The sequence below is a fragment of the Nocardia caishijiensis NBRC 108228 genome (genome assembly GCF_001612825.1).
Classification (GTDB): domain Bacteria; phylum Actinomycetota; class Actinomycetes; order Mycobacteriales; family Mycobacteriaceae; genus Nocardia; species Nocardia caishijiensis.
On sequence record NZ_BDBE01000030.1, the window covers coordinates 229,776 to 287,446 of the forward strand.

Sequence of the window (57,671 nt, forward strand, 5' to 3'; positions counted from 1 at the left end):
ACCATGAACACCACGAGAACTGCCGTCGTCACCGGTGCCGCCAGAGGGATCGGTGCCGCCGTGGCGAAGAGGCTCGCCGCCGACGGGATGGCGGTGGCCGTCCTCGATCTCGACGAGGACGCCTGTAAGCCGGTCGTCGCCGACATCGAAGCGGCCGGAGGGCGGGCGGTGGCGGTCGGGGCGAACGTGGCCGACGAGGACGCCGTGACGGTGGCCGTCGAGCGGATCGTCGCCGCGCTCGGCGCGCCGACCGTGCTGGTCAACAACGCCGGTGTGATCCGCGACAACATGCTCTTCCGGATGAGCACCGACGACTGGGACACGGTCATGAACGTGCACCTGCGTGGGGCGTTCCTGATGACCCGCGCCGTCCAGAAGCATATGACCGAGGCGAAGTTCGGCCGCGTCGTCAACCTGTCGAGCACCTCGGCGCTCGGCAACCGCGGCCAGGCCAACTACTCGGCCGCGAAGGCGGGCGTGCAGGGTTTCACCAAGACTCTCGCGTTGGAGCTGGGCAAGTTCGGGGTCACCGCGAACGCCATCGCCCCCGGCTTCATCGAGACCGAGATGACCGCGGCCACCGCCGAACGGCTCGGGGTGTCGTTCGAGGATTTCAAAGCCGGTGTGGCGGCACAGATTCCGGTCGCACGGACCGGTGTGCCGGACGACATCGCGCACGCGGTGTCGTTCTTCGCCAGTGAGGCGGCGGGCTTCGTGTCCGGTCAGGTGCTGTACGTGGCGGGTGGGCCGAAGGCATGAGGACATTCGAGGGAATCGCCGAACTGGAAGCGGCCGTCGGAACCCACCTCGGCTATTCGGGGTGGCACACGGTGACCCAGGAGCAGATCGATACCTTCGCCGACGCGACCGGTGACCACCAGTGGATCCACGTCGACCCCGACCGCGCCGCCGACGGCCCGTTCGGAACGACGATCGCCCACGGCTACCTGACGTTGTCGCTCGTCCCCGCGCTCGTCGCCCAGGTGTACCGGATCGAGGGCCTGGCGATGGCGGTGAACTACGGCGCCAACAAGGTGCGGTTCCCGGCGCCGGTGCCCGTCGGGTCGAGGCTGCGCGCGGGTGTCGAGGTGCGGTCGGTCGCACCGGGTGGCGGCGGACACCTGATCACCAACACCGTCGTCATCGAGCGTGAGGGCGGCGAGAAGCCGGTGTGTGTGGTCGAGACGGTGACCCTGGCGGTCGCGCGATGACCCTGCCCGGTCTGGATCTCGACCGGTTCGGGCCCTGGTTGCGGGCCGCCGTGCCCGGCGTCGGCACCGACCTCGACGCCACCTTCATCGCCGGTGGCAAATCCAACCTCACCTACACGGTGACCGACGGCGCGTCGTCGTGGATCGTGCGGCGCCCACCGCTCGGGCACGTGCTGGCCACCGCACACGACATGGCCCGCGAGTACCGGGTGATGGCCGCCCTCGCGCCGACCGCCGTACCTGTGCCGACCATGTACGGCCTGTGTGCGGACACCGAGGTCCTCGGCGCTCCCTTCTACGTCATGGAGCGTGTCGACGGCACCCCCTATCGGGCAGCGGCGGAGCTCGCCGAGCTGGGACCCGAACGGACACAGCGCATTTCGTCCGCGCTGGTCGAAACTCTTGCCGACCTGCACGCCGTCGACCCGGCCGCCGTCGGGCTCGCCGACTTCGGCAGGCCCACGGGGTTCCTCGAACGCCAGGTTCGCCGATGGAAGCAGCAACTCGACGCCTCCCACACCCGTGACCTGCCGCTGGCCACCGAACTGCACGCGCGACTGGCCGCCGACGTCCCCGCGGAATCGGCGGCGGGCATCGTGCACGGCGACTACCGGCTCGACAATGTCCTCGTCGACGGCGGTGACCGGCTCGCGGCCGTCATCGACTGGGAGATGGCCACCCTCGGTGACCCGCTCACCGATCTGGCCCTGATGATCGTCTACAGCCGCCTCGCCGACCTGCCGAACGGCCAGGTCGCCGTGGCCGACGCGACACAGGCACCCGGTTTCCTCACCGAAGGCGAGATCATCGCCCGCTACACCGCCCGCAGTGAGCGCGACATGTCGCGTTTCGGCTTCTATCTCGGGCTGGCCGCCTACAAACTCGCCGCGATCCTGGAAGGCATCCACTACCGCTACCTGCGGGGCCAGACTGTCGGTGCGGGCTTCGATGTCATCGGTTCGGCCATCGAGCCGCTGCTGGAAACCGGCCTCACCGCACTGAAGGAGCATCCCTGATGGACTTCGCCTACGACGCGCGCACCGAAGAACTGCGCGCCACGTTGCTCGACTTCATGGACAGCCACATCTATCCCGCCGAATCGGTGTTCCGCACCCAGGTCGAGCGACTGGACGATCGCTGGGCGTGGGACTCGGTTCCCGTGCTGGCCGAACTGCGCGCCGAAGCACGCGAGCGTGGGCTGTGGAATCTTTTCCTTCCTGGCGAACACGGTGCCGGACTCACCAACCTGCAGTACGCGCCGCTGGCCGAGATCACCGGGCGCAGTGCGGCACTGGCCCCCGCCGTGCTCAACTGTGCCGCACCCGACACCGGCAACATGGAGGTGCTCGTCCAGTTCGGCACCGAGCAGCAGCGCAAGCAGTGGCTCGAACCGCTGCTCGACGGCACCATCCGTTCGGCCTTCGCCATGACCGAACCGGAGGTGGCGTCCTCGGATGCCACCAATATCGCCACCCGTATCGAACGCGACGGTGACGACTACGTTCTCAACGGGCGCAAATGGTGGATCACCGGGGCGATGAACCCCAATGCCGAGATCTTCATCGTGATGGGCAAGACCGATCCGTCGGCCGACAGGCACCGTCAGCAATCGATGATCCTGGTCCCCCGCGACACTGCCGGGGTCGAGATCCATCGCGGCATGGAGGTTTTCGGCTACGACGACCACGACCACGGCGGCCACGCGGAGATGACGTTCACCGATGCCCGGGTGCCCGCCTCGAACCTGATCGGCATCGAGGGCGCCGGTTTCGCCATCGCCCAGGCGCGGCTCGGGCCGGGCCGCATCCACCACTGCATGCGCTCCATCGGTCTGGCCGAACGTGCCGTGGAACTGATGTGCGCGCGAGCGGACGACCGGGTGGCGTTCGGCAGGCCACTCGCCGACCAGGGGGTGATCCGGGACTGGATCGCCGAGTCGCGCGTGCGGATCGAGCAGTTGCGGTTGCTCGTCCTCAAGACCGCGTGGCTGATGGACACCGTCGGAAACAAGGGCGCGCACACCGAGATCCAAGCCATCAAGATCGCCACCCCGGCCGCGGTCCAGTGGATTCTGGACAAGGCGATCCAGGTACACGGCGCGGGCGGCCTGTCGCAGGACTTTCCCCTCGCCGCCGCGTACGCGGGCATCCGCACACTGCGCTTCGCCGACGGACCCGACGAGGTGCACAAGAACGCTCTGGCCAAGAGCGAGCTGCGCAGGCAGCGGGAGGCCCGATGACGCGCGAGGAACTGCACCGGGCCGTCGCGGAGTTTCTCGCCGTCACCGATCCGGCGACAACCGACCGCCGGGAATTCCTGCGTGCCCGCTTCGACGCCGGTCTGGCCTGGGTGTACTACCCGGTGGGCCTCGGTGGCCTCGGGCTGCCGAGGGAATGGCAGGGTGAGGTCGATCGGCTGTTCGCCGAAGCCGGTGCGCCCGACAACAACCCGGGTGCCAACACCATCGGTCTCGGGATGGCCGCGCCGACGATCCTCGCGTGCGGCACCGAGGAACAGCAGCGCCGGTTCCTGCGTCCGCTGTGGACGGGCGAGGAGATCTGGTGCCAGCTGTTCAGCGAGCCCGGCGCGGGATCCGATCTGGCGAACGTGGGCACCCGCGCGGTCCGCGACGGTGACGAGTGGGTGGTCGACGGGCAGAAGGTCTGGACCTCGAGCGCACACCTGGCGCACTTCGCGATCCTGCTGGCGCGCACCGATCCCGGTATACCCAAGCATCGCGGGCTGACGTTCTTCCTCATCGATGTCACCCAGCCCGGCGTCGAGGTGCGCCCGCTGCGCCAGATCACCGGTGAGGCCGAGTTCAACGAGGTGTTCCTCACCGAGGCACGGGTGCCCGACACCCAGCGAGTCAGCGGCGAGGGCGACGGATGGCGGGTCGCCAACACCACACTCAACACCGAGCGCGTCGCCATCGGCGGCAAGGACACCGCCAGGGAAGCCGGGATGATCGGAGTGGTGAGCCGGACCTGGCGCGACGAACCCGAGCTGCGCACCCCCGAGTTGCACGATCGGTTGCTGCGGCTGTGGGTCGAGGCCGAGGTCGCCAGACAGACCGGTATGCGCTTGCGGCAGAAGCTGGCCAAGGGCATGCCCGGCCCCGAAGGGTCGGCGATGAAGCTGATCTTCGCGCGGGTGGCTCAGCAGCTGTCCGGTCTGGAGGTGGAGATGCTCGGTGAGCGGGGACTCCGCTATGCGGACTGGACCATGGTCCGCCCCGATCACGTGGACTTCACCGGGCGCGACGCCGGGTACCGCTACCTGCGGGCGAAGGGCAATTCCATCGAGGGCGGTACCTCGGAGATCCTGCGCAACATCGTCGCCGAACGCATTCTCGGACTGCCCGCCGAGGCGCGGACCGACAAAGACCGCCCCTGGAAGGACGTCGCCCGATGACCGAGCTGAATCTGGTCTACACCGAGGTCGAGGACGACCTGCGCGCCACCGTGCGTGCGCTGCTGAGCGCACACGGTGACCCGACGTCGGTGACCGCGCTCTACGACGGGGACCGGTCGCTGGTCGCGGGGCTGTGGAAGAACATCGCCGTAGACCTCGGTCTCGCGGGTCTGCTCGTTCCCGAGGAGCACGGCGGTGCGGGGGCGTCGGCGCGCGAGGCGGCGGTGGTGCTAGAGGAGCTCGGTCGTTTCGTCGCGCCGGTGCCGTTCCTCACCAGCTCGGTGGTGGCCACCACCGCGTTGCTCGGTGCGGACGCGTCGCTGCTCGGTGAGCTCGCCGCGGGGGAGCGGACCGCGGCGCTGGCCGTTCCGTTCTCGACGGCCGCGCACGCGCCGGTCGCGGCCGTCGCCGACGGTGGCACCGTCACCAGCGTCGCGGGTGCGCTCGAGGCAGATCTCCTGCTGGTACCCGTCTCCGGGCCGGAAGGCCTCGCGTTGCACGCTGTTGCGGCCGCCGACGCGCGGATCACCCCGGTGGTGTCGCTGGACATGACCCGTCAGCTGGCGGACATCACCTTCGATGACTTCACGGGGCCACCCGTCGTCACCGACGGTGTGAGCGCCGTGCGCGCCGCCCTGCTCGCGGGCACCGCGTTGCTGGCGTCGGAACAGTGTGGGCTGGCGCGCTGGTGCCTCGAGGAAACCGTGGCCTATCTGAAGGAACGTCGCCAGTTCGGTCGGGTGGTCGGCGGCTTCCAGGCGATCAAGCACCGCCTCGCCGACCTCTACACCGGCGTCGAGTCGGCGACGGCCACCGCACGCTACGCCGCGGCGACCCTGGCCGCGGCCGACCCCGACACCGCTGTCGCGGCAGGCGTCGCGCAGGCCTACTGCGGCGACCTGGCCGTCCTCGCGGCGGAGGAAGCGGTGCAGCTCCACGGCGGTATGGGCATGACCTGGGAACACCCCGCCCACCTGTACCTCAAACGGGCCAAGGCCGATCAGATCGCTTTCGGCACGGCGGGCACCCACCGCGCCCGCCTCGCCGAACTCGTCGACCTGCCCGTCTGAGATCCCGCGCCGACGGCGTGGACGGACCGCCGTCCACCGAGCACAGCAGATAGACTGTCGGGCAAGAGCATTCACGCTCGACAACGGGGTGAGGACGGGGGAGATGGCCGATCGTCCGCTGCTCTACCTCGATGTGGACGGGCCACTCAACCCGTACCACGCGAAACCGGAACGTCGTCCGCGCGGATACGAGACGCACCGCATGCTGCCGCCGTCGTGGATCGCACGCCACCGCGACATCCCCGTGCGGCGGGTGAAACCGTTACGTGTGTGGTTGAACCCGTCGCACGGCCGCATGCTCGTGGAGCTGTCCGCCCACTTCGAATTGTGGTGGGCGACAACGTGGGAACACGACGCGAACACCCACATCGCCCCGGTGCTCGGTCTGCCCGAGTTGCCGGTGGTCGAGTGGAGATCGCCCGGATGCACCGGGCCCGAGGGGACCTTCTGGAAAACCGCCGAACTGGTCGAACACGCGGCGGGCCGACCGTTCGCCTGGGTCGACGACGACATCACGACACCGGACCGCCGCTTCGTCGCAGCCTGGCACGCCACGCCGACCCTGCTGCGATTCGTGCACCCGGCGGCCGGTCTGGTCGAGGAGGACTTCACCGCGCTGGCGTCCTGGGCGAGCACCCTGCGACCGTGAACACCGTCGCGACGTAGCTTGCCCGCGACCGGGAATCGCTGCTCCGGTCGACTGACCACGAAACGACCTTCCCCGCCGCCCGCCGAGATCGGGGATAGGGTGGGCCGGGCGTTCTGTCTTGTCGGAGTCCGGCTGGCGCCGGACCGTGTGAGGGAGTGGTGCGAGTGCGGATCGATCTGACCGGGAAGACGGCGTTGGTCACCGGCTCCACCCAGGGCATCGGGGCCGCCATCGCCCAGGGGCTGGCCGACGCGGGCGCGCGGGTGGTGGTCAACGGGCGCTCCGCCGACCGGGTGGACGCGGCGGTCGCCGAGATTCGCGGCACCGGTGCGGACGCGGTCGGTGTGGCGGCCGATGTCACCACCGACGACGGGGTCGCCCGCTTGTTGCGTGACGTGCCCGATGTGGACGTTCTCGTCAACAACCTCGGCATCTTCGAAGCGGTGCCCGCACGCGAGATCACCGACGCCCAGTGGCGGTCGTTCTTCGAGGTGAACGTGTTGTCCGCGGTGCGGCTGATCCGGGCCTTTCTGCCGGGGATGATCGAGCGCGGGTGGGGGCGCGCCCTGCAGATCGCCAGCGATTCCGCGGTGGTCACGCCCGCCGAGATGATCCATTACGGCGTGTCGAAGACCGCACTGCTCGCCGTGACCCGTGGCTTCGCCAAGGACGCCGCGGGAACCGGGGTCACGGTGAACTCGGTGATCGCCGGGCCGACGCACACCGGCGGCGTGGAGGAGTTCGTGTACCAGCTGGTCGACCGGTCGTTGCCGTGGGAGCAGGCGCAGCGTGAGTTCATGCGCGTGCATCGCCCGCAGTCGCTGATCCAGCGGCTGATCGAACCGTCGGAGATCGCGAACATGGTCGTCTATCTGAGTTCGCCGCTGGCATCGGCCACGACCGGCGGAGCCCTGCGCGTCGACGGCGGCTACGTCGATTCGATCCTGCCGTAGCGCACGTGCGGGTGCCGGAAAACAGGCGGACCGGCTCCAGGGAGTGGGTGGTGCGGGTAGTTCGGTGCCGGCCCGCCTGCACACTATTCGTGGGCGGGGCAGACGTGGATGGGTGCGGGCCCCTCCGGCGCCTCATCGGAGGGTGAGTGGGATCGTCGTGTCGATGTGGGTGAGCTTCTGCGGGTTGCGCAGGTAGTAGATGCCGGTGATCCGGTCGTCCTCGACGCGAAGGGTGAGCACGCCGTCGCGCTTCCCGTCGATGAACACCGCGAGGCCGGGTCCACCGTTGACCAACGCCGGTTCGACGGTCATGGTGGCGGCGTGTCTGGTGAGCCCGCCGACGATGAAGCGCGACACCTTGTCGGCGCCGAGCACCGGGCGTGGGTTGGCCTGTTCGATCCCGCCACCGTCGCTGACGGCGACGACATCGGGCGCGAGGACGGCGAGCAATCCCCGCAGGTCACGGGTTTCCAGGGCCCGCCGGAACGCGTCGATCGTCGCCTCGGCCTGCTGGGCGCTCACGGTGCGCCTCGGTCTGCGTTCCTGGACGTGTCTGCGGGCGCGACTGGCGATCTGATGCACGGCGGCGGGTGACTTGTCGACCGCCGCCGCGATCTCGGCGTAGCTGATGCCGAAGGCCTCCCTCAGCACGAAGACCGCGCGTTCGGTCGGGCTCAGCGTCTCGAGTACCAGCATCAAGCCCATCGACACGCTGTCGGCGAGTTCGACGTCGGCGGCCACATCCGGTGCGGTGAGCAGCGGTTCGGGCAGCCACGAGCCGACATAGGATTCCCGTCGGCGCTCGAGCGAGCGCAACCGGTTCAGTGCCTGGCGGGTGGTGATCCGCACCAGATACGCGCGCCGGTCGTCCACCTGGTCCAGGTCGGCCCTCACCCACCGCAACCACGTCTCCTGCAGCACGTCCTCTGCGTCGGCGGCCGAGCCGAGCATCTCGTAGGCCACGGTGAACAGCAGATTGCGGTGCCGCACAAAGGTTTCGGTCGCGTCGACGGGAGTGCTCATCGTATGGTTCTCCGGTCGTGACTCAGGCGGTGGTCGCGGCGGCACGGCGCTCGCGCAGCACCTGTGGCCGGTGCTTGCCGTCTTTCGGCCACGAGTGCGAACCGGGCTTGTGTGCCTCGGTGACCAGGTGCTTCACACTGGCTTCGCACGAGAACTCCTCGAGCGCGCGACCGGCCGGGCCGGGGAAGTACAGGCGCATCGCGGTGTCGTCCTTGTGGCCGAGCTGGAAGATCCCGGCGCGGCGGCCGAAGCTGATGCACATGGCCTGGAAGGCCAGGTCGATGGGCGTGGGGTCGGTACCGTCGAGGCGATGCGCGATGGTGTCGGCGGCGTGGGCGCCGAGGCAACCCGCGACGTAGGCGCTCATGCGCAACGGCAGGTCCGAGGGCGCGCAGGAGTCGCCCGCAGCGACGATGCGATCGTCGTCCACGCTGGTCAGTGTCTCGTCGGTGAGCAGGCGCCCGGCGGCATCGGTGCGCAGTCCGCTGCGCGCCGCCAGGTCCGGAACTCCGAAACCCGCTGCCCAGATGGTGATCTCGCTGGGCAAGCCGGCGCCGACCGCCAGGCGCACCGACGTCTTCGTCACCTCGGCGACCTTGGACTCGGGGCCCTCGAGAAGGCCGACGCCCAGCTTCGTCAGGTACTTGCGCGCGGTGCGGCGGGCCCGGGGGTGCAGGTAGGGGCCGAGGACACCGCCGCAGACCAGGGTGACCGAACGTCCCTGTTCGGCGAGTTCGGTCGCGGTTTCGATGCCGGTGGGTCCGCCGCCGACCACGGTCACCGGAGCAGACATCGCCCGGTCGAACAGGACCGAGCGCAACCGCTGCGCCGATTCCAAAGTGGCCACGGGATAGGCGAATTCGGCGGCACCGCGCACCTGCGGTTCGGGGGCGCCGCTACCGGCCGCGTAGACGAGGTGGTCGTAGTCGAGGTCGGGGCCATCGGCCCGCGTAACGCGCCGGGAGTACGGGTCGATCGCGGTGACGCTGTCGACCAGGAGCGAGACACCGTCGGCCAGTACGTCGCGGTAATCGACGATCGCGTCGTGGGTGCCGCCGACCAGCTGATGCAGGCGCAGCCTCGGCACGAAGACCGGGCGCGGGTTGACCACGGTGACGCGCACGTCTCGACGTGAGCTGAGTCGGTTGGCCGCCATCACCCGGCGTATCCGCCGCCGATCACGACCACGTGGTTGGTGTTCATGGTGTCTCCTTCGCTCCGAGCGGGTTCGAGCACAAGACACCGCACGGGCGAGAATCCTGACATGATGTGACGCGGATCACTATCTCGCTACCACACCTCGATGGGCACGCTGTCGTGGTCGCCGCGCTGCCACTGTTCGGCCAAACGCGCCAACCGCGCCGGGTTGGCTACGGCACGCACGCCCGCGATCCGGTCGTCGCGCATCTCCATGATCGCCACGCTCAGGACTCGTTCGTCGAGGGTGAAGACGATGGCCGGGCAGCCGTTGACCAGGGCGGCGTGGAAATCGGGCAGGCGACCGTCGAGGTGACGACTGACCGTGTCCCGCCGGAAACCCGCCCGCATCGCGATCGCCAGCCGCGACGGACCGGCGAAGCGCACGAGCTTGCGGGCCGTCCCACCGAAACCGTCGGAGGTGCCGGTGGCGTCGGCGGTGAGCAGGGCGATGAGCTGTTCGGTTCGACCCGTCGAGGCGGCCGCGATGAACGCCTCGACGATGCGCCGTGCCGCCGCGCGATCGGTGCCGGTCCCGTTGCGGGCGGCGGTGATCCGACGGCGGGCACGATGCGCGTGCTGCTGGCTGGCCGACTCGCTGATGCCGAGGATGTCGGCGATCTCGGCATGACCGTACGAAAACGCTTCGCGCAGTACATATACCGCGCGTTCCACCGGCGTCAGCTGTTCGAGCAGCAGGAGCACCGCCAGCGTCACCGATTCACGCTGCTCGGCGGTGTCGGCGGGCCCGAGCATGGGGTCGCCGTCGAGCAGCGGCTCGGGCATCCAGGCACCGATCGCCCGTTCCCGGCGCACCTTCGCCGAACGCAGACGGTCGATGGCCAGATTCGTGACGATCTTGGTGAGCCAGGCCTCCGGCACCTCGACGTGGTCGCGCTCGACCGCCTGCCACCGCAGAAAGGCGTCCTGCACGGTGTCCTCGGCATCGGCGGCCGACCCGAGCAGGCGGTACGCGAGCGAGGCCAACCGGTGGCGGTTGGCCTCGAAACGCGCGACGGTCGCGGTGTCCATGAGCACGACTCTAGGCGGCGACGACCCCGGGCGATCCCGCGTCGGCGCGGGTCCGGTAGTGGTGGTCGAGTCGGCCGAAGGTGGGGCGGCTGATCGCCCAGCCGCTGGTCCCCACGATGGCCGACTTCACCCATACCGCGGGCCTGCCGCACAGTGCGCCCGGCTTGGCGCGGGCATCGCCGTCGACGAACTGGAAGATCGCGTCCGCGCGCCCGAGGCTCACGTGGTTGCCGACGTAGCTCAGCGATGTGCGCTTGACCGGGCGTCCGGTGAGTTCGCCGATGATCGTGGCCGTGGCCTGCTGCCCGGTGAACCCGGCCGACGCGCACGACATCGGTAGCGGCTGACCGTTGCCGCCGATGACGAACGCGCTGTCGCCCGCGACGAAAACATTCGGGTGCGACACCGACCGCAGCTCGCGATCCGCGGTGATCTGCCCGTTCGGTCGCACCGCCAGGCCACTGGCTGCCGCGATCGGGTGCACCGCGAAACCCGCTGCCCAGACGGTCGCGTCGGAGCCGAAGACGGTGTCGTCGGCCGCGCACGCCGCGCTCGGTTCGACTCGTTCGATCGTCGTGTTCTCGTGCACGGTGATGCCGAGCCGGTCGAAGGCCCGCAGCAGGTGCTTGCGCGCCTTCGGCCCGAGCCAACCGCCGACCTCCCCGCTGGTCGCCAGGGTGACCCGCAGGTCGGGGTGGGCCTCGGCGATCTCGGTCGCGGCCTCGATGGCGGTGAGGTTTCCGCCGACCACCAGCACGTCGCCGTCCGACCCAAGTGCGCGGAGGCGGGCGCGCAGCCGCAGCGCCGAAGGACGTCCGGCCACGTTGTAGGTGTGGTCGGCGACACCGGGGACACCGTGGTCGGCGACGGTGCTGCCGAGCGCGTAGAGCAGGGTGTCGTAGCCGAGACGACCGCCGTCGTCGAGGGTGACCCGACGACGATCGACGTCGAGCTCGACGACCCTGGCCACCCGCAGCCGGATACCGGTGCCAGCGAAGATTTCGGTCAGCGGGCGATGCGGCAGCTCGTGCCCGGCGGCGAGCTGGTGCAGCCGCAACCGCTCCACGAAGTCCGGTTCGGCGTTGACGACGGTGATCTCGACGTCGTCGGTATGCAGTTGACGGGCGAGGAAACCGGCGGAGAAGGCCCCGGCGTACCCGGCTCCGAGAACAACGATGCGGTGCTTCATGATTCGCTCCTGTCTGGTTCGCGTACACCCTGAACGAGACAGCTCCCGGTTTCCTGACAGCGCGCGGAGGTGAACTGGACCACACCCTGACCAAGCGCTTAGTGTTCCCCTATGTCACACCTGAACGGCGAGCCGACCGTGCTCATCTACGGCGCCTACGGCTACACCGGTGAACTCGTTGTCACCGAAGCACTCTCGCGTGGACTCCGGCCGCTGATCTCGGGCCGTTCGGCCGAGCGGGTCGGTGAACTCGCCGCACGGCACGGCCTGACGGCCCGTCCGTTCGATCTCGCCGACACCGCGAACGCCGCCGCGCAACTCGCCGATGTCGACACCGTGCTGCACTGTGCCGGGCCTTTCGCCCGCACCTACGAGCCGATGCTGGCGGCCTGCCTGGCCAGCGGGACCAACTACCTGGACGTGACCGGCGAGACCGAGGTCTTCGCCGCGATCTACGCCCGCCACGACGACGCGGTGCGGGCCGGTGTCACCGTGATCCCCGGCGTCGGGTTCGACATCGTGCCGACCGACCATCTGGTCGCTCGCCTGGTCGGCGAAGTACCCGACGCGGTCGGCGCCGACGTGGCGATGATCAGCCGTGGCGGTTTCAGCCGGGGCACCCTGCGCACCGCGGTCGACGGCATCGGCCGGGGCAACCTCGTGCGCTCCGGCGGTGCGCTGGTGAGCGTGCCCCACGCGCACCGCACCAGGACGATCGATGTGGGTCGGGATCGGCCGGTCCGGGTCGCCAGCACCCCGCTGGGGGACGTGTGCAGCGCGGGGCACGGCTACGGGCTCACCGAGGTGGCCACGTTCACCGCCGTGCCGCTGTCGTCGGTGGTGCGGGTGCTGAGCACGCCGCTGCGGTTCGTCACGGCGACCGGTCCCGGACGTGTCGTGGCCGACCTGGTGATCGACCGCATCCCGGTGCCCGACCAGGCGACCCGCGACACCACTCGTAGCACCGGGTGGGCCAGTGTCCGCCGTGCCGACGGCACCGGGCTGTCGCTGGCGGTCGATGTCTCCAACACCTACGCCTTCACCGCTCGATCGATGGTGCACGCGGCGCTCACCCTGCATTCCCGTCCCACGCCGCACGGCGCGCACACCCCGGCGAACGCGCTGGGTGCCGACTTCCTGCTGACGATTCCCGGCGGCGACATCAGCTGGCCGTATCCGGAGCCGCGTCCACTCTGAACGCCGCCTTCGGTGCCGCGATTGAGGACGGCGACCTCGGGTAAGTGCGCTGTGTCAGGAAGGCAGGTGACCCCATGACCTCGATGGATCCCGACCCGCGCAATACCCCCGACCTGGAACCCGGCGGTGGTGTTCCACCCGGTTCCACCCCGCCGGAGGCACCGCAGACCTCCGGTCTCTCGGCGCCGGAGCCGAGCACTCGCCACCATTTCCCGGTCACCGGTGTCGGTGCGGTGGTCGTGGTGCTGGTGCTCGTCGCCGTCTTCGTCGCCGTGGCGATCGGGCTGATCGCCGCGATCTAGAGACACCGCCACGCCGGAAATCCCGCAGGTCGCGGGATTTGTGCGCCAGACTGTGCGGATGCCGACATTTGCCAGGGTGTTGCACACAGTTGTGGCCGGGGCGCTGGTCGTCGCGGCTGGTCACGGCGTCGCGGGCGCCGCACCGTCCGGCAGTGCCGAGGGGCCGTGGGCGGGCGGCCCCGAGGGCGTGCAGGCCGCGGGCGCGGCGCTGGCCGACGGATTCACCGGCACGGTGGTGTGGGGGCGCGAGGCACACACCCCCGTCCCCATCGCCAGCATCGCGAAGGTGATGACCGCCGTGGTCGCGATCGCTACCGGCGATCTGGAACGTCCTGTCACCGTTCCCGCCGAGGCGGGTGCCTACTGCGCCCAGCACAACGGCAGCACCGCCGGACTCACCGCGGGCGAGGTGCTCACCGCCCGCCAGCTCCTCTACGCATTGCTGCTGCCCTCGGGCTGCGACGCCGCCTACGCCATCGCCGAGTCGTTCGGTCCCGGTCAGGCCGGTTTCCTCGGCCGGATGAACGACACCGCCCGCGTCATGGGCCTCGGCGCCACCCAGTTCACCGATCCGAGCGGCCTGCCCAACCCCACCGACGACTCCACCCACTCCACCCCGGCCGCGCTCGTCGCGCTCGGCGTGCGCGCGATGGCGCTGCCCGCGTTCCGTGAGATCGTCGCCGCCCGTGACCACCACGTCCCCGCCGACCACGACAACCGTGAACACCATTGGGAGACAACCAACAAGCTGCTGCACGAGTACCCCGGTGCCATCGGCCTCAAGACCGGCAACACCAACGCCGCCGGGCACTGCCTGCTGTTCGAGACGGTGCGCGCGGGCATCCCCCTGATCGGAGTGGTGCTGCACAGTTCCGACACCAGCAGCGCGGTCGCCCGCGACGACGCCACCCGAATCCTGAACTGGGCCTACGACCCTGTGTTGAGTGCGCTGGCGCCCATCGGCGTGCGCTGAGCGTCGCGCGCGGGTCGGCACGCCCGCCCGATCGCCAGTAACCTTTGCCCGTGATCACGTTGGGCAAAGGCGCCGCGCGGCCGAAGACGGCGTTGGCCGCGGTCGTCGCGGTGGTGTTCGTAACCTTCCTCGATACGACGGTGGTGAGTGTCGCGCTCGGCGCGATCCGCACCGAACTCGGTACCGATGTGACGCTGTTGCAGTGGGTGGTCAACTCCTACACGGTCGTCTTCGCCGGGCTGATGCTGGCCGGTGGATCGCTCGGTGACCGGTTCGGGCGCAAACGGGTGATGATCATCGGTCTGGTGATCTTCTGTGCGGGGTCGGTGGTGTCGGCCATGGCGAGCACCGTCGGGATGCTCATCGCCGGGCGCGCCATCATGGGTCTCGGTGCGGCGGCGTCGGAGCCGGGGACGCTGTCGGTGCTGCGCCACATCTTCCCCGACGACCGGGCCCGCGCGAAGGCGATCGGGGTGTGGGCGGCGGTGTCGGGTCTGGCGTTGGCCGCGGGGCCGGTGCTCGGTGGGGTACTCGTGCACGCGTACGGCTGGCGGTCGATCTTCTGGTTCAACCTGGTGATCGGCGCGGTGGCGCTGGTCGCGGCGCTGTGGTCGGTGCCAGAGAGTGCCGACCCCAGTCCCGAACCCATCGACTGGGCGGGTGCCGTGCTCGGTGCCACCGCCTTCGGCGCGGTGATCTACGCCGCGACCGTCGGCCAGGATCGTGGCTACACCTCGCCGCTCGTCCTCGGCTTCTTCGCGCTCGGTGTGGTGGCGCTCGTCGCCTTCGTCTTCGTCGAAACCCGTGCTCGCGCACCGATGCTCGATCTGAAGTACCTGCGGATGCCCGTGGTGCGCAGCGCGCTGGTCGTCGCGTTCGCCGTCTACTTCGGGATATTCTCGATCTTCTTCTTCACCGCTATGTATCTGCAAGTGACACAGTCGTATTCGGCCGCGCGCACGGCCGCGGTCTTCGCACCGATGGCCGGGACCATCGTGATCGGGTCGCTGGCGGCCGGGTACTGGGTGTCGCGCCGTGGCGCCCGGGTGCCGATGATCCTGGGCTGTGTGGTCGGTGCCGCTGGCATTCTGCTCACCCGGCAGGCGATGAGCGGAACACTGCACGATCCGACGATCGCGGCGGCCATGGCGGTGGCGGGCATCGGCTTCGGAATCGCGGTCGTCCCGTTGACGTCGGCGGTGATGACGGGCGTGCCCCCGCAGCACTCGGGAATGGCCGCGGCCGTGACGAATACGATGCGGCAGGTCGGTTCCGCGTTCGGGGTGGCGATTCTCGGTGCCGTGGTGAGCTCGTTCCTGTCCGCGGACCTGAAAGCCAAGATGAGCGAGCTCGGGGTGCCGACCACGCTGCAACCCGACGCCGTGCAGGCCGTGGAACGCGGGCGTCTGCCCGAGGGGGCCAACCCGTTCAAGTACCTGCCCTACATCCGCGATGTCATGGACGCGGGCAAGGTGGCCTTCCACCACGGTCTCGACGCGGCCCTGATCGCCTCGGCGGTCCTGATCCTCGCCGCCGCGGCCTTCACCGCCGTCGACGAACGACCGCGCGGACAACAGCGGGCCGGGGCCGTCTGACACAGGTCGCCTCGACCTGGACGGGCCTCAACCCCTAGTCCCCCTAACTCCCCACCAGAACACCCCCAATCCCCGCATCAACCGATGACCTGCGCACACCGCGCCCATACAGTCATCTCAGACCCGGTCGCCCCGCTTCATTCCCACTCTGAAAGGAAGAGGCCATGACCGCCAACCGCACCCCGAGCACCCCCGGCCAGCGCAGCGTCGCCCAGATGCGCCGAGCCCTCCCCACCCCCTGGACAGCCGACCTGACCGACCGCCCCAGCCGAGGCACCACCCGCACCCGCCCGGTCCTGCGCATCCAAGCCCTCGAGAACTGACTGCTCGACACGTCTCGTGTCATCTCGACCCGGTGACGGGCGGACGGGCTCAGGCGAAGTACGAGCTGCGGACGGGGCCGGGGGAGCGGACGGGGGTGCGGGGGCCGTGGAGCCAGGTTTCGGCGGTGGCCGCGACGAAGGTGGTGAAGGTGGTGTCGGGGTCGGGTGGGGTCTCGCCGTCTCCGGGGTCGGGGGTGGGGTCGGCGGCGGCGATGTCGGCGGCGATCTCGGACTCGGGGCGGGTGTCGGCGGGGACCGGCTCGAGGCCGTTGTCGCCCACCCGCTGAGTGGCGGCCCACGGTGCGATGACGGTCTGGTGGAGCAGGCCGCTGATGTCGGCCGTGACAGGGGCGGGCTGCGTCCAGCAGGTGGCGTGTTCGAACAGGATCTGACCGGGGGTGCGCTCGTGCAGGGTGACGACGAGGTCCGGGTCGACGGTGCGCAGGTCGTAGGCCACGACGAGGGTGTCGGCGGCGCCGGGTTCGTACTCCTGGGTGGGCAGGCCGAGCACCTGGCCCGTGGCGAGACCGAGGATGCGGTCGGGCCGGTCGGGCAGCAGCGACACCGTGCGTGGTGTGCGCCCGGCCGCCGAAAGCGCGAGGCCGAGGCGGTCGATGCCACGGCGGCACAGGGTGGCGCTGTCGCCCAGGTAGGCCCAACGTCCGGTCATTCCGGCGTCGAATCCGTAGGGCGACATCGTGGCGAGGTAGCCGCCGGTCAGGGTGAACTGCCACCCGCGCAGGTCTCGATCGTCCAGCGTGCTCACGGCCGCGGCCCGCTCGGCGCGAATCAGCATGCGGCCGACCCGATCACGGGCGAAAACCCAGTCGTCATCGGGTTCGGCCAGCGCGGCGAACTCGGCGCGAGCGGTCGCCGGATCGCCGGACAGGATCGAGTTGTACACCAGCAGATAGTGTTCGGCCCACTCGCGCGGACTCGACGAATACCGCAGCAGCACCTCGACGGCCTCGGCGTGACGATGTTCGTCCTCCAAGGCGGCCACCAGCTCCGCGAGTGCTTGTCGCACAGTGGAATCCACGCGCAACGATTCGCGCAGAACCGGAACGGCGGCGAAGGACAGACCATATTCGACACAGTCGTAGCCGAGCATCGTGAGTGCGCGCGGATCGGTGGCGTCCGGGAGAGCCGCTCGCGCACTGGTCGCCAGTCGCTCCAGTTCGGCGGCGTCGGCGAGCTCGATCAGGAAGGTCACGAGTTCGGGGAGCGGGAGCTGCTCGGCGATCGGACGCAGCGACCGCACCGACCCACCGAGATCCCCCTGGGCGAGCAAACCACGAGCGTCGTTCAATTCGATTGTCATCGCCATCATCCTGAGCGAGAAGCGAGACGAGGGCAACCGGGATTCGATGCTCAGTATCCGGCGGCGCTCAGTCGGCAGTCCGCCTCCAGCAGCATCCATCCGCTCAGCTGAACCGAGAGATCACGGGGCGGCTCGGTCCCGGTGTCACCGAGCTGGCTCAGCGTGGCCGCCACCGAGACCGGCCGAGACCAGTCGGATCCGAACAGCGGTAGCCCGTCGACCTCGCCGCGATGCGCCCAGGCCGCCCGTGCGGAAGTCCGCACGATTCTCGCGGCCGTCGGATCGCCGAGGGCGAGTGCGGTTTCGGACAGATAGCGCGCGAGGATGCCCATGAACAATCCGGAGTCGTCATCGGTGGCGCCGATGATCACACCGTTGTCGGTGAGCAGATCGTCGACCACGGCGACCAGCACGGCCGCGCGCTCGCGGTACACGGGGTCTCCTGTGCGCGAGAACAATTCGGTGTCGAGCCCGATCGCGACGCCCTGACAGTAGGTGTGCACCGTGCGGTCGACCGCGCCGCCGGGCTCGTGCACACCGTCGAGAACCAGCCCGCTGGCGGGATCGCGCAGCCGGGTGTGCAGGAACTCCGCCAGCCGGGCAGCGCGGGCGAGATCACCGAGCCGGGCCAGGGCGATGCCTGTCGGTCCGATCGCGGGGGTGTTGTAGAAGTCGTCGCCCGAACGCCACGGTACGGCACCGAGCTTCGGATTCCAGCCCTCGACCACGGCCCCGCGCAGGTCGTTCACCGCGTCCTCGAAGCACACACCCGGCAGCCGTCGCGCGCGGTCGAGCGCGAGCAGCAACCACGCCATGTCGTCGTAGTACCGGTTCGTCCACCCGGTGACGTTGCGGGTCCGGATCCCCCGTGCCAGCGCCACCACCCGGTCGACGCGCTCGGGTGTGCGGGCGCGCTCGGCGGCGTCGATCGCGCAATCGACCAGGTGGGCCTGCCACCAATAGCACCACCGCCCGAACGACTGGTCGGTGAGCGAGGCGGGCCAGACCAGAGTGCCGAGTTGCCGCTGCGGCAACCCCCACAGTGATCGGACGTGCCGGGTGACGATCGCCCGCTCGGCCAGGTCGGCGCGCCGTCCGCTCTCCCCTGGCACCGCCGCGCCACCGCGCGTGATCGCGCCGGTCCTGGTCGGCGGGGACAGTGCGGTGAGTGCCACCGCCGCGCCCGCGCCCCACAGCACCCGGCGGCGGCTGATCCCGTTGCCGTGCCGCTCCACTCGACTCCCTCACTGGACACCATCCCGGGCCAGGCACCGTATCGCCGCTGCCCGGCGTCGGCATGGCCGACCGGTGAACCGTGCCGGTGACGCGCGCATCGATCGGCTGAACACGGCATCGCGCCACCGTCGGAAACGCGCGACAGGCGACACGAGAGATGTTCGGCCGCAGGATGTCTCACCATTGTCGGCCCACAACGGCTACGGTGGTGCCGTGGCAAGGGACGAGACGTCCCACCGGCCCGCAGATCGTGCGGGTGCTCGAAGGCCACGGGGTCGAAGAAACAGCAAGCGTCACCGAGCTCGACGGTGCGGATACACAGGCGTATTCGTGCCGCTGCGCGGCGGTGCCGTGTTGATGTCGTTGGGGTAGCCAGGATGTGACGAACACGATGCTGACAAGTAGCCATTCGCAGCATTTCTCGTGTCGAAGCCATGTCTTTTCGCGAGTCATCCCCAAAACTGTCGACGATGCGGTAACTTAGCGGCTGCTTTGCCAATGATTGTCTGTGTGAAAGGAATTGGGTTCATGGGATTCGAAGCCACGGGAGCGATCGGCGACCACTACAACGAAGCCGGTGGCGCGTCGAGCCCCCTCGGCGAGCCGATCTCGGCGGAACTGGATGCCCCCAACGGCGGCAAGTACCAGGAGTTCACCGGCGGCGTCATCTACTTCAAGCTCCCCACCGGGGCCAAGACCGTCTACGGCGCGATCCGTCAGGCGTGGGAGGCCGAGGGCGGCGCGGGCGGCCGTCTCGGCTACCCGACCTCCGACGAGCAGGACATCGAGGGCGGCAAGATCAGCCACTTCGAGAACGGTACGATCAGCTACTCGATCGCCGACGATGCGGTGACGATCAACGCCTAGCGTGATCTTCGCCGGTGGGCACCGATCCGACGGGTCGGTGCCCACTGTCGTGTCCCGGTCTTGATCGGCCAAGGCCTGCGTATTCGCTCGGTAGCGGGGTACACGCCACCCACCTGAATTGTCGATGATGGGAGGCGTCATGGTGAACGTCGACGAGAAAGGCACGACCGGGCGAGGCGGACGACTGCACATCCCACGCAGCCGCGGCGCGCTCGGCGGCCTCGCGGTGCTGCTCCTCGGTCTCTGGGGTGCGCTCATACCGTTCATCGGGCCGTACTTCGATTTCGCCTACACACCCGACGAGCCGTGGGTCTGGACGACGGCACGCGGCTGGTTGCAGGTGCTACCCGGTGTGGTCGCGATCGTGGGTGGCCTGCTGATGTTGATGAGCCGCAACCGGGTGGTCGCCAGTTTCGGCGCCTGGCTCGGTGTGGCCGCGGGCGCGTGGTTCGTGATCGGACCGTTCCTCGCCGCACTGTTCCGGCTCGGGGACATGGGTGAACCGGTGGCCGGGTCGGACGTCAAGCGCGCACTGGTGCAGCTGACGTTCTTCTACGGGCTCGGCGCACTGATCCTGTTCTTCGCCGCCGGCTCGCTGGGCAGGCTGTCGGTCCGCAGCACCCGTGACATCGCTTTCGCCGAACGTACCCGCGTGGTCGGGGACGAACGGGCTCCCGTGGTGACCGACGACGCCGTTCCCACCCAGGGCGCGCACACCCGGGGATTCGGCGGTATCCGGCACCGGCCGGTGTGAGCGGTCAGGCGGTCTTGACCGTGACCATCGTGTCGGCGCTCGGGTAGTCGAGGACGCGCAGCCGCCCGGTGACCAGGTCGACGGTGTCGGCCACCACGCGGCCCGCGCGGCGCGCGTCGTCGGCGAAGCTGGTGCTCACCACCCGGTAGCTGCGCTTGGCGGTGAGCACGATGTCGCCCGCGCGCAGATGACCAGCGGAGCGGGGCGCGCCCGCGATGTCCTCGGCCGCGCCGGTCCCTCTGATGAGCTCGATCAACTTCAGCACTGTGTTCTCCAGCCTGTGAAAACGCCGCCTGACGTCCCGTCCGCCGGGTCGGCGAGCGGTATCCAGCTCTCTGTACCCCGAATCGTGACGGTTGAACCCTCCGATTCCGGGCACTCGTCGCAGTCCGGCGAGCTACGTCGTAGGGCGTCCAGGTAATTCCCAGGTCAGGCGCAGGTCCGCTCCAGGCTGGGCGATCACTGTCGGTGTCATGACCGACACAGACACCGCCCCGTGGGCGGCAACCGTGGCCGAGGTGACCACCGCCCCCGGGGTGGACGTGGTCGTTCCGGTCTACAACGAGGAAAACGACCTGGCCGACTGTGTGCGCAGGCTGCACGCGTTCCTGCGTGACGGGTTCCCGTTCACCGCGCGCATCACGATCGCCGACAACGCCTCCTCCGACAACACCCTGCTGATCGCCCAGCATCTGGCCACCGAACTCGACGGCGTGCGCGTGGTGCACCTGGACCGCAAGGGTCGGGGGCGGGCGCTGCACACCGTGTGGGCTGCCTCCGACGCGCAGGTGGTCGCCTATATGGACGTCGACCTGTCGACCGATCTCAACGCCGTGCTGCCCCTCGTCGCGCCGCTGATGTCGGGGCATTCCGAGATCGCGATCGGTTCCCGGCTGGCCACCTCGGCCCGGGTGGTGCGTGGACCCAAGCGGGAGCTGATCTCGCGCGGCTACAACCTGCTGCTGCGCACCTGCCTGGGGGTGCGGTTCTCCGACGCCCAGTGCGGCTTCAAGGCGATGCGTGCCGACGTGGCGCGCGCACTGCTGCCGATGGTGCGCGATCGAGAGTGGTTCTTCGACACCGAGCTGCTCGTCTTGGCCGAGCGGGCCGGGTTGCGCATCCATGAAGTGCCCGTCGACTGGATCGACGATCCCGACAGCCGCGTCGATATCGTCGACACCGTCCGCAAGGATCTGTTGGGAATGTGGCGCCTCGGTCGGGAGCTGGTCAGCGGACGACTGCCGCTGGCCGAGCTGCGCGCCGCGAGTGGCCGGGAACCGCTCGTTCCCGGCGTGCCGTCGGGGATGGTGGGGCAGCTGGTGCGCTTCGCCCTCGTCGGTGTGTTGTCGACGCTGGCGTATGTCGCGTTGTATCTGCTGCTGCAACCGGTGACGGGGGCGCAGGCGGCGAACCTGCTCGCCCTGCTGGTGACCGCGGTGGCGAACACCGCGACCAATCGAGCCTTCACCTTCGGTATCCGCGGCCCCCGGGGCCGTGCGGCCCAGCATGTCCAGGGGCTGGTGATCTTCGTATGCGGTCTCCTCATCACCAGCGGGTCGTTGTTCGCGTTGCACCGCTGGGCCCCCGGCGCGTCGGTGCACAGCGAGCTGGCGGTGCTGGTCGTCGCGAATTGTGTCGCCACGCTTGTTCGTTTCGTCGGGCTGCGGTGGGTGTTCCGTGCTGCGGGTGATCGCCGATGACCACGCTGATCGCGAGGCCGGAAGCCGAACCGGCAGTGAATAATTCGGCGACCCGGCCGAAATGGGAGTTTCCGGCGCTTGCTGTCCTGCTGATCGGCACGGCGGTGGCCTACTTGTGCAACCTCACCGCCAACGGCTGGGCCAATTCGTTCTACGCGGCCGCCGTGCAGGCCGGTTCGGTGTCGTGGAAGGCGTTCTTCTTCGGGTCGTCGGACGCGGCGAACGCGATCACGGTCGACAAGACCCCGGCCGCGCTGTGGCCGATGGAGTTGTCGGCGCGGTTGTTCGGATTCAGCAGTTGGAGCATGCTCGGGCCGCAGGTGCTGCTCGGCGTCGCGTCGGTGGGGCTGCTGTGGGCGACGGTTCGCCGGTATCACGGTGCGGCGGCCGGTCTGCTCGCCGGTCTCGGGCTGGCCCTGACTCCGGTGGCGGCGTTGATGTTCCGGTTCAACAACCCCGACGCGCTGCTGGTGTTCCTGATGATCGCCGCGGCCTGGGCCCTGTTGCGCGCCACCGAATCCGGGCGCGTGCGCTGGTTGGTGTTGTGCGGGCTGTTCATGGGGTTCGGCTTCCTGGCCAAGCAACTGCAGGTGCTGTTGGTCCTCCCGGCCCTGGTGCTGGTGTACCTGTTCGCCGGGCCGCCGAAACTGGGGACCCGCGTGCTGCACCTGTTCGCCGCCGGTGCCGCCATGGTGGTCGGCGCGGGTTGGTGGGTACTGATCGCGCAGCTGTGGCCGGTCGATTCCCGACCCTACTTCGGTGGCTCGCAGAACAATTCGATCATCGAACTGACCCTCGGCTACAACGGTCTCGGCCGACTGAGCGGCAACGAAACCGGCAGTGTCGGTCCGGGCGGTGAGCTGCCCCCGGGCGGCAACGGCATGTGGGGGCAGACCGGCCTCACTCGATTGTTCGACTCGGCGCAGGGTGGGCAGATCGCGTGGTTGCTGCCCGCCGCGCTGATCCTGACGGTCGTGGCGCTGGTCGTCTACGGCCGGGCGCCGCGCACCGACCTGCGGCGGGCGTCGGTTCTGCTGTGGGGCGGTTGGCTGTTGGTCACCGCCGCGGTGTTCAGCTTCATGCAGGGGATCTTCCACCAGTACTACACCGTCGCCCTCGCGCCCGCGATCGCCGCGCTCACCGCCATCGGCGCGGTGCTGCTCCGGCACCGTCGCGAGCGGCTGTGGGCGCGCGGATGCGCGGCCGCGACGATGGCGGTGACCACCGCGACGGCCTGGGTACTGCTCTCGCGCACCAGCGATTTCGTGCCGTGGCTGCGGTGGGTCGTCCTGGTCGGCGGAATCGGCGCGACGCTCGCCTTGTCGCTGCCACCCGCGCCCAAACGTTCGGGGGTGGCGGCCCTGCTGGCCGGTGCTGTCGCACTCGCCGGGCCTGCCGCTTACACCGTCGAGACCATCGCGTCGGTCAATACCGGGTCCATCCCCAGCGCCGGGCCGGACGTCCGAGGTGGGTGGGGCATGCCCGGCGGCGGCATGCCGGAGGGTCGGGGCGACCGGGGAGCGCCAGGTGTCGCCACGGGTAGTCCTTTCGGCGCCATCCCTGGCGACGGCGCCGCTCAGCCCGGCGCGGCGGATGAGGCTCTGATGCCGGGCGGGGGTGGTGCTCCGAACGGTCGTGGTGACGGCGGTTTCCTCGGTGGCGCGAGTCAGGTGAGCGAGGCGGTGATCGCCCTGCTCACCGACAACGCGGACGCCTACACCTGGGCCGCGGCGGCCACCGGCTCGAACTCCGCCGCGACCTACCAGCTGGCCACCGAACTGCCGGTGATGTCGCTGGGCGGATTCAACGGCAGCGACCCGTACCCCACCCTCGCGCAATTCCAGCAGTACGTGGCCGACGGCCGGATCCACTATTTCATCGGCGGCGGCGCCGGTGGACCGGGTGCGCGCGGCGACGACGCGATCACCGCCTGGGTGACGCAGAACTTCACCGCCCAGCAGGTCGACGGCGTCACCGTCTACGACCTGACCAGCTGAACCTCGGGTACGCGACGACCGTCGAGGTCGTCGCGTACCCGTTCACAGGAAACGCCCAGTTTCCTTCCAGGTCCGTGTGCGGTGGGCCAGCCATGCTGAAACCATGAGCGCCGACAAGCCCGAAGCCCGCATCCTCGTCGTGGACGACGAACCGATGATCGTCGAGTTGCTGAGCACCAGCCTGCGATTCCAGGGTTTCGAGGTGGCGACCGCGGCCGACGGCGCGGCCGCGCTCGACGCGACACGTAAGTTCCGTCCCGACGCCCTGGTCGTGGACGTGATGATGCCCGGCATGGACGGTTTCACCCTGCTGCGCCGGTTGCGTGCCGACGGTGTGATGGCCCCGGTACTGTTCCTGACCGCTCGCGATCAGACCGAGTCCAAACTGACCGGTCTCGGTCTCGGCGCCGACGACTACGTGACCAAACCGTTCAGCCTCGAGGAGGTGATCGCCCGCATCCGGGTGATCCTGCGCCGGGCGGGCGCGGCGGCTTCGGAACGGAGCCCGAGATTGCGCGTCGCCGACATCGAGCTCGACGACGAGAGCCATGAAGTGTTCAAGGCAGGGGAGCCGGTGAGTTTGTCACCGACCGAATTCACGCTGCTGCGCTACTTCATGGTGAACGCGGGCAAGGTGCTGAGCAAGCCGATGATCCTGGATCACGTGTGGCACTACGACTTCGGTGGTGACGCGAACATCGTCGAGTCCTACGTGTCGTACCTGCGACGCAAGGTCGACACCACCGAACCCAAGCTGCTGCACACCTTGCGCAGCGTCGGCTACGTGCTGCGGGAACCGCGATGACCGTATTCGCCGCGGCGGCACGGCGATTCGCCGCGGTGCCGCTGCGGGTCGGACTGGTGCTCGTGCTGCTCGCGCTCGCGGCGGTGGTGCTCACCTCGGTCGGTGCGGTCGTCACCACGGTGATGTCGAATTCCCTCACCGACCGAGTCGACGAACAGTTGATCGACGCCGCGCGGACCTGGGCGCAGCCGCGAGCGATGAAACAGGTCACCGACGCGGCGGGCACCACCCGCTGGGTACCCGCCGACGCACCGAACGGCGTACCGCTGGAAGGCGAGCAGCCGCGCCGCTTCGCCGAGATCCGAACCGGGCCCGACGGCGAGGTCTATCTCGAGTCGCCCGGCGCGACCGACGGCTCCGCCGGGCTACCGGATGCCACCGGCGGCGATCCCGGACCGCGCACCGTCGATTCCCGCAGTGGCCCCGACACCAGCTGGCGGGTGCTGACCACCACGAACGAGCACGGCTCGGTCACCGTCGGGCTGTCGCTGTCGGAAACCCGGCAGACGATCACGGGTCTGCTGCTGGTGCAGCTCGTCGCGGGCGTCATCGCGTTGCTGCTGCTCGGTGTCGTCGGCTACCTGGTGGTGCAGTGGAGCCTGCGCCCGCTGCGCGCGGTGGAGGAGACCGCGGCCGCCATCGCGGACGGTGACCTGCACCGTCGTGTCCCCGTGCGGGGTGTCGACACCGAGGTCGACCATCTGGCCCGCTCACTGAACGTGATGCTCACCCGTATCCAGGACGGTGTCGCCGCGACCGAGGCCTCGGAGGCGGCGGCGCGCCGGTCCGAGTCGCGGATGCGGGAGTTCGTCGCCGACGCCAGCCATGAACTGCGCACCCCGCTCACCACCATCCGCGGCTTCGCCGAGCTGTACCGGCACGGGCACCGCGCCGACCCCGAGACCCTGTTCGGTCGCATCGAGGCCGAGTCCATCCGGATGGGCGGGCTCGTCGGTGACCTGCTGATGCTGGCCAACCTCGACGCCAACCGCCCCCTCGAGCGGGCGCCGGTGGATCTGCTCGCGCTGGCCCGCGACGCGGTGGGCGATGCCCACGCGCGCGATGCCGGGCAGCCGGTTCCCCGGTCGCTCGACCTGGAAGTGGTCGGTGACGGCGCGATGGTCGTCCTCGGCGACGAGGCACGGCTGCGGCAGGTCCTGGCGAACCTGCTCGGCAACGCCCTCACCCACACCCCGCCCGGTAGCCCGATCATGGTGCGTCTGCGTCCTGGTGACGACGAGGTCGCCGTCGACGTCGTCGACGAGGGGCCCGGCCTGTCGGAACAGGCGGCGGCTCGGGTGTTCGAACGGTTCTACCGCACCGACGACTCGCGCGCCCGATCCAGCGGCGGCTCGGGCCTCGGGCTGTCGATCGTGCAGGCCCTGGTGGCGGCGCACGGCGGCCACGTCGGAGTCGCGAGCACACCCGGTCGTGGTGCCACCTTCACCGTGGTGCTGCCCCGCGACGGTCGCTGACTACGCCGTGACCGCGGCGACCTCGCGGTGGATCTTCCGTCGGCTGATGATCACGCCGAACAGTGTGGCCAGCGGCGTCATCAGGACCGCGTACACGGCGGCGGGCACCGCGATGCGCGCACTGTCGAGCACAGTGATCGCGAGGGTGATCGCGATCGCACTGTTGTGCACCCCCACCTCCATCGACGACGCGATCGCCTGCGGGGCGCTCACCCCGAAGGCGAGCGGCACCAGGTAACCGGTGGTGAGGCTGATTACGCAGAACGCGATGGTGATCGCCCCGACATCGAGGAAGTACCCACCGATCGCCGCCCGGTCCGCGATCATCGTGACCACCACGATCACCGCCAGAATCAGAATCGACGCGATCCGCACCGGCAGATCCATCCGGTCGGCGAATCCGGGCGCCCGGCGCCGCACCTGCATACCGATCAGGACCGGGATCAGCACGATCGCTATCACCTGCAGGGTCTTGCCGAACTGCAGTCCCAGTTGGCCCGTCTCGTTCGCGGCGAACTGGTGGACGGCCAGATTGGTGACCACCGGGACGGTCACCACGCACAGCATCGAATTGACCGCGGTGAGCGTCACGTTCAGCGCGACATCACCCCGGAACAAGTGGCTGAACAGATTCGCGGTCGCCCCGCCGGGCGAGGCGGCCAGCAGCATCATCCCCACCGCGAGCAGCGGCTCGAGGTCGAACAGCATCACCAGTCCGAACGCCACCGCGGGCAGCACGATCACCTGACACACCAGAGCCACCGCGACGGCCTTCGGCGCCCGCGCGACCCGGGTGAAATCGGCACCGGTCAACGACAGGCCGAGCCCGAACATGATGACGGCAAGCGCGGGTGGCAGAGCCGTGGAAAGGAATGAGGAGTTCATACACCACCGATCGTCGCGGAATCCTCACCTTATGCGGCAACAGCTTTCGCCACACCCTGCTTCGGGCGAACACGGTCACCGGTGCGGTCGGCCGGGTACCTGCTCAGGCGGCGAGGGCGTGGGAGTCGCGTGGCCACCGCTGGTGTGCGGCGTCGATGACGTAGGGGTGGGTGTGCTGGTAGAGCCGGTCGGTGATGCGCACCGCGTCGGTCAGGCGGGCCGGGTCGATGGTGCCGATCTCGTGCAGGTGGGTGATCTCGGCCGGGTCGTTGTGGGGCCAGGAGCGCAGCGCGACCGTGGCGCCGAGGGCGGCCGAGCCGAGGAGCACCAGCCAGGTAGTGGTGAAACCGGTCGCGGTGGAGAGCCATCCGGCGATCGGGTAGGTGAGCAGCCAGGCCAGGTGCGACAGTGAGAACTGCGCGGCGAACAGCGCGGCCCGGTCGGCGGGTTGCGAGGACCTGCGCAGGATCTGCCCGGTCGGGGTGAGAACCGCGGCGGTGCCCGCCCCGACCATCGCCCACACGGCCCCGGCCGCGAGCCAGCGCCATTGTCCGTCCGTGGCGTTCGACAGCGCGACGGCCGCGCCGAGACCGGTGAGCAGGACCGCCGCGCCACTGAGCATCACCGATCGGGGACCGACCCGGTCCAGCACTCCGGGCAGCGACAGCGCTACGACCATGGTGCCGAATCCGTTGGCCGCCAACAGAACCGCGACACCGGTCTGCGAACCACCGAGCGTGTCGCGCACATAGTTGACGGTGTTGACCATGACGACCGACCCGGCTGCGGCCACCACCAGGTTGAGGCCGAGCAGCCCGCGTAGCCGAGGCGTCGCGGCGAAGATCCGCATCCCCACCGCGATTCGTTGCCGGAAACTGCCACCGGTGGTCGCGCCCGCGTCGGGAATCCGGGTGGCGACCACGAGCACGGCCGAGATCACGAAGCCGATGGCGGTGCCGACGAACAACCAGTGGAAGCTGATGAGGGTGAGTGCGGCCGCCGCGAGCATCGGGCTCAGCAGCGTCTCCATCGTCGCGGCCAGCTGAGCCGCCGACAGCGCCCGGGTGTAGTCGCGTTCGTCGGGCAGGATGTCGGGGATCACCGCCTGATACGTCGGGGTGAAGGCCGCCGAGGCGGTCTGGAGCACGGCGATGAGCACGTAGATGTGCCAGATCTGATCGATGAACGGCAAGGCGAGCACCACGGCGCCACGGACCGCGTTGAGCGAGACCAGAAAGATCCGGCGCGGGAACCGGTCGGCGTAGGCGGCGACGATCGGGGCGACGGTCACGTAGACGAGCATCTTGATGGTGAGAGCGGTCCCGAGCACGGCGCCCGCCTCGGCACCGGCCAGGTCGTAGGCGAGCAGGCCGAGCGCGACGGTGGTCAGCCCGGTGCCGGACAGCGCCGTCATCTGGGCGGTGAAGAGCCGGAGATAGTCGCGGTTGGCGAACAGCGAGGTGATCATGCGTCGAAGGTACGACTCCTGGCGGCGATTGTAAACCCCTAGGGGGTATGGGTATCAAATCCGGTTTTCGGCCCCGACAGCCTCCTGACCCGGTGAGATGGTAAATACTTATCAAGTGATGTTGAGTGACGAATCAGTACCGGACGCGGTCACCGCGATCAGCCAGGTGATCGGCGCCGAGGCCTGCGCGGGCATCGGCTCCTTCCAGTTCTGGTTCGCCGACGGCCGCTGGGAATGGTCCGACGAGCTCGCCGAGATCTACGGCTACCGACCCGGTGAGGTGGAGCCGACGACCGAACTGCTGCTGTCGCACAAACACCCCGACGACCAGCAGGATCTCGGCACCGCGATCACCTGCGCCGTCGACGCGGGTGAACCGGTCTGCGGCAGGCACCGCATCATCGACACCCATGGCGACGAGCACGAGGTCATCATCGTCGGTGACCACCTCATCGACGACGAGGGCACGGTCATCGGCACCACCGGCTACTACATCGACGTCACCCAGCGCCTGGAGGACGAACGCAAGGAAATCCTCGACGAGACCCTGCCCGAACTGATCGAGGCACGCGCCGCCATCGAACAGGCCAAGGGCGTCATCGCCCTCATGTACGGGGTCGGCCCCGACCAGGCGTTCAAGGTACTGCGCTGGCGCTCGCAGGAGACGAACACCAAACTGCGTGACCTCGCCGCTCAACTCGTCGAGGACGCCCGACGCCTCGAACCCCAGATCCCCGGCTGCCGGACCCGCTTCGACCACCTGCTGCTGACCGCGCACGAACGCGTCGATCAGGCCTGACACGGCGGCGGAATCCGGCTGTATACCAGAGTTTTTCGGGTTTCCGGTGAGGCGTCGTCGCGTCACCGCGCAGTGCTAGGGTGCGAATCGTCGGCGCCCTCTGTGCCGCGTTGATCGATGGGAGTAATCGGTATGGGTGTCAGTTTGTCCAAGGGTGGCAATGTCTCGCTGACCAAGGCGGCGCCGAACCTCACCGCCGTCGCGGTCGGTCTCGGCTGGGATCTGCGGACCACCACCGGCACGGACTTCGACCTCGACGCCAGCGCCATCGCGCTCGGCGCCGACAAGAAGGTCGTGTCCGACAAGCACTTCGTGTTCTTCAACAACCTGAAGTCGCCTGAAGGCTCCATCGAGCACGTCGGTGACAACCGGACCGGCGAGGGCGCCGGTGACGACGAGGTCGTCAATGTCGACCTGGCCAACACCCCGCCGACCATCGACTCCATCGTGTTCCCCGTCTCGATCTACGACGGTCTCACCCGCAATCAGTCCTTCGGCCAGGTCCGCAACGCCTACATCCGCGTGGTCGACCAGGCCAACGGCGAGGAGCTGGCCCGCTACGACCTGTCCGAGGACGCCTCGACCGAAACCGCCATGGTGTTCGGTGAGCTGTACCGCAACGGCGCCGAATGGAAGTTCCGCGCCATCGGCCAGGGCTACGCCTCGGGCCTCGAGGGCATCGCCCGCGATTTCGGCGTCAATCTCTGATCTCTCCCGCACCGGGGCCGCCCAGCGCGGCGGCCTCGGCCGGTCGAACGGGTAGTGCGCTACTCGCGCGTGTGCCGCTGTCGGCGCCGCACGCTGAAGCGCATGACCATCGAAAACTCTTCCACCCACGTGGAGGCCACGGGCGAATTCCGTTCGGGCCCAGAAGCAGGCGCCACCCCGATCGGCAGTGTCGGACACGGTGTGCGCGAACTCCGCTACGCCGCGGTCGACGACCTGGCCGTCTTCGAGGGCGACATCGTGCTCGGCACCCTCGCCGAGATCGACGACCGCCGTCGGCTCGAAGGCATCGTCGTCACCGGCGAATTCTTCCGCTGGCCGGGCGCGATCGTTCCGTTCGAGATCGATCCGGGGTTGCCCGCCGCGCACCGTGTGCACGACGCGGTCGCGCACTGGCACGAGCGCACCAGGATCCGTTTCGTCCCCCGCACCGCGCAGCATCCCGACTTCGTGCGCTTCGTGCCGAGCACCGCGAGCCGGTCCCCGGTGGGTAGGCGGGGCGGCCCGCAGACGATCGAGCTCTCCGACGGCGCGCCGGTGGGCACCGTGGTGCACGAGATGGCCCACGCGCTCGGACTCTGGCACGAACAGAGCCGAGAGGACCGCGACAGCTTCGTCGAGGTCCGCCTCGCACACGTCGACCCCGCCCACCGGCACAACTTCGCCCAGCACATCACCGACGGTGACGATGTCGGCGGCTACGACTTCAGCTCCATCATGCATTATCCGCCGACGGCTTTCAGCGTGGACGGCAGCCCGACCATCGTCGCGCGCGTGCCGCTGCCGCCGGGCACCGGCATGGGCCAGCGCAGCGCACTCTCACCGGGTGACGTGGCCGCTGTGCACGCCATCTATCCCGGCTGAGTACCCCGTCGCGCGGAATTCGAGTGGTGCACTACTCGTGTCCGGCACCACCTCCCGCGCCCACGCTGACACCACCAGCACACACTCCCCGGGCGAGGTGACCCCATGGACAACGACAGCGAAGTACGCACCGACGCGTGGCGTGAACAGATGGACGCCGCGGCGCGACGGTTCGCCGCGACCGCCGAGCAGCGCGAAGAAGTGCAGCGCCGACGAGCCGCCACCGAGTCGGTGGTCGTCGACACGAAAGAGCAGATCGTCGCCCGCGCCGACCGGTTGCTCGTCGCCGGGGAGGTGCCCGCCAAGGCGGTGATCGACCTGGGCAGACACGACCCGGTCGACGGCATCGGCTCCCTCGAGCGGGTGATCGGCTTCGCCAACGAGTTGCAGGCGGTGAACTTCCTGACCCGAGGTGCCCGTGCGGCGCACGCGGTGGCCCGGATCTCGTTGAACGACAACGGCCGTCAGATTCCGATCGGCACCGGCTCGATGGTGTCGCCGCAGCTGCTGCTCACCAACAACCACGTGCTGCCGACCGTGGCGGATGCCGCGTCGGTGGTGGTCGAGTTCGGTGCCGAGGTCGCGGCGAACAACGTGCCCGGCCCCACCGTGCACTACCGGTTGGCGCCCGAGGAACTGTTCGTCACGAGTGAGCATCTGGACTACACGCTGGTGCTGGTCGCACCGAACACCGACGGTTCGGTCGCGGGCACGGAGTTCGGCTGGAACAAGCTGATCGCCGAGCCGGGCAAGATCGTGATCGGTGAGGCGATGAACGTCGTCGGCCATCCCTCGGGCAGGCTCAAGGAGATCTCGATCCGGGACAACCGCCTCGACCTGCAGCTCGAGCATTTCCTGCACTACCACTCCGACACCGAACCGGGAAATTCCGGTTCGCCGGTCTTCAACGATCAGTGGGAGGTCGTCGCCCTGCATCACGCCGGGGTGCCGAAGAAGGACGACAAGGGCCGGGTGCTGCGCAAGGACGGCAAGCTGTGGCAGCGCGGCGACGGTGACGACGCCATCGAGTGGATCGCCAACGAGGGCACCCGGGTGAGCGTGCTGCTGCGCGACCTGGCGTCCCGGTGCTTCGAGCCCGCCCAGCGCGCGCTGCTCGACGAGCTCGGTCCCACGGCGGCGCTTCCTGTGGTCGAGGCCGTGGCCGCGCCGGTGCCACAGCCTGTTCCGGTACGCGAGAGCACCGTGCGCGGTCTGCGCGGACGACCTGTCGGCACCGGCGGACGCAGCGTGCTGTTCCTGCACGGGCGCGGTCAGCAGGGCCGCGACCCGGCCGAACTGCGCCGCAACTGGACCGCCGGATTGAACAAGGGCCTCACCCTGGCCGGGCTCGCACCCGTCGACCCCGCCGACGCCTACTTCCCCTTCTACGGCGACCGGCTCGTCGAGAGCATGGACACGCGGGAAGCCGTCGACGCCGGCCCCGCCCTGTACGAAGACCTGGTCGCCGAGGCGGCGCACCGCGCGGGCATGCCGACCGACCTGCCCGCCGACCCGCAGAGCCGCGAACTGTTCGGCGGCTTCGGTGCGGTGCTGCTCGACCGGTTGCACGACCAGTTGAGTTGGATCGCCGCCCGCAGCGGGCTCGATTCGGCGCTCATCGGCGCCATCTTCAAGGACGTCGCCGCCTATCTCGACGACGAACGAGTCCGCAAGGGCGTCCTCGACGCGGTCCTGGCCGATGTGCCCGGCAGCGGCGAGCTGATCCTGGTGAGTCACAGCCTCGGCACGGTGGTCGCCCTCGATCTGCTCACCCAGCTCCCGCAGGAAGTGAAGGTGCGCCTGCTGGTCACCGCGGGCAGCCCCCTCGGACTCGACGGGGTGTACCGCAAGCTGCTCACCGGTGGGGCGAATCGGCCCGAGCGGGTGGGTGACTGGCTCAACACCTGGTACGCGGGTGACCCGATCGCGATCGGCTGCCCGCTGAGCCAGGCGTGGGGGCCCGGGCTGCGGGAGGTCGCGGTCGAGAACTCGAAGGAACACGCGCACGACATCGCCGAATATCTCGCCCACGCCGCCGTCGCCGCCGCCATCGGTGGCGCGCTGTCCGCATAACTCTCACGAAGGCAGGTGCACCATGACACTCGAACTCGGCGACCACGTCTGGTACTGGAACGGCCGGATGTCGACCGACAAGAACATTCCCCGAGCCGAATGGTTTCCCGGTACGAATCCGCACGATCCCACCGACTACGGCGGCCACGGCAAGGAGATCTTCCACTACGTGATCCACGCCGACGAAATCGCCCGTGGCCGACCACATATGCGCAATCACGAGGGCAGCTTCGCGTGGCTGAACAACAATCCGGGCAATATCACCGGGGTGCCCGGTGGCCCGGACTACGGCCAGTACCCGGGCAAGTTCAATTGGCACAACTTCCTGGTGTTCCCCTCCTGGGGCGACGGGTATTTCGCCATCGCGCAGCTGTTGCGGTCGGCGTCGTATCGCGACCTGTCGATCCTCGACGGTTTCGCCCGGTACGCCCCCGCCTCCGACGGCAACGATCCCGCCACCTACGCCCACGCGGTCGCGAACGCGCTCGGCATCTCCGTCGGCACGCGCCTCGGTGACCTCGACGACGACCAGATGCGGGTGGTGCAGGACAAGATCCAGGAGATCGAAGGCGCGGTGCCCGGGGCCAGCCTGGCCTGGGATTCCGAAGAGGTCCCGGCCGAGATCGCCGCGCAACTACCGGCCTTCCGGCGGATCCCGCGTCCACGCGCGCTGGCGCGTGGCGCGTTCACCATGGACATCTCCGCGCCCGTCGACCCCTCGGGGTATACCCGGGCACACGGCGGGCCACACCAGGGCGGGCATCAGGGACCGCACTGGTACATCGAGTACGGCATGGACCTCGGCGGCCAGGCGGGTACTCCGGTGTTCGCCGCGTTCGACGGTCACATCACCCGCTTCACCCCGCACACCCCGGCCACCGACAGCGGAAAGGTCTACGGCGCACAGATCTTCCTGCGCGCGCCCAACGACATGATGGGCGGCTTCTACACCCACCTCACCGATGTACCCTCGGGCCTCGGTGTGGGTTCGACGGTGTCACGTGGCGACTTCCTCGGCACGGTGCTCGAATTCGGCGGCATCCCACCGCATCTGCATCTCGCGCTGGTGGAGATCATCGGCGGTGCGCCCGGCGGCCAGTACGTGGGCGTCGATCTCTATCAGACCTTCCTCGGGCTCGAAACAGCCGCGCCCGGCGCGGTGGTGACGGTGACCTTCTCGCAGGACGGATCGGCGCCGGGGGAGGGCCTGCGGGCCGGGCCCGCCGAATCCGTTCCGGTCGGTTAGCACGCGGGCGTTGGAGGGACACCCCGATGCGCTACCTGCTGCTGATCCGCCCCGAGGACCACCTGATCCTCGGGGTGCGCTGGACCGGATGCATCCCCGACGGCACCGGCATGCTCACCGCCGGGGACGGTGCCCGGCTCACCGTGATGTTCCCGCCGCAACACGTCGGGGAAGAATGCTCGCCGCCGTTCTCGCCCGCACCGGTGACCCTGGCGGCGGGCACGACCGGCGCGCTGGTTCCCGGCTGGCGTGGGGTGCTCGCCGGGCCGAGCCGGATCGTCGTCGCGGTGCCGCCCGGTCGGCGGATCGCCCTGACTGTCACCGGGATCCTCGAAGCGGTGGATGCCGCGCCATTGGTGGTCGACCCGGGGGAGACCGCCATCGAGATGCCGTGGCGCACGATCCTGGTTCCCGGTGGTGCCGGGCCAGGCCCACGTCGCGTCGATGCCCGAGCCGACGACGCGTGGCTATCGGACGCGCCGCGAATCGCCGCCAATCGGCGGAACGGTCGTGGTGCGAGCCGATCCGGAAACGGGACCGTGGTGTGCAGACATACGGGCGCCACCGGGCCGGATGGTGTGCACGGTGTCTGGCGCACCCGACTGGTCGACGCGGAAACGACCGAGGTCGTGACACTGTCGGATGCGCGGTTGGGGGTCCGCGTCGTCGACCACGACATCGCCGACACCCTCGACCCCGACTTCGGGGCCAACACCCTCGGCACCCCGCGCGCGGTCCGCACCCGCCTCGTCGCCGAGACCGCGACCAGCCCCGCGAGCGCGTCCAGGCTGGAGTTGAGCGCCCTCGGCGGCACCCTGCATGCGAAGGGCACCTGGGCGGCGTTCGAATGGGAACAACGCGTGGTACTCGGCCGCGACATGCTGGTGCGCGCGCGATTCGAGGGTGTGCTGTACCCCCTGGGCCATCGAGCGGAATACCTCGAGGTCGTGACGAGGGAGTTCGACCTCTCGACCGGTGGCGCTGCGGTGCTGCGGCGGATCGGGGTCCTCACGGTCCGCGAACCCGTGCGTGGCCCCGCTGAGGAGCCCGAGCTTCGGCGTCGGTTCCCCCTCGGCACCGTGGAGATCGCGCGCACGATCTTCACCGACCTGGAATCACCCAATACCGGTACGGGCTGGCAGTTCACGGGCCTGCCCGGTGTCGGCGAGCAGGCCACCCACTTCCAGCCGACCACCACGGCGGGCCTGCCGGTGCTGTTCCCGGTCCGGTGCGTCACCGCCACCGGTGTGGTGAGCTTCGACGTGCCCCTGCTGTTCGTCACCGAGATCGCCCTCGGTGCGGGCACCTCGCTCACCGATCCCGGTCTCGCGCAACGACTTCGCGACGACTACGGCACCGTCACGGTGTCGATCGCCCCGACACCCCTCGACCTGACGGGAGCGGGCGGGCGTGGCCGCGGCGACATCCACGAGGTCCACGGCCTGACGCTGGCCGGTCTCGCGCAGCAGCGCCTGACCGACGGGTACCGCGCCGGACTTGATCGACTCGACATCGCCCTTCCCGCCTTGCGGGTCCTGCGCGGCGACGATCGCCTCACCCCGGTCCGTCTCGCCGAGAACTTCCTGCGTGACGGTACCGCCGACATCGTGCTGGAAATGTTGCCCGACCAGGCCCGCGAGATCGACTTCGGTGGCGACGCCGCACGCTCGGGTGGTCTGTTGACCCCGAAGTACGTCACCGATGCCATCTCCCGCACGCTCGGTCCGGTGAACCTGCGGGCGCTGCCCGATCCGGCGACCGGACTGATCGACCCGGCCGCCCTGTTCCCGTCCGATCAGGCCGCGCTGCTCGGTTTTCCCCTGCGCACCCTGGTGACCCAGTTGCGGCTGCCACCGGAGATCACCGCGGTACCCCGGACCGGCGCGCCACCGGAAGTGCGGATGAACTGGCGCGACGTCGCCCTGCGGTCGGTCGGCACGTTCGTCGCCGGACCGGGCACCCGACTCGACCTGACCGTCGTCGCCGCACCCGATCACCACGAAACACGCTGCACGGTCGAGGAATTCACTCTCGAACTACCGCCGGGATCCAAGCGGGTGCTGCGGCTGAGCTTCGCCGCACTGACCTTCACCCAGCGCGGGAGCAACGCACCCGAGGTCGCTCTCGACGGACTACGGGTCGAATTCGTCGGCGCACTGAACCTGCTGAAGGAACTCCAGGATCTCGTGCGGCTCGGCGACACCGGCAAGATGCTCGACATCAGCACGCGCGGCATCACCGTGCGCTACGCGCTGCCGTTGCCACCGGTCACCGCCGGAGCGTTCGTGATGCGCAACATCGCCCTCACCTCGGCCGTCGACATCCCGTTCGACGGCCGACCGGTCGGATTCACCTTCGGCTTCGCCAGCCGCGCGAACCCCTTCCAGCTCGCGGTGATGATGTTCGGTGGCGGCGGCTACCTCGAGCTGGAGTTGGACCGCGACGGTCTGCGCCGCTTCGAGGCGGCGCTGGAATTCGGGGCCTTCGTCGCGGTCGACTTCGTCGTCGCCTCCGGTGAGGTGCACGCACTCGGCGGTGTGCGGTTCACCCTCGAAGCCGACGGCGCGGTCACTCTGTGCGGGTATCTGCGCATCGGCGGCTGCGTCGAGGTCCTCGGGCTGATCAGTGTGTCGATCGAACTGTGCCTGTCGCTGACCTACCGCTCCGAGCGCAACGCCCTCGTCGGCCGGGCCACCCTGGTGATCGAGGTCGACCTCACGCTCTGGTCGGACAGTGTCGAAATCGACAGCGGCGAATGGGTGCTCGCGGGCGGGGCCGCACGTAGGCCCGCCGTGCGTGACCGCGATGCCGCCATGGCTCGATGGCTCGAATACCGGGCCGCGTTCGCAGGAGTAGGACAATGAACGAAGCCGAACACTTCCGGATCGTCACGGAGGCGACGCTCGAGCACCCGGTGGGTCGGGTCGCGGCGAGCCACGACGGGCAGCGGATCTTCGCGGTCACCGCGTGGTCGCTGTTCGGGAACGGCGAGGGCCCGCCGGGCGCCAGCATGCTGGACGGGAGGACCGGGCAGGTCCTCTGGAGCACTGCGGATGTGCTCTGTTTCGACGTGCTCTTCGCCCCCGACCGGGAGTTCTTCGTGTTCACCGGGATGAACACCGCCGACGAACGGTGGGTCGCGCTGATGCGCACCGACACCGGTGAACAGCTGTGGACGCAGCGCGGCGGCGGGTTTCTCGAACTCGCCCCGGACGGCAAACGGCTCGCGCTCATCGGTGTGCTCGACGACGGAGCGGGTGGGGAGTTCGCGCAGAACATGGTGCTCGACGTGCCGAGCGGCGCGGTGCTGTATCGGCAGGGAAACTCCATGACCCGCCCCCGATTCCGGTCCGACTCGGCGCTGCTGTGCACCGGCTGCCCGTCGCTGGTCGACCTGGCGACGGCCACTCCGCGATGGCAGGTGGGCGACCACACGAACATCCCGTCGGCCGCCGAATTCACCCCGCGCGGTGACGGCGTGATCTTCGCGAGCGCCACCACGGGCACCATCACCACCTACGACCTCGACCCCGACGCGACCGGTGCCGCGGTCGCGCGCGGCGCCGTCGCCGCACCCGAACTGGCGAACATCAACACCTGGTTCGAGAGCCTGTTCTACAGCCCCGCCCGCGAAACCCTTGTCCGCGTGGGCAATCAGGGCGTCGCACTGCTGTCGGTGGTCGACGGTGGCGTGCGCAGGATGCTGCCGGTCCCGGGCAACGGGCCGTTCGCGGGCGTCTTCCTGCCGCGCGGCGAGCGGCTCGCGGTGAATGTCGCGATCCCGCCCGCGACCGAACCGGCCGGGGTCAGCGTGATCGAGACCACGGGTGATTCGGTGGTGTGGTCGGATCCGGGACACACGGTGTGGCACCTCGCCGTGTCCGGCGACGGAACCACCCTCGTCACCGGCGGTGAAAACGCTGTTCGTGTCTATGAATTGGGTACCCCCGCACGATCCCGGCGCGACTGTGGTGCTCGCATCGGTGCCGTGTCCGCCAGTGACAGCGCGGCCGGGATCGTCGCCGTCGCGGCCGAGGCGAAACTCGTCGTCTTCCGTGCCGCGACGGGGGAGCTGATGCTCGAACGGGTGCACCCCGGCCCGATCGGCACCGTGGCGGTGAGCCCGGACGGACACGGCGTCGTCACCGGCAGCAGCGACGGTCGCTGCAGGCATTTCGACACTCTCACCGGTGCTCGCTGGACCGCGCGGCACACCGGGGCGGTCAACGCGGTCGCCGTGAGCGACGACGGGACCCGCGTCGCCACTGCCGCCGCCGATCGCACCGCCCGCCTGTTCGACCGGGCACCCGGTGCCGATCCGGAGAACGTCACCGAGCTGTGGTCGCATCAGCATCCGCTCGCTGTCACCCACGTCGTGATCGGACCGGCGGCCTCCTGGGTTGCTACAGCGGCCCTGGATCGCAAGGTGCGCATCCTGCTCGGGACGACCGGCGCCGAGGTTCACCCACCGTTCGAACACGACGCCAAGATCCGGGGACTGTGCGCCCGGGCGAACACGCTCGTCACCGCGAGCGAGGACGGCAGCACCCTGGTGATCGACGCCGCGACCGGGGTGCGACGCCTGCGGATCGAGCACCCCGGCCCGGTGACAGTGCTCGCCCTCGCACCCGACGGCAGTCTGCTCGCCACGGCGGGCGGGTCGACCGTCGACCTGCTGCGGATCGACGGCGACCGGGAGGTTCTAGTGCACCGGCTCACGGCACGAGCGACCGTGAACGGCCTGGCATTCGCGGCCAACGGCCAGCTGATCGTGTCCGCCGACGACTCGGTCGTCGCGGTGATCGACCCCGTCAGCGGGCGTGAGATCGACCGGTTCCTCCAGCCGATGCCGATGAGTCACCTGGCCGCCGGTGCCGACGGTCGGGTGATCGTCGGCGGCTGCACCGACAATGTCGCACGGGTCTACGAGGTGGACGATGAGTGAGATGCTCTGGGTGGCGGTGCCGTCCGGCCGTGACGGTGCCGAGCTGAGCGTGCGGGTGCTCGTCGTCCCGAGGCTGGACGAAGGAACCCTCGTCGACTTCGGGCTCGCGGACTGGCCGTCCCTGCTCAACGACCAGACGGGTTTCGAACTGCGCGTGCGCACCGACACAGGGGAGCGGGTGGTGGCCTCGGCGCCGCGCCTGGTGGCGCGGGCGCGTTCGGAGCTGTGGCACGAATTCTTCGGGGGCGATGCGGGTTTCGTCCGGCAATGGGAGGACCGCACGGTAGGACCGCCGCAGGTGTCGGATACCTCCGCCACCGCGACGAAGGTCGCCGCGACCCTGCGCACCGTCACCCGCGTCGGCGCCGAACGCCCACCGGAGGAAACCGAGGCGGCGGTGCGCGAACAACTCGCCACCTGGCACGGCACCGCCACCGCGCCGGTGCCCGACGACAACGAACCACCCCCACCGGTCGTCGCCGATTTCCATCGCACGGTGGCCAACCTGCGCGAACACCCGGCGGTGCTGCTCGAACTCGGGCTCGTCTTCGAACTGCGCTGTGCCGCCACCGATCTGGGCGAGGGCACCGCGCTGCTGAGCGTGCGCTGTGTCGACCCGCCGTTCCTGCGCAACCTGGTCACCGCACCGTGGACCCGCTACGAACTCACCGCGACCGGGTTCCGGCCCGCGCCCGATCCCTCGGCGTCCTCCGGCATCCGCGCGGGCATGCTCGACCTGTCGGACTCGGTCTCGCTCACCGACCCCTCGGCGCCCGCCGCGTCGCGCCGCTGGGCCATCGCCACCTTCGACATCGACGGCGGTGCCGACGGATTCCGTCAGGCCGCCCACGATTTCGCGGCCAACACCCCGGCCGATCCGGTGCTGCCGCCGGTGCGTTCCAGCGGTATCACCCTGCTCCAGCCGGGTCGCGGCCGCGAGTACCTGGCCCGCAGCGGCGCAAGCACCCGGCGAGCGCGCGACCTCGGTGACGTCGTGTTCACCGCCGAGGATCTCGTGCTCGGCTACCGCGTCGACATCCGCCGTGAGGGCACCCCGTGGCTGTCGGTGTGCGCCCGCGACGCGGGCTACCGCGTGAACGGCGTCGACATCGTCGCGGGCCGCGAAGAGGGTCACGTGAAACCCTTCGCCGCCGTGCGCGGCGCCGACGGGCAGTTGCGCGCCGACGAAGCGGTGCTGCGCTGGGACGGGTGGAGTCTGGCGCTGCCGTCACCGAACCTGCGCGGCGACACCACCGGTCCGGCGCGAAACCCCGCGCAGCCCTTGCCGTTCGACTTCGCCTGGGACTACACGGTGCCGCCACGCAGCATGCCCGCACTGCGCTTCGCCGACCTGTATCAGGTGCGGGTACGCATCGCCGACATGGCGGGCGGTGGGCTCACCACCGCCGAACTCGACGACGCCACCGTGGCGAGCGCGGCAGTGAGCTATCTGCGACACGACCCGGTTCCGCCGCCGCAGGTGCACGGGCCCGCCGCGCTCGCGACCGGTGCCACGGTGACCCGCCTGGTCATCCGCAGCGACGCCGGTCGCAGTGTCGCCGACCTGCACGCCGAGAACCCGGAATATCCCGTGCGCGACAGTCGTGTCCTGCGCGCACCCACCGCCGCCCTGTCGCTGGTCGAACAGCACCGGATGCTCGACGAACGCACCGACGAGGAGTCCTTCCAGCTCGCCCAGCGGGCCATGGACACCGACGGCAGCGGCGCGGGCCTGCCCGATCCGGTCGCCAGCGGGGTACGGGCCCAGGCACGCTTCGGTGAGGCCGGGCTGGTCGCGACGATCGGTGACCACAGCGCCTGGTCGCCCGCCTGGCCGCACTACGGGGCCAAAACCGTGGAACTGCACGACAGCCCGGGCGCCGAACCGATCACCGTGCGCTGGAACGGTGACGTGCTGAGCATCGGGCTCGCCAAGGGCAAGCAGGCCAGGATCGAGCTCAGCTCCACCCTCGACGGCGAGCTGTCGAACCATCTGGCCATCAGCGACGCGCTCGCCGGTGGCGCGGGGGAGCCGACGATCTCGCCCGACAGCACCAAGCTCGGCCGCAATCCCGCCGTCACCCCGCCCGTCCGGATCGAGGTGGTGCACGCGGTGAAACACCCACTGCGCGAACCCGTCTGGGAACTGCCCGACGAGGCCGTCCATCGCCAACCCGGCGACCCGACCGCATTGCTCACACCGATGTTCACCGACGCCGGTCTCGACCCGCACAGTACCGGCCGACTCGGTGTCTCCGCCGCCTGGACCGATGTCACCGACACCGGCACCAGCGCCGCCACCGCGCTGACTCCGAGGACACTCGCCGCTGTCCACAGCCAGGTGATCGACCCCGGGCACATGCCATCGATGCGGTTCAGACACGAATTCGGGGACACCCGCCACCGCACCGTCACCTACACGCTCGAGGCGGCGAGCCGCTACCGGCAGTACTTCGCGGCCACCGATCCCGACTCCGACTTCGCCCTCACCCGCCCCCAGACACCGGTCGTGATCGTGTCCAGCGCGCGACCCGCCGCGCCGGTGGTGCTCGGGGTCGTCCCCGCCTTCGCGACCCGGGTCGTCAGAACCGGCGCCGATCGCCTCGAATTCAGCAGGGACAGCGGACGCATCCGGGTCGAGGTGGCACGGCCCTGGTACGAAACCGGTGCGGGGGAGCAGCTGGGGGTGGTGCTCGCACCGGACGCCGACCCGACCCCGACGGTGGCAGCCACGGTGAGCCGGGCCGGGCGCGACCCGTTGTTCGGCACGCCGGATCTGCCGTCGTTCCCGCAGGCCGAATGGTTCCCCTCGGCCGTCGAGCCGGTGGACGTCGTCGTCCCCGAACTCGGCGAGTTCGTGGCGGTCGCGCCGCACGAGGTGTCGCCGGGAACCGATCGGTGGTTCGCCGACGTCCAGCTCGCCGTACCGAGGGAACAGCAGTCCTATCACCCGTTCGTCCGGCTGGCGGTGGCCCGCTTCCAGCGGCACAGCCTCGACGGGATGTACCTGTCGCCGATCGTGATCACCGACGCGGTGCCGTTGCTGCCCCACCGGAATGTCGTGGTCGAACGTTCGGGCGACCAGCTGCGCGTCGCGGTCGGGGGCACGTCACCGAACCCACTCAACCGGTTGGAGCTGCGCCTGGAGTCCTGCCCGGCGGGCTCGGTACCCGAGTCCGTCGACCTCGTCGTCGACGATCCGGCCGAGCAGCAGGGCCTGCCGGTATGGCGGCCGGTCGGCGCGGTGGTCGAACGGGCCGAGGACGGTGCCGTCGCGCCGTTGACGATGCCGCCGACCGCGGACCATCTGCGCCTGCGCCTGTGCGAAACCGAGAAGCTCACCGGCCAGCAAGCTCCGGATCTGCCCGCCGAACTGCGACTGCGTACCGTCTTCGTCGCCACGATCGTGTTGCCGGTCGAGTGGTATCGCGCGTGAAAAAGGTGCGGGGGAGCGCCCCGCACCTTCTCACCTCTCAGGGTGTGAACGGACGCTGGTCGAGGAAATCGGCACCCGCGTTGAGCGGAAACAGATTCGGCACCTGATCCGGCGGCATGATGTTCATGATCTGCCGATGGAACTGCGTGTACCCACCCGTGAAGGCGCCGTTGGCCCACACCTCGAGCAGTGAACCCGTGAACTGGCCGTTGACCGGCCCGTCATAGGACAGCTGTGAATCCTGGCAACCCGACAGCAGCACCACACTCGCGCGCAGGTCCGAGCGCGACTGCGGGCCGCTCAGCCGCTGTACGAACGAATACAGCTGCCTGCGCCGCTTGTTGTCCTCGGACTGCACCTCCCGTGGCATCGCCTTCGGACTGCCCTGCACCACCGTCGGCGCGGCGGGCGCGTCGGCGTAGGCGCTCTCGGCCACCGTCGCGATGGCCGCGCGGCTGTCGCGGGTGAAGGCGTCGCGCACCACGGTGCCGCTGTGACAGCTGTCCGAGCACACCACCACCCGCACTCCCGCCGCGAACTGCCGCCACATCTGGAACAGTTCGTCGTCGACGATCTGACGGTCGTAGGCCACCCAGGTCTCGTCCTGGTTGTCGTCCTCCTCGCCGTCGACGTCCCACGCCTGACCGCCGTGACCGGAATAGGTGATGAGCACCAGGTCGCCTGGTTGCGCGTTGGTGGCGAGCTGACCGATCTCGCCGATGATCGCGAACGAGGTGGCCGCGCTGTCGAGCAGGGTCACCGAGGTGGCGAAACCCTGGGCGGCGGCCAGCCCCGCCATGGAGTTCGCGTCGTTCACGCAACCCGCGAGTGCGCCGTCCCAACCGCCGTAGGCGGCCGGATCGACCCGATTCAAACCGATGTGCAACGAATATCCGCTCACTGCCGTTCCTCCATCCGAGCCGGAATTATCGAAAGTCGCCGAAGAAATTCGGCAATTCCCATACTCGGCACGCGGCGCGCCAGGAGATAGCGTGGCCCACTACCCGAATCCGGGGATACGCAGTGGGGTAGTGGATTACGCATTCGGTGGGGTGGACCCGCGCGCGATCATCGAGATACAGAGATTTCCGCCGAGAAAGGGCAGAGAAATGTTGCAGGAAGACAGCAGTGACGCGGTCGTCGCGGCGAGCGCGGACACCGTGGAAGAGGATTTCGAGTCGACCAAAGCGGGATACTCCGCCGTCGAAGCGGTGGGCACCCGCGCCATCGGGGAAACGAACATCACCTCGATCTTCTGGGCGCAGAAGGGTCTGCTCACCCACGGCACCGGTGCCTGGGTGTTCGGTTTCCCGAATGCCACGGTGCGCGCCGACAGTCAGGTCTCGGTGAGCCTGACCGAGCGGGACAACAATGGCACCCCGTTTCTCGGATTGGCGACCACCCAGGTATTGAACGTGGTCCCGCACGCCGACGGCACCATTTCGGTGCGGTATCACGTCGGGTGGAGCAGCAATATCAGGGTGCTGTTCAACTTCATCATCGTGAATTGAACGCCCGGCAGTGTCGCGGTACACCCGGAGCCTGGTCCGACAGCGTGGTCGGTGCGGGTCTCGGGGTTCTGCGACAGTCGCGGCACCGCAGGTCGACGACAACGGCGTCGCTCGCCGGCGGGCCACGACGTCCTGTCAGATCTAGGAACCCGGTCGTGCCCGTGCCGACGCGGCGAGCGCCCGCTCGGTTTTGGTCGAGCCGGTCGCGGGCGTCAGGCCGAGCGCGTGTACCGCGTCGAGAAGGCGCTGTTGTGCGGCGGCGGCGCGCAGGTGCGGGCCGACGGGCGAATCATGGGGCGCGGCGGTGATTTTCACAGCCAGTTCGAGCAGATCCAGGTCGGCGATCCGCCACCGCTCGACATCGACGCACAACCCACCTAGGGCGACGCCGGTCCACCGCAGCGCGTGCACCGGCCCCCGCGCGCGCAGCCGATCCACCGCGACACCCGGTGGCGTGCAACTCACCAGGAACTGCCGCTGCGCGGTCGCGAGCGCCTCGGTGACATCGACCCCGCGCTCCACGCAGTCCCGCAGGGAACCGGCGGGCCACCCACTGATCGCCGACGCCGACAACATCCGCAGCGGGCTGCACCAATCGCGCTCGATCCGATACCGCACCCCCTCGTCGAGGAACGGTCGTGCCCATCGACCGCTGAGCTGGGCGGGGGTGCACGGTCGCAGCTTCACGGTGAGGTCGTCCTCGGCGCCACTGCGCAACCGGATGACGATGCGGCCCGACAGCAGCGCCGGTGATCCGGCCGAGTCGGGTTCGGCGAACCAGATGTCGCGCACATCGGCCGTGTCCGGACCGCAGCCGAGGCGCCGCAGCGCCACCGCGACATCGGTGTCGAGATTGACCTTGATTTCGATCGGCGTGATCACCCGGGTTCCCTTCTGTCGCCTGCGGTGGACCCCGGCGCACGGGCAGCGGGTGTCCACGGTCAGGGTCGTCCACTCGGGCCGGGTGGCGCGCGCGTAGTCGGCTACCCGATCACTCCCGCAGTGGGTGGGGGCTGAGGTAGTCGACTACTCGTGACAGGCCAGTGTGTGGGGCGGAGACTGAGTCGATCCGGTCCCGCCTCAGTTCGTGGAGGTTCCCGATGATCGACGCCCCTCACCACACCGGCGGGTGCGACCCCGCGCCGAGCCGGTCACGCATCGCGAATGTCCTCGCCGACGCCGCGCAAGCGATCGACCGCCGGTTCGGCTGGTTCCGGTTGCCGAAACCACTCGGCCTGGCCGTGCTCATCGGGTTACGGGCCGGACTGCGGGCACACAACCTCGTCGACACCGGCCCGCACCCCGACGGTCCGCTGCCACCCGACGAACCGGGTGAGCACCTCACCCGCACCCTCGACGGCACCTACAACACCCCCGGTGACCCGCGCGCGGGCTCGATCGGCTGCCGATTCGGTCGCAACATCCCCCTCGCGAACACCCGGCCCGAGGACGACGCTCGCATCCTCGACCCCAACCCGCGCACGGTGAGCACCACACTGCTCGCCCGCGACGAGTTCCGGCCCGCGACCACCTTGAACCTGCTCGCCGCGGCCTGGATCCAGTTCGAGGTGCACGACTGGTTCAGCCACCGACCGTCCGAGGCCGAACCGTTCACGGTCGGCGTCGCCGACGGCGGGTGGTGGGGGCCGACGATGACCATCCCACGCACGGCCACGGTGCCCGCGCCCGATCCCGCCGACCCGCCCACCTTCGTCACCGGCGAATCCCACTGGTGGGATGCCTCCCAGATCTACGGCACCACGGCCGAAGCCGCGGGGGCGCTGCGGTCGGGCAAACTCGGTCAGGTCATCCTCGACGAACTCGGCCTGCCACCGGTGGACGCGGCGAGCCTGGTGGCCAGATCACCGGCAGCGGCCAACGCCTGGGTCGGGCTGGCGCTGCTGCATTCACTATTCCTGAGCGAACACAACGCCATCTGCGAGCGCCTGGTCGCCCGCTACCCGGACCGCCGCGACGATCAGTGGCTCTACGACACGGCCCGCCTGATCAACGCCGCGCTGATCGCCAAGATCCACACCGTCGACTGGACACCGGCCGTGATCGCCCATCCCACCACGGTCGCCGCACTGCGCGCCAACTGGTTCGGGCTGCTCGGCGAACGGGTGGCGCGTCGCTTCGGCAGGCTCGTCGACAACGAAGTCCTGTGTGGCATACCGGGTTCCGTCCGTGAGGATCACGGCGTTCCCTATTCGCTGACCGAGGAATTCGTCGCGGTCTACCGGATGCATCCCCTGATTCCCGACGAACTGACGGTACGCGGCCTGGCCGACGACAAGATCCTGGAGCGCCTGCCCTTCCCGGAGCTGGGTGTGCGCCACATCCGGCAACGGCTCACGGAAATCCCGATGGACACGCTGCTGTATTCCTTCGGCCGGGCCAACCCGGGCGCGCTCACCCTGCACAACTACCCGCAGCACCTGCGCCGCCTCGACCGTGGCGAGGACCAACCACTGGATCTGGCGACCATCGACATCCTGCGCGTGCGGGAACGAGGTGTGCCGCGCTACAACGAGTTCCGGCGGCAACTGCGCCTCGCGCCCGCGCGCTCGTTCGCCGACCTCACCGACGATCCGCGCTGGGCGCGTGAACTCGCCCAGGTGTACGACACCGTCGAGGACGTCGACCTGATGATCGGCCTCTACGCCGAGCCCAAACCACCCGGTTTCGGATTCGGCGACACCGCCTTCCGGATCTTCGTGCTGATGGCCTCGCGCAGGCTCTCGGCCGACCGCTTCTTCACCACCGACTTCCGGCCCGAGATCTACACCGAGGCGGGGATGGCCTGGGTGCGTGACAACACGATGCGCACGGTGCTGCTCCGCCATTTCCCCACCCTCGCGCCCGCGCTGACCGGTGTCGCGAACCCCTTCGCCCCGTGGAGGTCCCGGTGACCACGTACCTGCGCTACCGCGACGATCTGGAACATCCACGTGCCGACGAGGAACGCGACATCGACCGGATCATCGCGGTGCTGCGCACCAACAACGAACGCGCCTTCCGCAAGTACAAGCGCGGTCTGCGCGACGCGCACGCCAAGAGCCACGGCATCCTGCGCGGCGAACTCACCGTCCACGCGGGACTGCGCGCCGAACTGGCCCAGGGCATGTTCGCCGAACCGGCGACGTATCCGGTGATCGCCCGGTTGTCGAGCACCTCGGGGGTGATCCGCAGCGATCAGCTGCGCGGCGTCCGTGGTCTCGGCATCAAGGTGCTCGGGGTGCACGGTCCGCGCGCGCTGCCCGACGACGATGCGACCACCCAGGACTTCATCATGGTCACCCATCGGGAGTTCCTCTTCGCCGACGCGCACGCCTACCTCACCAAGGGGATGCCGACCGCCTGGGTGCTCGCCCGCCTGCCCGATACCGCGTTGCGGGTCGGCAGCGATCTGGTGGCCGCGCTGGACACCCACGTGCTGCGCCGCCTCGGCACCGGGGTGCCACCCAATCTCGGTGTCTTCGTCGCGCCGAACACCCACATCCTCGGCGAGACCTTCTTCACCTCGGCGCCGCTGCGCCACGGCGACTATGTCGCCAAACTGCTCTACGCCCCGGTGTCGCCGGAAGTCGTGGCCCTGCACGGGCAACCGATCCCGGAGTCGGCCGGTGTGAACGCGCACCAGAACTCGGTGATCGACTTCTTCGCCGCGCACGGCGCCACCTACGAACTGCGCGCCCAACTGTGTACGGACAGCACGCGGATGCCGATCGAGGACGCCACCGTCGAGTGGCCCGAGTCCGAATCGGCGCACGAAACAGTGGCGACCCTGCGCTTCGACCGGCAGGACCCGTACACCCCGCAACGCCGCGCCTACGGCGACGAGGTGCTCTCGTTCAACTCCTGGCGCGGTCTCGACGCGCACCGGCCACTCGGCTCGATCAACCGGCTCAAGAAGCGGGTGTACGAGGCGTCGAGCAACTACCGCCACGAGGTCGGCAACGCACCGCGCGTCGAACCGCGCGACGCTACCGAGCTGCCGCCGTGACCAGCGTCGCGCCCACCCGTTCCCACGCCGCTCCTGGCGCGTTTCGTTGTGGCGTCGTCGCTGGACATCTACACTTTTCGCCCATGGGCGGACTGTGGCAGCTGCTCGATCGCCCCACCGAGTACGAGGCTGTCCACCGCGCGCTGACGAGCGGCGACACCGGTGGCGTGGTTCTCGTCGGCGCGGCGGGCGTCGGCAAGACCACGCTCGCGCGGCTCGTCACCACAGCCCTGCCCGACCCCGTGCGCTGGGCGGCGTGCACCGCCTCCTCCCAGGCCATTCCGCTCGGCGCCTTCGCGCCCTGGATCGCCGCCTCGGCGTCGCGCGACCCGCTCGCGCTGCTGCATTCCGCGCGCGAGAACCTGCTCGCCCGGCCAGGCACGGTGCTCGGCGTGGACGACGCCCATCTGCTCGACACTCTGTCGGCCACCCTGGTGCACCAGATCGCCGTCGACCAGGGTGCGCGCGTGGTCGCCACGGTCCGCTGCGGCGAACCGGTACCCGATGCGGTCACCTCGCTGTGGAAGGACGGGTATCTCGAGCGAATCGAGTTGGCGCCGTTCACCAAACAGCAGTGCACCGACCTGGTGCAGCACGTGCTCGGCGGAACTCTCGAGGGGCTCAGCGCCGACGTGATGTGGGAGTCCTCCGGCGGCAACCCGCTGTTCCTGCGGAACATGGTCGAAGGCGCGGTCGAAGCGAGCACCCTCACCGATGTCAACGGGGTCTGGCAACTACGCGGGCCGACCGCGGTGCCCTCCGGGCTCGTCGCCCTGCTCGACGAACGACTGACCCGGGCCGGAAAACCGGTGCTCGACGTGCTGGAGATGCTGGCCGTGTACGAGCCGCTCGACATCGACGTCCTCAGCGAACTCGTCGGGGTGGAGGCGGTCGACGCCGCCGAATCGACCGGGATGATCCGGGTGAGCAGGCACAACGGCGCCGTCGATGTGCGGTTCAGCCATCCGTTGCTCGGCGAGGTGGTGCGGCGCCGGGTGGGGACCGCTGCCGCGCGCGCCCGGCGGGGACGCCTCGTCGATACCCTGCGCGACCGGGACCTGAGCACACCCGCCCATCGCATCCGGCTGGCCAGGTTGTGTGTCGACAGCGACCGACCCGTCGGCGTCGACCTGCTCATCGACGCGGCGAAAGACGCTGTGGCACTGGCTAACTTGCCACTCGGTGAGCAGCTCGCACGGGCCGCGTGCCAACGCGGCGGCGGGCTGCGCGCGGCCGAACTGCACTCGCGCGCACTGCTGTGGGAGGGCAGGCCGCGCGAGGCCGACCGGATCCTCGCGCGCTTCGACCCCGATAAGCTCGACCCCTTGCAGTTGGTGCAGTGGGGAGTGGTGCGGGCGAGCCTGCGCTTCTGGTCGCTCGGCGATGTCGAACACGCCCGCGAGCTCGTCGACCTGTTGCGCGCCCGGGTCGAATACCGCGCCCTGCGCTTGACCGTCGACGCCGCCGCGGCGGCGATGGCCGTCCACGAGAACCACATCACCGAGGGCATCGACGCCGCCAAGCAGGTGCTCGCCGATCCCGAATCACCGCGCCAGGCCGTCGATTTCGCCGCCTTTGCGCTCGGGCTGGCCCTGCCGGTGGCCGGTCGAGGTGCCGAATTCGCGCCCGTCGCGGCGCGCAGCCGTGCCCAGCAGAAGGCTACCGACGGGCTCATCCGGGTGATGGTCCGCTACGGCGACGTACTCGCGCTGACCACCATCGGTGACCTCGACCTCGCCGAACAGCGGGCCGCCGAATACCGTGAGTTCTCTTCGGCCGGACAATTCGCCGGTTGGGCGGTCGCCCGGATCGCCGCCGGGGTCGTGGCCACCTATCGCGGCCGGTTCCGCGACGCGATCACCGCCTTCGAACAGGCGCTGGCCGCGCTCAACGCCGAAGCCTCGCTCCCGTGGAAACTCCCCGCGCGCCTGCTGCTGGCCCGCGCCTACGCGGCGCTGGGGGAGGTGGAACACGCCGAGCGCGTCCTCGGCGACGCCGAGGAGCACCGCGGGCCGCACATGGCCCTGCATGAACCGCAACGTGTCATCGCCCGCGCCTGGCTGGCGGCGGCCGAACACCGCCCGCACGCGGCGGTCGAGCTGGCTCGCAAAGCCGCCGATATCGCCCGTGGCGCAGGTCAATTCGCGATGGAGGCCGAAGCGCTGCACCACGCCGCGCGCTTCGGCGACCGGACCGTCGCCACCCGGCTGAGCGCTCTCGCTTCCCGCGTCCAGGGCCCGGTCGCCGGAATCTACGCCCGGCACGCGAACGCCGTCGCCAAGGCCGACCCCGTCGCCCTCATCGCCGCGAGCGAGGAATTCGAGGCCGCGGGTTTGTTGTTGTCGGCCGCCGACGCCGCCGCCCAAGCCGTGCCCATCCACGACCACGCCGGACGGCGCCATCCGAGCGCCGAGGCCGCCGCCCGCGCCTCGGCGCTGGCCGCCCGCTGCGACGACGCGGGAACACCCGCCGTCACCGCCGCCGCCCGCCCGCTCCCCATCACCGAGCGCGAACGCGAAATCGCCGCCCTGATCGGCCGAGGCCTGTCCAATCGGGCCATCGCCGAACGCCTGTGTGTCTCCATCCGTACGGTCGAAGGCCACATCTACCGCGCCTGCATCAAACTCGACGTCGCCGACCGGGACCAGCTCGCCCGCTTGATCCGCAGTCGGGGTTCCGGTAGTAACCGCCGAAAAACCAACGGATATGCGTAGCTGCTGGTCAGCGTCGGTTGGCGTCCGGACCGAGTAGCGCGGTGAGCTCGCGCATCGCCTGCGGCGACGGTTTGAAGTAGCGGCGCAGGTTCTCGGCTTTGCAGTGGCGGGACTTGGCCATCAGTTCCAGCAGGCTGGCCCCGGATTCGCCGAGGTGAGTCAGGCCGGAGTGGCGCAGTTCGTGTAGATCCCAGCCGGTTCCGGGCCCGTCGACGGCGGTGGCTGTGTCGAGCAGGTCGCGGGCTTGGTCGTAGGACAGCCGGGCCAGGCCAGTGTCGGGGCAGATATCACGCTCGCCGAGGTACTTGCCGGGCCCCGGCCGGCGGTGGCCCACGAACACCGGGCCGCGAGTGCGGCCGCGGATCAGCCGGGGCAACAAACGGGCGGTGCCCGCGTCCCAGTACACGGTCTCGAGGACGTGATCGTGGTGAGCGGCGCCCCTCCGGCGGGTGCGGGGTTTGGCGCCCTTGGACTTCACCGGCGCGCTGCGGGCGGCCAGGTCGAGGTCTTCGATGTTGAGCTGGAGCAGTTCTTCGGCGCGGGCGCAGGGCTCGTAGAGCATCCGCCACAGCGTCTTCTCCCGGACGTGGATCTCGCGGCGGGCGATGAGCCGGTCGATCGCGGTGCGGGAGCGGACCGGGGTGTCGGAGTCCGGCGGGGTCGATCGCCCGGCCGAGGCCGGGAGCGTCGGTGCGGTCCATCCCTGCTCGACGCACCAACTCAACCACTTGCCGACTGCGGCGCGGCGCGCGTTCCAGGTATTGACCGCCGCGCTGCCCCACAGGGTTTCCAGCGCGGCGCCGATCTCGTCGTCGGTGACCGAGGCCAGGGCCCGGCTGTGACCGATCAGCCCGTCGCGGTCGCGGCCGTCGAGTTGGTCGACGGTCTTGACGATCGCGATGCCGTAGGCGCGGCGGGTGTTCGCCGAGCCGATCGTGTCGAGGAACGCCTCGGCGGCGGTGCGCAAGGTGCGGGTCGGCGCGGTGCGCAGCCGGGTCACCTTCGCAGCCATCGGTTCCCTCGTTTCCGGCTTGCCCCGGATAACGGGGTCGCTTCGTGTAGGCGCGGCGGTGGGTCCGCCGCAGGTCGGGTCTCACGATACCCCGGATAACAGCCCATTATCCGGGGTATCGGTTCGTGCGGTTATGCCGCCGCCGGGTGCAGCAGCGCTGCGAGGTCGGGTGGTGTCGGCATGGTCTGGCGCAGGCCGACGGCGGCGCGGCCGGTGTTGCCTTCGGGGGCGCGCCCGACCAGGGAGCCGGGCGCGGCGACGATGATGCGCACGATCTGGCCGAGGGCTTCACGGCGGTCGCGCTGGCGGACGGCGAGGGCGAACATGGCGATGTGGTTGCCGGTGTGCAGCCACGGGTCGGGCTGGGACAGGATGTGGGCGCGTTCCAGATGGACCCAGCGCTGCTCGGAGTCGGACGAGGTCTTCGCCGACGATGATGCCCGCATCTCGTCGTGGTAGGCCGTGCGGGCGGCGTCCGGGATTCGTGGCATGGGGCAACCCCTTTCGCGGATCGGAGGTTGGTCAGTCGCAGCAGTCGTCGCAGTCGTGGCCGGTCTGCTGTGTGGCGGTGAGCGCGGTGGGGATGGGGCAGCAGGTGTCCCCGCGCCAGGCGTTGATGCCCTCCTTGACGGCGATGACGGCGATGATCAGGGCGGCGATCGGGTCGGCCCACGACCAGCCGAACAGGCTGTTGAGCAGCAGTCCGACCAGCAGTACCGCTGAGAGGTAGGTGCACAGCAGGGTCTGTTTGGAGTCGGCGACCGCGGAGGCGGAGCCGAGCTCGCGCCCGGCGCGACGCTGGGCATAGGACAGCACCGGCATGATCACCAGACTGGCCGCGGCGAGCCCGATGCCGATCGGTGTGTGCTGGGCTTCGCCGACGCCGAACAGGGCGCGGACCGAGTCGATGGTGACGTAGGCGGCGAGGGCGAAGAAGGAGAACGCGATGATCCGCAGCGCGACCTTCTCCCGTTTCTCAGGATCGCGGCCGGCGAACTGCCAGGCGACCGCGGCCGCGGAGGACACCTCGATCACCGAGTCCAGACCGAATCCGATCAGCGCGGTGGACGACACCCGGGCACCTTCGGTCAGCGCGATGATGGCCTCGATGACGTTGTAGGTGATGGTCGCGGCGACGAACCAGCGGATCCGCCGCGCCAGCAACGCTTTCCGCGTCGCGGACGGTCCGGGGACCTGGACGGCCGAGGACAATGACGGCATTCCCAACGGCGCCGACATCAGCAGCACCCCTGTGTGTCCGAGTCCGGGCAGCAGGCCGGATCGACGGCGAGCACGAGCCCGAGCAGATCTTCCAATGCGGCGGCGATACGCCGGTCGGCCAGCTCGTAGCGGCTGCGCCGGCCCTCCGGGACGGCCACGACCAGTCCGCATCCGCGCAGGCAGGCCAGGTGGTTGGACAGGATCTGGCGCGTCACCCCGATCTGTTCGGCCATGTCCGAGGGATAGGCCGGACCGGTGCGCAGGCTCAGCAGGACCTGGGTGCGGGTCGGGTCCGACAGCGCGTGCCCGAACCGGGCCAGCGCCTCACGATGCAATACGGCTTCCACAATCCCAATAATACAGATTTCCATGTATTCAGATAGTGCTGAATTATTCGGAGTGTACGAGTCCCGTCAGAACAGGGTGTCGCGTACCCGCAGTGGCCGGTAACCGGTGGGGCCGAGCTGTGCGAGTTCGCCCTCGATGTCGACTTCGATCGCGCCGAAGAAGTTGATGTTGGCGCTGTGCGCGGGGCTGATGTGGGCCAGGACCTCGTCGTCGATGCGCTGCCCGGACCGGCGCATCTGCTCCACGGCGAGCCCGTAGTACTCGGTGGTCCAGGCGATCACGGCGTTGGTGGCCAGGGTCAGACACCAGGCTTGCTCGGTCTGGTCGGCGAGCTGGCGGGCCCGGATCATGCCCTCGTGGGCGTAGAGCAGGTCGCGGCGTAGCGCGTGCAGGGATTCGCCCTTGTTGAGCTGGCGGGCGATCTTGCGCCGGTAGTCGGGGTCGGAGAGGTATTTCGCGGCGTAGATGGTGCGCCGCAGCGCCCCGTACTCCTTGAGGGCTGCGGCCAGGGTGTTCTGACGCCCGGACGCCGAGAGCTTGCCGACCAGCAGGGACGCGGTGGCGTGCCCGAACTTCAACGACCCGGCCAACCTGAGCAGGTCGTCCCAGTGCTCGGCGATCAACTCCAGGTTGGCCTTGCGGGTCATCAGCGGGCCAGCGTGCGGGAACCGATCCTCGGCGGCCGCGCGCGGGCCCGGCCGGTAGAGGGTAATGCGGCCCAGGTCCCGGATGCGCGGGGACAGCTGCATCCCGAGCAGGTCGAACAGCCCGAAGTTGACCAGGGTGACGCCATGGGTGTCGGTGGCGTGTTCGGTGATCGGCAGATCGGTGGCGTTGCCCAGGATCTCGTCGAGCACGTAGTGGGCCTCGCGTTTGGTCGCCACGATCACCTTCGTGCCGTAGGTCGCGTGCTGGTCGGTGACATGGGTGTAGGTCGACAGCCCTTCGTTCGCGAAGTATCGGCTCATCGGCCGGGCAGTGGTCGATTTCCCGCGCGTGGGGAAGCGCTGCCCGTCGCTCGACGACAGTGTGCCCGCGCCGAACACGGGTGTGAGCGGAAGTCGCTGGTGGTAGTCGATGAGCACCAGATTGGCCGCGCGCAGGGTTTCCTCGCGCACATACCATTCGTCGGTCCAGGACAGGATGTCGTAGGAAATGCCGCAGGCCTCGGCCATCCGCGTCAAGCCCAGGTTGGTCGAGTACGCGAGCAGCACCGCGATCAAGTTGCGTTTCAACTCCGGCGTGCGGGTGGCCTGGCCGCCGGCGTGAGTGAAGCAGTCCAGGTAGCCGGTGCGTTTGTCCAGCTCGATCAGCAACGACACGATCGGCGCGAACGGCAGCATCTCGGTCAGCTCGGCCTTGAGCGAGATCGCCTCGGCCGGAACGTCCTCGGCGGTCAACGGCGAAATGATCAGATCCCCGGACTCGCCGTCCAGGCGTACCGGACCCTCGCCCTCAGCGAGCACCGCCTCGAGTTCACCGACCGCGGTGTGCAGTTCGTCTACCACGGCCGCCAGGGCGACGCCGGGATCAGCCGAGCGCCCGACCAGGCGGCAGAACTCGCCACGTTGTGGTTCCCACTGCTCAGGTGTGAGCAGGTAGGCGGCCGGGTCGGCGTAGCGACGTGAGCCGGGCACGAACACGTCCCCGCTGCGCAGGCCGTCGCGCAACCCGAGCAGCACGCACAGCTCCCAGTAGTGCCGATACGCGGTCGCGCTGCCGGACTTGCGCGCCTGGTCGAGGTAGCCGCGCCACTTGGTCGGCACGAATCCGGTCGGGGCTTCGTCGAAGACCTTGCGGCGCCCGGTGGCGTTGAGCTCGCGCAGCATGTCGACCGCGAGCAGCAGCTCGGTCGCCGCGGTGCCGCCGGCGAACCCGACCGACGCGAGCACCGCGGGCGTGAACTGGCGCAGGTAGTTGTAGGAGGAATCCAGGGCGGCCAGATGCCCGTGATCACGCGGCAACCGGGGTTTGGCCTGCGCGACCGCCGCACGCAGGCGTTCCCACCCGATCCTCTCCCCACGAATCAGCGCGCCGATCTCCTCATCGGCCACCGCCGGATCGGTGACGATCGCGAGGAGGTCGTCGAGCAGCGCCTGGCGGTCCTCGCCAGACTTACCACGTTCGGCCAGTTCCTGCTGCATCCGGCGTTCGGCGGCACCGAATTTCGCCGAGATCGCCTGATCGAACAACGCCACGACCTCGTCGAGCACGTCGGTGCCGGACTGGGCCAGCACGGTGAGCAGGATCGGATACCGGCGCTGCGGATCCCGGCGCTCCAGAGCCTGCGGGGTCAACCGGCGCCCCATCGTGGCCAGGAACCGGCGCCGCTCGGCGGGCAGTACCGACATATCCAGGCGATCCGCGCCCAGGCCGCGCAGGAACGCCAGCTTGTCGACCTCGGCGCGCACTGCGGCCGCCGATGCCTCCACCGGCCCGGTCGACAGCCACCGCAACCGCGAAACCCCCAGCGAGGCATCGGTGGTCAGCAGGGCGTCCAGCTCCGCGCAGCGCGCCGGGGTGAACTCGTGGGCCAGCCGGTCGTAGGTTTCGCGTTGGGCCTGCTCGCGGGCGTGGGCGATGCGTTCGACCATGCTCACCGGACCGGGCCGGATCACCCGCGCCGAGATCAGGTACTCACACCCCAACCGGAACAGCAGGGTCGGGGAGTCGTGTTCCATCGCCCGCGCGAGCAGGAACTCGTCGAGTTCCTTGAGTTCGAGCGCACCGGCCGCCCGCCACCCGAGGTACTGGGCGACCAGCCGGAGGTGGTCGGTGCGGGTCTGGGCGCGGCGTCCGTAGGAACGGATCTCTGTACCGTCGACGCGCAGCTGCTCGGCCAACCGCGCTACCGCGACCGGCGGGGCGGTTACCACCCGATCGGGTACGAACCCCAGCCATGGCAACGTGCACAACGCGATCGCGATGCCGAGCCGATCGGCCGGACCACGACCCCGACCGGGATCGACGAACGCCAGATCCGCCGGTGAGAGCGTGAAGAACCGGAACATCTCCTCGCGACCGATCTCCGGGAACTCGCGCAGACGCGCCAATTCCTCATCCGCGAACACCCGCGTCGCCACGAACCCGACCTCCCACACCAACCAATAGCGTTGGGAGCCAAGCCAACCAGCAATCCGTCATCACCGCAGGCCGAACTGGGGCCTCACCAGCGACCGGCTACCGGCTACGCATATCCGTTGGTTTTTCGGCGGTTACTACCGGAACCCCCAGTCGGTGAGTCGACCGCCGCGATGGGCGAGCGCACGGTTTCGCAGCGAGTCGGGCGCTGCGCCCTGCGGGGGTGCCGAATGCGAGTGAAGCTCAGGGCATTTCGACGGTCTCGGCGCGGGCGACTTCGCTGATGGCGCGGACGATGCTGTCTTCGATGGGGATCCGGGTCGTGTCGGCGAGATGGCCGATCAAGAGGACAGCTGCGGGGTGGGGATCGGTTCGTGGCTGGTCGGGGTGTTCATCGATGCCGAGGGCGCCGGTGAGGGCGGTGGCCACGGTGGTCGGGTCGAGGGTGGGGAGCCAGGGGATCGCTCCGCGCAGGACGTCGGTGAGGACGGCGCGGATGTCGTCGGCGGCGAGGCCGTCGGGGTGGGCTGCCTCGAGGAGCTCGCGGATGACGGCCGACGCGACGATGGTCACCTGCTCGGTCGGCAGATCGGCCAGCTCAGCGGTGTGTTCGTGAAAGGCTGATTCGTCGCGGATGCGTGCGGCGGTGACCGATGCCGCCAGGGTGGTCGCGATGGCGCGAGCTGCCGACGGCCATGCGGACGGCCACATGATGCTCCTCGTGGTGGATCGCGCACTCGTTTCGCGCGGGGTGTCGTCAGCCTAGCGAGCGGGCCGACGAATTCTCGCAGTTCCATAACCCGGTCGCAGAACATCGCATCGACCCCGAGTGCGTCCTGCTGTAGGGCAACTCGCTGGGCGGCGCCCACGCCGTCACCACCTCCGCCGACGCCCAGCGCCACCCTCGCCCGCGGCCGCGAAACCCGCTGGCGCAACGAGCACCCGACGGCCGGTTGCGCGTCTACCCTGGTACTCGTTTCACCTTCTACACCGACCCGGCGCTGCGCACCCGCGTCGTCGCCGATCAGATCGAGTTCTTCCGCCACGCCTGCG

General features: G+C 69.4%; 48 protein-coding genes and 1 pseudogene (1 of these 49 only partly in view). 32 read left to right on the top strand and 17 right to left on the bottom strand.

What is annotated here, in order from left to right:
* The 9 genes from NC7_RS14305 to NC7_RS14345 all read left to right on the top strand — a co-directional run.
* A protein-coding gene (locus tag NC7_RS14305; protein ID WP_067983179.1) for an SDR family oxidoreductase crosses the window boundary here: on the top strand, window position 1 shows a 1-nt sliver of it. The gene continues 755 nt to the left of window position 1, outside the view; just 1 of its 756 coding nucleotides falls inside the window; its start codon lies off the left edge, out of view; its stop codon straddles the left edge of the window (only 1 of its three bases is visible, at window position 1).
* A 2-nt stretch (window positions 2–3) separates the two neighbouring features.
* Entirely contained in the window at window positions 4–759 is a 756-nt protein-coding gene (fabG, locus tag NC7_RS14310) for a 3-oxoacyl-ACP reductase FabG (RefSeq protein ID WP_067983181.1), read from the top strand.
* Window positions 756–1,211, top strand: coding sequence for a MaoC family dehydratase (locus tag NC7_RS14315; RefSeq protein WP_067983182.1), 456 nt, complete (start codon window positions 756–758; stop codon window positions 1,209–1,211). The genes fabG and NC7_RS14315 overlap by 4 nt, the downstream gene beginning before the upstream one ends.
* Complete coding sequence (locus NC7_RS14320; protein WP_067983184.1) at window positions 1,208–2,227, top strand: phosphotransferase family protein; 1,020 nt, start codon at window positions 1,208–1,210, stop codon at window positions 2,225–2,227. The genes NC7_RS14315 and NC7_RS14320 overlap by 4 nt, the downstream gene beginning before the upstream one ends.
* Window positions 2,227–3,450, top strand: coding sequence for an acyl-CoA dehydrogenase family protein (locus NC7_RS14325; RefSeq protein ID WP_067983186.1), 1,224 nt, complete (start codon window positions 2,227–2,229; stop codon window positions 3,448–3,450). The genes NC7_RS14320 and NC7_RS14325 overlap by 1 nt, the downstream gene beginning before the upstream one ends.
* On the top strand, window positions 3,447–4,625 hold the full coding sequence (locus NC7_RS14330) for an acyl-CoA dehydrogenase family protein (RefSeq protein WP_067983187.1): 1,179 nt from the start codon (window positions 3,447–3,449) through the stop codon (window positions 4,623–4,625). Before NC7_RS14325 ends, NC7_RS14330 begins: the two co-directional genes overlap by 4 nt.
* Entirely contained in the window at window positions 4,622–5,695 is a 1,074-nt protein-coding gene (locus NC7_RS14335; protein WP_067983188.1) for an acyl-CoA dehydrogenase family protein, read from the top strand. The genes NC7_RS14330 and NC7_RS14335 overlap by 4 nt, the downstream gene beginning before the upstream one ends.
* A gap of 103 nt (window positions 5,696–5,798) precedes the next feature.
* Entirely contained in the window at window positions 5,799–6,344 is a 546-nt protein-coding gene (locus NC7_RS14340; RefSeq protein WP_067983190.1) for an HAD domain-containing protein, read from the top strand.
* A gap of 164 nt (window positions 6,345–6,508) precedes the next feature.
* Window positions 6,509–7,297 (top strand): SDR family NAD(P)-dependent oxidoreductase, encoded by a 789-nt coding sequence (locus NC7_RS14345; protein WP_067983720.1) that lies wholly within the window; start codon window positions 6,509–6,511, stop codon window positions 7,295–7,297.
* Window positions 7,298–7,429: 132 nt separating this feature from the next.
* Here NC7_RS14345 and NC7_RS14350 read toward each other — a convergent pair whose 3' ends face one another.
* The 4 genes and pseudogenes from NC7_RS14350 to NC7_RS14365 form a co-directional block, all read right to left on the bottom strand.
* The gene (locus NC7_RS14350; RefSeq protein WP_067983192.1) at window positions 7,430–8,320 is read right to left on the bottom strand and encodes an RNA polymerase sigma-70 factor; all 891 of its coding nucleotides are present in this window, start codon (window positions 8,318–8,320) and stop codon (window positions 7,430–7,432) included.
* 22 nt (window positions 8,321–8,342) lie between these two features.
* Window positions 8,343–9,523, bottom strand: a pseudogene (locus tag NC7_RS14355) (NAD(P)/FAD-dependent oxidoreductase).
* Window positions 9,524–9,610: 87 nt separating this feature from the next.
* Entirely contained in the window at window positions 9,611–10,549 is a 939-nt protein-coding gene (locus NC7_RS14360) for a sigma-70 family RNA polymerase sigma factor (RefSeq protein ID WP_067983195.1), read from the bottom strand.
* Window positions 10,550–10,559: 10 nt separating this feature from the next.
* Window positions 10,560–11,738, bottom strand: a complete 1,179-nt coding sequence (locus tag NC7_RS14365; protein WP_067983197.1) for an NAD(P)/FAD-dependent oxidoreductase — start codon at window positions 11,736–11,738, stop codon at window positions 10,560–10,562.
* A 111-nt stretch (window positions 11,739–11,849) separates the two neighbouring features.
* Between NC7_RS14365 and NC7_RS14370 the strand changes: the two genes are divergently transcribed.
* The 5 genes from NC7_RS14370 (at window position 11,850) to NC7_RS29150 (ending at window position 16,128) form a co-directional block, all read left to right on the top strand.
* On the top strand, window positions 11,850–12,935 hold the full coding sequence (locus NC7_RS14370) for a saccharopine dehydrogenase family protein (protein ID WP_067983199.1): 1,086 nt from the start codon (window positions 11,850–11,852) through the stop codon (window positions 12,933–12,935).
* Window positions 12,936–13,009: 74 nt separating this feature from the next.
* Window positions 13,010–13,237: a DUF6480 family protein gene (locus NC7_RS14375; protein WP_067983201.1), complete on the top strand. Its 228-nt coding sequence runs from the start codon at window positions 13,010–13,012 to the stop codon at window positions 13,235–13,237.
* A 76-nt stretch (window positions 13,238–13,313) separates the two neighbouring features.
* Window positions 13,314–14,210 carry a D-alanyl-D-alanine carboxypeptidase family protein gene (locus NC7_RS14380; protein WP_084458485.1) on the top strand — a complete coding sequence of 299 codons (897 nt, stop codon included), beginning with the start codon at window positions 13,314–13,316 and terminating at the stop codon, window positions 14,208–14,210.
* Window positions 14,211–14,260: 50 nt separating this feature from the next.
* Window positions 14,261–15,805 (top strand): MFS transporter, encoded by a 1,545-nt coding sequence (locus NC7_RS14385; RefSeq protein WP_236573446.1) that lies wholly within the window; start codon window positions 14,261–14,263, stop codon window positions 15,803–15,805.
* Window positions 15,806–15,969: 164 nt separating this feature from the next.
* Window positions 15,970–16,128: a hypothetical protein gene (locus tag NC7_RS29150; RefSeq protein ID WP_157102004.1), complete on the top strand. Its 159-nt coding sequence runs from the start codon at window positions 15,970–15,972 to the stop codon at window positions 16,126–16,128.
* Window positions 16,129–16,177: 49 nt separating this feature from the next.
* Here NC7_RS29150 and NC7_RS14390 read toward each other — a convergent pair whose 3' ends face one another.
* Together NC7_RS14390 and NC7_RS14395 are read right to left on the bottom strand one after the other, a co-directional pair.
* Window positions 16,178–17,449, bottom strand: a complete 1,272-nt coding sequence (locus tag NC7_RS14390; protein WP_157102005.1) for a tetratricopeptide repeat protein — start codon at window positions 17,447–17,449, stop codon at window positions 16,178–16,180.
* Between the two features lie 50 nt (window positions 17,450–17,499).
* Window positions 17,500–18,684: a glycoside hydrolase family 76 protein gene (locus NC7_RS14395; protein WP_067983206.1), complete on the bottom strand. Its 1,185-nt coding sequence runs from the start codon at window positions 18,682–18,684 to the stop codon at window positions 17,500–17,502.
* A 529-nt stretch (window positions 18,685–19,213) separates the two neighbouring features.
* On the opposite strand from NC7_RS14395, the gene NC7_RS14400 reads away from it, so the two are divergent.
* Window positions 19,214–19,552: an LGFP repeat-containing protein gene (locus NC7_RS14400; RefSeq protein ID WP_067983209.1), complete on the top strand. Its 339-nt coding sequence runs from the start codon at window positions 19,214–19,216 to the stop codon at window positions 19,550–19,552.
* A 139-nt stretch (window positions 19,553–19,691) separates the two neighbouring features.
* Window positions 19,692–20,306 (top strand): hypothetical protein, encoded by a 615-nt coding sequence (locus NC7_RS14405; RefSeq protein ID WP_236573447.1) that lies wholly within the window; start codon window positions 19,692–19,694, stop codon window positions 20,304–20,306.
* A gap of 4 nt (window positions 20,307–20,310) precedes the next feature.
* Here NC7_RS14405 and NC7_RS14410 read toward each other — a convergent pair whose 3' ends face one another.
* Window positions 20,311–20,571 (bottom strand): hypothetical protein, encoded by a 261-nt coding sequence (locus tag NC7_RS14410; protein WP_067983210.1) that lies wholly within the window; start codon window positions 20,569–20,571, stop codon window positions 20,311–20,313.
* Between the two features lie 208 nt (window positions 20,572–20,779).
* Between NC7_RS14410 and NC7_RS14415 the strand changes: the two genes are divergently transcribed.
* The 4 genes from NC7_RS14415 (at window position 20,780) to NC7_RS14430 (ending at window position 26,283) form a co-directional block, all read left to right on the top strand.
* Entirely contained in the window at window positions 20,780–22,006 is a 1,227-nt protein-coding gene (locus tag NC7_RS14415) for a bifunctional glycosyltransferase family 2/GtrA family protein (RefSeq protein ID WP_067983213.1), read from the top strand.
* On the top strand, window positions 22,003–24,003 hold the full coding sequence (locus NC7_RS14420) for a glycosyltransferase family 39 protein (protein WP_067983215.1): 2,001 nt from the start codon (window positions 22,003–22,005) through the stop codon (window positions 24,001–24,003). Before NC7_RS14415 ends, NC7_RS14420 begins: the two co-directional genes overlap by 4 nt.
* Before the next feature lie 103 nt (window positions 24,004–24,106).
* On the top strand, window positions 24,107–24,808 hold the full coding sequence (locus NC7_RS14425; protein WP_067983217.1) for a response regulator transcription factor: 702 nt from the start codon (window positions 24,107–24,109) through the stop codon (window positions 24,806–24,808).
* A complete protein-coding gene (locus tag NC7_RS14430; RefSeq protein ID WP_167352433.1) occupies window positions 24,805–26,283 on the top strand; it encodes a sensor histidine kinase in 1,479 nt (492 codons plus the stop codon). The genes NC7_RS14425 and NC7_RS14430 overlap by 4 nt, the downstream gene beginning before the upstream one ends.
* On the opposite strand, the gene NC7_RS14435 is transcribed toward NC7_RS14430, so the two are convergent.
* Together NC7_RS14435 and NC7_RS14440 are read right to left on the bottom strand one after the other, a co-directional pair.
* Complete coding sequence (locus tag NC7_RS14435; protein WP_067983219.1) at window positions 26,284–27,168, bottom strand: bile acid:sodium symporter family protein; 885 nt, start codon at window positions 27,166–27,168, stop codon at window positions 26,284–26,286.
* A gap of 103 nt (window positions 27,169–27,271) precedes the next feature.
* Entirely contained in the window at window positions 27,272–28,636 is a 1,365-nt protein-coding gene (locus NC7_RS14440; protein ID WP_067983221.1) for an MFS transporter, read from the bottom strand.
* A gap of 118 nt (window positions 28,637–28,754) precedes the next feature.
* Between NC7_RS14440 and NC7_RS14445 the strand changes: the two genes are divergently transcribed.
* The 8 genes from NC7_RS14445 (at window position 28,755) to NC7_RS14480 (ending at window position 42,725) form a co-directional block, all read left to right on the top strand.
* Complete coding sequence (locus NC7_RS14445; protein WP_067983223.1) at window positions 28,755–29,435, top strand: PAS and ANTAR domain-containing protein; 681 nt, start codon at window positions 28,755–28,757, stop codon at window positions 29,433–29,435.
* Window positions 29,436–29,567: 132 nt separating this feature from the next.
* On the top strand, window positions 29,568–30,143 hold the full coding sequence (locus NC7_RS14450; protein ID WP_067983225.1) for a TerD family protein: 576 nt from the start codon (window positions 29,568–29,570) through the stop codon (window positions 30,141–30,143).
* A gap of 102 nt (window positions 30,144–30,245) precedes the next feature.
* Complete coding sequence (locus NC7_RS14455) at window positions 30,246–31,025, top strand: M12 family metallopeptidase (RefSeq protein ID WP_157102006.1); 780 nt, start codon at window positions 30,246–30,248, stop codon at window positions 31,023–31,025.
* A 105-nt stretch (window positions 31,026–31,130) separates the two neighbouring features.
* Complete coding sequence (locus NC7_RS14460) at window positions 31,131–33,098, top strand: trypsin-like serine peptidase (RefSeq protein WP_067983230.1); 1,968 nt, start codon at window positions 31,131–31,133, stop codon at window positions 33,096–33,098.
* A gap of 22 nt (window positions 33,099–33,120) precedes the next feature.
* On the top strand, window positions 33,121–34,344 hold the full coding sequence (locus NC7_RS14465) for a peptidoglycan DD-metalloendopeptidase family protein (protein ID WP_067983231.1): 1,224 nt from the start codon (window positions 33,121–33,123) through the stop codon (window positions 34,342–34,344).
* A gap of 26 nt (window positions 34,345–34,370) precedes the next feature.
* Complete coding sequence (locus NC7_RS14470; protein WP_067983233.1) at window positions 34,371–37,208, top strand: hypothetical protein; 2,838 nt, start codon at window positions 34,371–34,373, stop codon at window positions 37,206–37,208.
* On the top strand, window positions 37,205–39,289 hold the full coding sequence (locus tag NC7_RS14475) for a WD40 repeat domain-containing protein (RefSeq protein ID WP_067983235.1): 2,085 nt from the start codon (window positions 37,205–37,207) through the stop codon (window positions 39,287–39,289). Before NC7_RS14470 ends, NC7_RS14475 begins: the two co-directional genes overlap by 4 nt.
* Window positions 39,282–42,725 (top strand): hypothetical protein, encoded by a 3,444-nt coding sequence (locus tag NC7_RS14480; RefSeq protein ID WP_067983238.1) that lies wholly within the window; start codon window positions 39,282–39,284, stop codon window positions 42,723–42,725. Before NC7_RS14475 ends, NC7_RS14480 begins: the two co-directional genes overlap by 8 nt.
* A gap of 37 nt (window positions 42,726–42,762) precedes the next feature.
* Here NC7_RS14480 and NC7_RS14485 read toward each other — a convergent pair whose 3' ends face one another.
* Window positions 42,763–43,626, bottom strand: coding sequence for a caspase family protein (locus NC7_RS14485; protein ID WP_067983240.1), 864 nt, complete (start codon window positions 43,624–43,626; stop codon window positions 42,763–42,765).
* A gap of 208 nt (window positions 43,627–43,834) precedes the next feature.
* On the opposite strand from NC7_RS14485, the gene NC7_RS14490 reads away from it, so the two are divergent.
* On the top strand, window positions 43,835–44,236 hold the full coding sequence (locus NC7_RS14490) for a hypothetical protein (RefSeq protein WP_067983242.1): 402 nt from the start codon (window positions 43,835–43,837) through the stop codon (window positions 44,234–44,236).
* 141 nt (window positions 44,237–44,377) lie between these two features.
* Here the strand turns inward: NC7_RS14490 and NC7_RS14495 are convergent, their stop codons facing one another.
* On the bottom strand, window positions 44,378–45,118 hold the full coding sequence (locus NC7_RS14495) for a hypothetical protein (RefSeq protein WP_067983244.1): 741 nt from the start codon (window positions 45,116–45,118) through the stop codon (window positions 44,378–44,380).
* A gap of 218 nt (window positions 45,119–45,336) precedes the next feature.
* Here NC7_RS14495 and NC7_RS14500 point away from each other — a divergent pair, with 218 nt between their 5' ends.
* From NC7_RS14500 to NC7_RS14510, 3 genes are all read left to right on the top strand, one after another.
* Window positions 45,337–47,148, top strand: coding sequence for a peroxidase family protein (locus NC7_RS14500; protein ID WP_084458488.1), 1,812 nt, complete (start codon window positions 45,337–45,339; stop codon window positions 47,146–47,148).
* Complete coding sequence (locus tag NC7_RS14505) at window positions 47,145–48,242, top strand: catalase family protein (RefSeq protein ID WP_236573448.1); 1,098 nt, start codon at window positions 47,145–47,147, stop codon at window positions 48,240–48,242. The genes NC7_RS14500 and NC7_RS14505 overlap by 4 nt, the downstream gene beginning before the upstream one ends.
* 83 nt (window positions 48,243–48,325) lie before the next feature.
* Entirely contained in the window at window positions 48,326–50,956 is a 2,631-nt protein-coding gene (locus NC7_RS14510; protein WP_067983247.1) for a helix-turn-helix transcriptional regulator, read from the top strand.
* 7 nt (window positions 50,957–50,963) lie between these two features.
* Here NC7_RS14510 and NC7_RS14515 read toward each other — a convergent pair whose 3' ends face one another.
* From NC7_RS14515 to NC7_RS14540, 6 genes are all read right to left on the bottom strand, one after another.
* Window positions 50,964–51,968, bottom strand: a complete 1,005-nt coding sequence (locus NC7_RS14515; RefSeq protein ID WP_067983249.1) for a tyrosine-type recombinase/integrase — start codon at window positions 51,966–51,968, stop codon at window positions 50,964–50,966.
* A 131-nt stretch (window positions 51,969–52,099) separates the two neighbouring features.
* A complete protein-coding gene (locus NC7_RS14520) occupies window positions 52,100–52,459 on the bottom strand; it encodes a DUF3703 domain-containing protein (protein WP_067983250.1) in 360 nt (119 codons plus the stop codon).
* Window positions 52,460–52,490: 31 nt separating this feature from the next.
* Window positions 52,491–53,207, bottom strand: coding sequence for a cation efflux transmembrane domain-containing protein (locus NC7_RS29835; RefSeq protein ID WP_067983731.1), 717 nt, complete (start codon window positions 53,205–53,207; stop codon window positions 52,491–52,493).
* Window positions 53,207–53,536: an ArsR/SmtB family transcription factor gene (locus NC7_RS29840; RefSeq protein ID WP_067983252.1), complete on the bottom strand. Its 330-nt coding sequence runs from the start codon at window positions 53,534–53,536 to the stop codon at window positions 53,207–53,209. Before NC7_RS29840 ends, NC7_RS29835 begins: the two co-directional genes overlap by 1 nt.
* Window positions 53,537–53,602: 66 nt before the next feature.
* The gene (locus NC7_RS14535) at window positions 53,603–56,620 is read right to left on the bottom strand and encodes a Tn3 family transposase (RefSeq protein ID WP_067983729.1); all 3,018 of its coding nucleotides are present in this window, start codon (window positions 56,618–56,620) and stop codon (window positions 53,603–53,605) included.
* Between the two features lie 241 nt (window positions 56,621–56,861).
* Window positions 56,862–57,329 (bottom strand): hypothetical protein, encoded by a 468-nt coding sequence (locus NC7_RS14540; protein WP_067983254.1) that lies wholly within the window; start codon window positions 57,327–57,329, stop codon window positions 56,862–56,864.
* Window positions 57,330–57,671: the final 342 nt, after the last annotated feature.

What these genes read in the sequence shown, in the direction of transcription:
- fabG (WP_067983181.1), top strand. Translation starts at nt 4, where the DNA reads ATGAACACCACGAGAACTGCCGTCGTCACCGGTGCCGCCAGAGGGATC.
- NC7_RS14315 (WP_067983182.1), top strand. Translation starts at nt 756, where the DNA reads ATGAGGACATTCGAGGGAATCGCCGAACTGGAAGCGGCCGTCGGAACC.
- NC7_RS14320 (WP_067983184.1), top strand. Translation starts at nt 1,208, where the DNA reads ATGACCCTGCCCGGTCTGGATCTCGACCGGTTCGGGCCCTGGTTGCGG.
- NC7_RS14325 (WP_067983186.1), top strand. Translation starts at nt 2,227, where the DNA reads ATGGACTTCGCCTACGACGCGCGCACCGAAGAACTGCGCGCCACGTTG.
- NC7_RS14330 (WP_067983187.1), top strand. Translation starts at nt 3,447, where the DNA reads ATGACGCGCGAGGAACTGCACCGGGCCGTCGCGGAGTTTCTCGCCGTC.
- NC7_RS14335 (WP_067983188.1), top strand. Translation starts at nt 4,622, where the DNA reads ATGACCGAGCTGAATCTGGTCTACACCGAGGTCGAGGACGACCTGCGC.
- NC7_RS14340 (WP_067983190.1), top strand. Translation starts at nt 5,799, where the DNA reads ATGGCCGATCGTCCGCTGCTCTACCTCGATGTGGACGGGCCACTCAAC.
- NC7_RS14350 (WP_067983192.1), bottom strand. Translation starts at nt 8,320, where the DNA reads ATGAGCACTCCCGTCGACGCGACCGAAACCTTTGTGCGGCACCGCAAT.
- NC7_RS14360 (WP_067983195.1), bottom strand. Translation starts at nt 10,549, where the DNA reads ATGGACACCGCGACCGTCGCGCGTTTCGAGGCCAACCGCCACCGGTTG.
- NC7_RS14365 (WP_067983197.1), bottom strand. Translation starts at nt 11,738, where the DNA reads ATGAAGCACCGCATCGTTGTTCTCGGAGCCGGGTACGCCGGGGCCTTC.
- NC7_RS14370 (WP_067983199.1), top strand. Translation starts at nt 11,850, where the DNA reads ATGTCACACCTGAACGGCGAGCCGACCGTGCTCATCTACGGCGCCTAC.
- NC7_RS14375 (WP_067983201.1), top strand. Translation starts at nt 13,010, where the DNA reads ATGACCTCGATGGATCCCGACCCGCGCAATACCCCCGACCTGGAACCC.
- NC7_RS29150 (WP_157102004.1), top strand. Translation starts at nt 15,970, where the DNA reads ATGACCGCCAACCGCACCCCGAGCACCCCCGGCCAGCGCAGCGTCGCC.
- NC7_RS14390 (WP_157102005.1), bottom strand. Translation starts at nt 17,449, where the DNA reads ATGACAATCGAATTGAACGACGCTCGTGGTTTGCTCGCCCAGGGGGAT.
- NC7_RS14400 (WP_067983209.1), top strand. Translation starts at nt 19,214, where the DNA reads ATGGGATTCGAAGCCACGGGAGCGATCGGCGACCACTACAACGAAGCC.
- NC7_RS14405 (WP_236573447.1), top strand. Translation starts at nt 19,692, where the DNA reads ATGGTGAACGTCGACGAGAAAGGCACGACCGGGCGAGGCGGACGACTG.
- NC7_RS14415 (WP_067983213.1), top strand. Translation starts at nt 20,780, where the DNA reads ATGACCGACACAGACACCGCCCCGTGGGCGGCAACCGTGGCCGAGGTG.
- NC7_RS14420 (WP_067983215.1), top strand. Translation starts at nt 22,003, where the DNA reads ATGACCACGCTGATCGCGAGGCCGGAAGCCGAACCGGCAGTGAATAAT.
- NC7_RS14425 (WP_067983217.1), top strand. Translation starts at nt 24,107, where the DNA reads ATGAGCGCCGACAAGCCCGAAGCCCGCATCCTCGTCGTGGACGACGAA.
- NC7_RS14430 (WP_167352433.1), top strand. Translation starts at nt 24,805, where the DNA reads ATGACCGTATTCGCCGCGGCGGCACGGCGATTCGCCGCGGTGCCGCTG.
- NC7_RS14435 (WP_067983219.1), bottom strand. Translation starts at nt 27,168, where the DNA reads ATGAACTCCTCATTCCTTTCCACGGCTCTGCCACCCGCGCTTGCCGTC.
- NC7_RS14440 (WP_067983221.1), bottom strand. Translation starts at nt 28,636, where the DNA reads ATGATCACCTCGCTGTTCGCCAACCGCGACTATCTCCGGCTCTTCACC.
- NC7_RS14445 (WP_067983223.1), top strand. Translation starts at nt 28,755, where the DNA reads ATGTTGAGTGACGAATCAGTACCGGACGCGGTCACCGCGATCAGCCAG.
- NC7_RS14450 (WP_067983225.1), top strand. Translation starts at nt 29,568, where the DNA reads ATGGGTGTCAGTTTGTCCAAGGGTGGCAATGTCTCGCTGACCAAGGCG.
- NC7_RS14455 (WP_157102006.1), top strand. Translation starts at nt 30,246, where the DNA reads ATGACCATCGAAAACTCTTCCACCCACGTGGAGGCCACGGGCGAATTC.
- NC7_RS14460 (WP_067983230.1), top strand. Translation starts at nt 31,131, where the DNA reads ATGGACAACGACAGCGAAGTACGCACCGACGCGTGGCGTGAACAGATG.
- NC7_RS14465 (WP_067983231.1), top strand. Translation starts at nt 33,121, where the DNA reads ATGACACTCGAACTCGGCGACCACGTCTGGTACTGGAACGGCCGGATG.
- NC7_RS14470 (WP_067983233.1), top strand. Translation starts at nt 34,371, where the DNA reads ATGCGCTACCTGCTGCTGATCCGCCCCGAGGACCACCTGATCCTCGGG.
- NC7_RS14475 (WP_067983235.1), top strand. Translation starts at nt 37,205, where the DNA reads ATGAACGAAGCCGAACACTTCCGGATCGTCACGGAGGCGACGCTCGAG.
- NC7_RS14480 (WP_067983238.1), top strand. Translation starts at nt 39,282, where the DNA reads ATGAGTGAGATGCTCTGGGTGGCGGTGCCGTCCGGCCGTGACGGTGCC.
- NC7_RS14490 (WP_067983242.1), top strand. Translation starts at nt 43,835, where the DNA reads ATGTTGCAGGAAGACAGCAGTGACGCGGTCGTCGCGGCGAGCGCGGAC.
- NC7_RS14500 (WP_084458488.1), top strand. Translation starts at nt 45,337, where the DNA reads ATGATCGACGCCCCTCACCACACCGGCGGGTGCGACCCCGCGCCGAGC.
- NC7_RS14510 (WP_067983247.1), top strand. Translation starts at nt 48,326, where the DNA reads ATGGGCGGACTGTGGCAGCTGCTCGATCGCCCCACCGAGTACGAGGCT.
- NC7_RS14515 (WP_067983249.1), bottom strand. Translation starts at nt 51,968, where the DNA reads ATGGCTGCGAAGGTGACCCGGCTGCGCACCGCGCCGACCCGCACCTTG.
- NC7_RS14520 (WP_067983250.1), bottom strand. Translation starts at nt 52,459, where the DNA reads ATGCCACGAATCCCGGACGCCGCCCGCACGGCCTACCACGACGAGATG.
- NC7_RS29835 (WP_067983731.1), bottom strand. Translation starts at nt 53,207, where the DNA reads ATGTCGGCGCCGTTGGGAATGCCGTCATTGTCCTCGGCCGTCCAGGTC.
- NC7_RS14540 (WP_067983254.1), bottom strand. Translation starts at nt 57,329, where the DNA reads ATGTGGCCGTCCGCATGGCCGTCGGCAGCTCGCGCCATCGCGACCACC.